Genomic DNA, 56,747 nt, shown 5'->3' on the forward strand with positions numbered 1-56,747 from the left:
CTCTGCGTGGGAATGCATCCAGTGACGCTCTGCGTCACAGCGGACGCGGAGCATCCGGGGCGGCGTTCCCACGCAGAGCGTGGGAACGATCGGTGGTTGTCAGATCCGCCAGAACGGCTTCAACCCCTCCTCCTGCGCCTGCTCGCGGGTCAGCCCGACATCCTTGAGCTGCTCCGGCGTCAGGTTCAGCAATGCCTTGCGCGTGTGCAGACGATGCCAGAACAGGCCCCAGCGACTCAGGCCGGACGGCGCGTTGCGCAACATCTCATTGCGCGCACCGTCCCTCTGCCCTGCCTCCAGTTCCTGACTGTGTAACGTCAGCCGCACATCGCTCAAGCCGTTCATTTTTGTCGCTCCTGTTTACTTGGGTAGCCAGAGATTCCATGATGCGCGGGTCAGTAAAAGCATTACAGATTCAACACATCTGTATTAACCCCATACAGATTTGCCGTACCTGAGACTGAATCACCGATTTTTGCCGCATCTGTACTGGTTTAACGAATCACCTGCATCGAGGCAGTCCCATGACCCTGTATGTGAACCTCGCCGAGCTGCTCGGCACCCGCATCGAACAAGGCTTCTACCGTCCTGGCGATCGCCTGCCTTCGGTGCGCGCCTTGAGCGTAGAACACGGTGTCAGCCTGAGCACGGTGCAGCAGGCCTATCGCATGCTCGAAGACAGCGGCCTGGCAACGCCGAAACCCAAGTCCGGCTACTTCGTGCCGGTCGGTCGCGAGCTGCCGGAGCTGCCTGCTGTCGGGCGTCCGGCGCAGCGGCCGGTGGAGATTTCGCAGTGGGATCAGGTGCTGGAACTGATTCGCGCGGTGCCGCGCAAGGACGTGGTGCAACTGGGTCGCGGCATGCCCGATGTGACCACGCCAACCATGAAACCGCTGCTGCGCGGACTGGCGCGAATCAGCCGTCGCCAGGACATGCCCGGCCTGTATTACGACAACATCCACGGCACCCTTGAGCTGCGCGAACAGATCGCCCGACTGATGCTCGATTCCGGCTGCCAGTTGAGCGCCAGCGACCTGGTCATCACCACCGGTTGCCATGAAGCGCTGTCCACCAGCATCCACGCGATCTGCGAGCCGGGCGACATTGTCGCGGTCGATTCGCCAAGCTTTCACGGCGCCATGCAAACGTTGAAAGGCCTCGGCATGAAAGCCTTGGAAATTCCTACCGACCCTCTCACTGGCATCAGTCTCGAAGCGCTGGAACTGGCGCTGGAGCAATGGCCGATCAAGGTCATTCAACTCACCCCGAATTGCAATAACCCGCTCGGCTACATCATGCCGGAGTCGCGAAAACGCGCCCTGCTCAACCTAGCGCAGCGCTACGACGTGGCGATTATCGAAGACGACGTGTATGGCGAACTGGCCTACACCTACCCGCGTCCACGCACGATCAAATCCTTCGACGAAGATGGCCGCGTGCTGCTGTGCAGTTCGTTTTCCAAGACCCTGGCGCCGGGGCTGCGCATCGGTTGGGTCGCGCCGGGACGTTATCTGGAGCGGGTGCTGCACATGAAATACATCAGCACCGGCTCCACCGCGCCGCAGCCGCAGATTGCCATTGCCGAATTTCTCAAAGGTGGCTACTTCGAACCGCATTTGCGGCGGATGCGCACTCAATACCAGCGCAATCGCGACGCAATGATCGACTGGGTCACGCGTTATTTCCCGGCCGGCACCCGCGCCAGCCGCCCTCAGGGCAGCTTCATGCTGTGGGTCGAATTGCCCGAAGGTTTCGATACGCTGAAGCTCAATCGCGCCCTGCATGATCAAGGCGTACAGATTGCCGTCGGCAGCATCTTTTCCGCCTCGGGCAAGTACCGCAATTGTCTGCGGATGAACTACGCTGCCAAACCGACACCGCAGATCGAAGAGGCGGTGCGCAAGGTCGGTGCAGCCGCAAGCAAACTGCTGGCCGAAGCCGACTGACCTTTTTCGAGTGATCAGCGTCCATATGCCGACCTTTGCCGCCGACCGGAATGATCCTACGTGAGCCTCAGACAGCCCCTACTCGCTTTGCTGATGCTCGCCTCGCTCCTGAGCGGCTGCGCCAGCCTCGACGTCCCGCGCGAGCCCAGCCAGGCCCTGCCGGCGTCGGGCTCCAGCTTCGGCCGCTCGATCCAGGCCCAGGCCGCGCCCTATCAGGGCCGTTCCGGTTTTCGCCTGCTGTCCAACAGCACCGAGGCATTCACCGCCCGCGCCGAGCTGATCCGCAACGCGCAAACCAGCCTCGACTTGCAGTACTACATCGTCCATGACGGCGTCAGCACGCGGATGCTTGTGGAGGAACTGCTCAAGGCCGCTGACCGTGGCGTGCGTGTGCGCATCCTGCTCGACGACACCACCAGCGACGGCCTCGACACGATTATCGCCACGCTGGCGGCGCATCCACAGATCCAGATCCGCCTGTTCAACCCGCTGCACCTGGGCCGCAGCACTGGCGTGACCCGCGCCGCCGGGCGTTTGTTCAACCTGTCGCTGCAACACCGGCGCATGCATAACAAACTGTTCCTGGCGGACAACAGCGTGGCCATCGTTGGCGGGCGCAATCTGGGCGATGAGTATTTCGATGCCGAGCCGAACCTGAATTTCACCGATATCGACATGCTCAGCGTGGGACCTGTGGCCGAACAGCTCGGACACAGTTTCGACCAGTACTGGAACAGCGCGCTGAGCAAGCCGATCGACGAATTCCTCTCCAGCAAACCGACCGCCAAGGACTTGCAGAACACCCGCACGCGCCTGGAAGAGTCGCTGGATGAAACCCGCAAACAGAATCACGCGCTGTATCAACAGCTGATGACGTTCAAGACCGCCCCGCGCATGGACATCTGGCGCAAGGAACTGATCTGGGCCTGGAACCAGGCCCTATGGGATGCGCCGAGCAAGGTGCTGGCCAAGGACGAGCCGGACCCGCAGTTGCTGCTGACCACGCAACTGGCGCCAGAGCTCAAGGGCGTCAGCAAAGAGCTGATCATGATCTCGGCCTACTTCGTCCCTGGCCAGCCGGGGCTGGTGTACCTGACCGGGCGCGCCAACGTCGGAGTCTCGGTGAGCCTGCTGACCAATTCCCTGGAAGCCACCGATGTGCCGGCGGTGCACGGCGGTTATGCGCCGTACCGCAAGGCGCTGCTGGAGCATGGGGTGAAGCTGTATGAACTGCGCCGGCAGCCTGGGGATAACAACGGCAGCGGGCCACACCTGTTTTACAGCAAGTCGTTTCGAGGTTCGGATTCCAGCCTGCACAGCAAGGCGATGATTTTCGACCGGCAGAAAGCGTTTATCGGCTCGTTCAACTTCGACCCGCGTTCGGTGCTGTGGAACACCGAAGTCGGGGTCCTGGTCGACAGCCCGGAACTGGCCGAGCACGTGCGCGAACTGGCCCTGCAAGGCATGGCGCCAGCGCTGAGTTATCAGGCGCAACTGCAGGATGGCAAGATCGTCTGGGTGACCGAGGACAACGGCCAGCGGCACACGCTGACCAAGGAACCGGGGAGCTGGTGGCGGCGCTTCAATGCGTGGCTCAGTACCTCAGTCGGCCTTGAGCGGATGCTGTAATCGCATTTGTGTGCGGTCCCTTGTGGGAGCGGGCTTGCTCGCGAATGCGGTTTCACATTCAACTAATGTGCTGACTGACACACCGCTTTCGCGAGCAAGCCCGCTCCCACAGGGAAGTATTCAAGCAGGCTGTGGCTCGGTACCGAATGCACCTTGGCGCATCAGCAAAATCACCAACCCGAATGCCCCGACCGCCATCAACAACGGCAACGCATGCCCGTTGATCCACTGACTGCCCGCCCCTGCCATCAAAGGCCCGATCAGACACCCCACACCCCACAACTGCGCAATGTGCGCATTGGCTCGCACCAGCGCATCGTCGCGATAACGCTCGCCGATCAGGATCAGTGACAAGGTGAACAACCCGCCGGCGCTGGCACCGAACAATACCCACAACGGCCAGATCAGCAGCGTATCGATCAGCATTGGAATCGCCAGGCTCGACAGCATCAGGATCACGGCGCAGCCGGTGAACAATGTGCGCCGCGACAGGTAGTCCGCCAACGCACCGATCGGCAGTTGCAGCAGCGCATCGCCCACCACCACGGTGCTGACCATTGCCAACGCGATCTCGGCGGTGAAGCCCTGCTGCAGGCAATACACCGGCAGCAACGTCAGGATCATCGCTTCGAACGCGGCGAACAACGAAACCGCCCAGGCAATCGCTGGCAACTCGCGAGCAAAACCCCATAGATCGCCAAAGGTCACGCTGCTGGCTTCACTGCTCGGCGCACCGCTGCGGCCCATCAACAGAAAAGGCGAGACGGTCAGCAGAGCGACCCCGACCCAGAACCCATAATCGTGCTCAGTGCCGAGCGCGCCCAGCAGCAACGGACCAGACAGTTGGCTCAACGCGTAACTGCTGCCATACAGAGCGACCAGCCGCCCGCGCCAGTTCTCCACCACCAGTTGGTTGATCCAGCTCTCGCCGAGGATGAACACGATGGTCAGGATCACCCCGATCATCAGACGCAGCACCAGCCAGACCGGATAACTCGGCAACAGCGCCAGCAGGCCGATCGATAGCGCCCCGGCCCACAGGCATAGACGCATGAGGTTGGCCGTGCCGAAACGCGCCGCCAGATGGCTGGAAATCTTCGCCCCCAGCAACACGCCAATCGCCGGCATCGCCGCCATCACACCGATGGCGAAAGAACCGTAACCCCAGCCCTCCAGGCGCAACGACACCAGCGGCATGCTGACCCCCAGGGCCAGACCGACACTCAAGACAGACGCCAACACGGCGAAATACGTCGCCCAACGCATGGTCCACGCTCCTGTGGATATTCTTCTGTGCACCACAAAACCAAATGTGGGAGCAAACCTTTGTGGTGAGGGGATTTATCCCCGATCGGCTGCGCAGCAGTCGCAAAACCTGTACATGCGGTGTATCTGCAAATCCGCATTGTCCGGTTCTGGGGCCGCTGCGCTGCCCATCGGGGATAAATCCCCTCACCACAGAGACTTGCTCCCACAGGGATCTCTGTATGGTTCGGGAGCCTGAACGAGCCAGGCTCCCTTCAACGGCTTACAGCTTGATCCACGTCGCCTTCAGCTCGGTGTACTTGTCGAACGCGTGCAGCGACTTGTCGCGACCGTTGCCCGATTGCTTGAAGCCGCCGAATGGCGCGGTCATGTCGCCACCGTCGTACTGGTTGACCCACACGCTGCCGGCGCGCAGTGCCTTGGCGGTCAGGTGCGCCTTGGAAATGTCCTGGGTCCATACCGCAGCGGCCAGGCCATACGGCGTGTCGTTGGCGATCTGGATCGCTTCTTCGGCAGTGTCGAACGCAATGACCGACAGCACCGGGCCGAAGATCTCTTCCTGGGCGATCTTCATCGCGTTGCTCACGCCGTCGAAAATCGTTGGCTCAACGTAAGTGCCACCGGTTTCCTGCAGGATGCGCTTGCCGCCGGCCACCAGTTTGGCGCCGTCGGTATGGCCGGATTCGATGTACGACAGCACGGTATTCATCTGCTGCGTATCCACCAGTGCACCGACGTTGGTCGCCGGATCCAGCGGGTTGCCCGGCTTCCAGGCTTTCAGCGCCTCGATCACCATCGGCAGGAATTTGTCCTTGATCGAACGCTCGACCAGCAGACGCGAACCGGCGGTGCAGACTTCGCCCTGGTTGAAGGCGATGGCACTGGCGGCGGACTCGGCAGCGGCTTGCAGGTCCGGCGCATCGGCAAACACGATGTTCGGGCTCTTGCCACCGGCTTCCAGCCACACGCGTTTCATGTTCGATTCGCCGGCGTAGATCATCAGTTGCTTGGCGATCTTGGTCGAGCCGGTAAACACCAGGGTGTCGACGTCGTTGTGCAGGGCCAGCGCCTTGCCAACGGTGTGGCCGTAACCCGGCAGCACGTTGAGCACGCCTTTTGGAATACCGGCTTCAACGGCCAGCGCGGCGATGCGGATGGCAGTCAGCGGGGATTTTTCCGATGGCTTGAGGATCACCGAGTTACCGGTGGACAGCGCAGGCCCCAATTTCCAGCAGGCCATCATCAGCGGGAAGTTCCACGGCACGATGGCGCCGACAACGCCGACCGGCTCGCGGGTCACCAGACCCAGTTGATCGTGCGGCGTGGCGGCGACTTCGTCGTAGATCTTGTCGATTGCCTCGCCGCTCCAGCTCAGCGCTTGCGCCGCGCCCGGCACGTCGATGTACAGCGAGTCACTGATCGGCTTGCCCATGTCGAGGGTTTCGAGCAGCGCCAACTCCTCGGCGTGCTGCTTGAGCAGGCCGGCGAAACGGATCATGGTGGCTTTGCGCTTGGTCGGCGCCAGGCGCGACCAGACACCGGAATTGAACGTGGCGCGGGCGTTTTCCACGGCGCGCTGGGCGTCGGCGGCATCACAGCTGGCAATCTTGCCCAGCAGACGGCCATCGACCGGGCTGATGCACTCGAAGGTTTCGCCGGAGACGGCGTCGGTGTATTCGCCATTGAGGTAGGCGCGGCCTTCGATCTTCAGGTCGCGGGCGCGTTGTTCCCAATCGGCACGAGTCAGGGTGGTCATTCGAGTGTCCTCCTCTTGTTGAATAGAGCGCCGCGTTGTTCGCGGTCGTCTTCAGGAATGCTGCCTGGCCAGCCTGCTTTTCGGCCCAAGGCACCCGCCACCCTAAACCAGCGACCGGGGTTGTTTCAATATATTTGACATAAGCGCGCCATACGGCCTTGCGGTGTTCATTTTAATAAACATAGACTTTGGCCCTTTCAAGCCAACGCGCCGTCATCACGGGAGAAAACAACAATGAACATCCAGAACGTCGTCGACATCAGCCTGACCAGCAGCGAAGCCGAACGCTATCGCCCGGACCCGGCCAAAGTGCTCAAAGGTGACCCTGAACAAGCGGTGTTCCATCAATACGAAAGCCCTTGTGGGCAAATGGGCGTTGGCGTGTGGGAAGGCGCGGTTGGTCAATGGACAGTGAATTACACCGAGCATGAATATTGCGAAATTCTGCAGGGGGTCTCGGTGCTGCGTGACAGCGATGGCAATGCCAAGACCTTGCGTGTTGGCGACCGCTTTGTGATTCCGGCAGGGTTCCGTGGCACCTGGGAAGTGCTGGAGGCTTGCCGCAAGGTCTATGTGATCTTTGAACAGGAGGCTTGAGGATTTTCGCTGGCTGATCCGGCCCTATCGCGAGCAGGCTCACTCCTACAGGTGAGCGCATTCCACGGTAGGAGTGAGCTTGCTCGCGAAGGGGCCCGACCGGACAGCACAGAAATCCAAGGCAACAAAAAAGGCCCGTATCGTGAGATACGGGCCTTTTTCGTAAGTCGGGAAAAATCAATTACTTGATTTTGCCTTCCTTGTAGATCACGTGCTTGCGAACAACCGGATCATATTTCTTGATCTCGATTTTGTCCGGGGTAGTACGCTTGTTCTTGTCGGTAGTGTAGAAGTGACCAGTACCGGCGCTCGAGATCAAACGAATCAATTCACGCATGATTAGCTCCCTTAAATCTTGCCATCGCGGCGAAGTTCGGCGAGCACGACAGTGATGCCACGCTTGTCGATGATACGCATGCCTTTGGCAGATACGCGCAGACGCACAAAACGTTTCTCTTCTTCAACCCAGAAGCGGTGATGCTGCAGGTTCGGCAGGAAACGACGACGGGTTTTGTTGTTTGCGTGGGAAATGTTATTCCCGGTTACCGGACCCTTACCGGTAACTTGACATACTCTCGACATGCCTCAGCCCTCTAAAACCACATGCCCAACCCGGCATGGGTTGGCCGCTTAATCTCTCAGTCATTTGGCGCCAGGCGCCGCGTTTCTTTAGAGGTCTTACCGGCTACACCTACAGTGAAGGAACCGGGCCCCTAGAAAAGAGCGCTGCTTTATACCAGAAAGACCGGGGTGCAACAACAATGGATGTGCAATCAACCGGTAAAAAGGCACATTTTCCGGCTGCAGGGGCTTTGGATAAAGGCTGCCGCGAGTTTTGACCACTCGTCGAAGAAAACCGCTCTCAAGGGTGTTTCCGACTTTTCGCCACGCACCGCGGTCTGAAAAAAGCCCCTGCCCTGCCCCAAAAATGCAAAAAGGGGATAGTCATTTGCAATCCCGCCCTCTAGGGTAACCCTTTTCCAGACTGCACCTGCAGATGGCCTTCGATCTGTAAAGGAAGCCGACCATGCGCCTCGCTGCCCTACCCCTGTTGCTCGCTCCGCTTCTGCTGAGCCCCCTGGCCCAGGCTGCCGCCCTGAGCGTCTGCACCGAGGCCAGCCCTGAAGGGTTCGATGTGGTGCAATACAACTCACTGACCACCACCAACGCTTCGGCCGACGTGCTGATGAACAGTCTGGTGGAGTTCGACACCGCCAGCGGCAAAGTCGTGCCAAGCCTGGCCGATAGCTGGGAAGTCAGCACCGACGGCCTGACTTATGTGTTCAAGCTGCACCCGCAGGTGAAGTTTCACAGCACTGACTATTTCAAGCCGACCCGCACCCTGAGCGCCGAAGACGTCAAGTTCAGCTTCGACCGCATGCTCGACCCGGCCAACCCTTGGCACAAGGTGGCGCAAAGCGGCTTCCCGCACGCCCAGTCCATGCAGTTGCCGGCACTGATCAAGAAAATCGACGCACTCGACCCGCTGACCGTGCGCTTTACCCTCGACCATCCGGATTCGACGTTCCTGGCGACCCTGAGCATGGGCTTCGCTTCCATTTATTCCGCCGAATACGCCGACAAGCTGCTCAAGGCCGACGCGACTGACAAACTCAACAGCCAGCCGATCGGCACCGGTCCGTTCGTCTTCACGCGCTTCCAGAAAGACGCCTCGGTTCGTTACAAGGCCAACCCGGACTACTTTGGCGGCAAGCCGGCGGTCGACCCGCTGATCTTCGCCATCACCCCGGACGCCAACGTGCGCCTGCAAAAGCTGCGGCGCAACGAGTGCCAGATCGCCCTCTCGCCGAAACCGCTGGATGTGCAAGCAGCACAGCAAGAGCCGACGCTGAAAGTGGAAAAGACTGACGCCTTCATGACCGCCTTCGTCGGCATCAACAGCCAGCACCCACCGCTGGACAAGCCGGAAGTGCGCCAGGCGATCAACCTTGCCTTCGACAAGGCCAACTACGTCAAAGCCGTGTTCGAAAATACCGCAGAACCGGCCAATGGCCCTTACCCGCCGAACACCTGGAGCTACGCAAAGAACCTGCCGGGCTATCCACACGACGTGGCAAAAGCCAAGGCGTTGATGGCCAAGGCCGGACTCAAGGACGGGTTTCAGACCACCATCTGGACCCGCCCGTCCGGCAGCCTGCTCAACCCGAACCCGAGCCTCGGCGCTCAGCTCTTGCAATCGGATCTGGCGGAAATCGGTATTCAGGCGGAAATCCGCGTGATCGAGTGGGGCGAGCTGATTCGCCGCGCCAAGGCCGGCGAGCATGACCTGTTGTTCATGGGCTGGGCCGGCGACAACGGTGATCCGGACAACTTCCTCACGCCACAGTTTTCCTGCGCGGCGATCAAGTCAGGCACCAACTTCGCGCGGTACTGCAATGCCGATCTGGACAAGCTGATCAGTGCCGGCAAGACCACCAGCGAACAAGGTGTACGGACCAAGCTGTATGAGCAGGCACAGGCGCAGATTCAGCAGCAGGCGTTGTGGCTGCCGCTGGCGCACCCGACCGCTTATGCGTTGACGCGCAAGGACGTGCAGGGTTACTCGGTGAGCCCGTTCGGTCGCCAGGACTACTCCAGGGTCAACCTGAAATAACCCTCTACAACACACCCCCCTGTGGGAGCGGGCTTGCTCGCGAATGCGTCGGATCAGCCAACATTTTTAGCGACTGACCCACCGCCTTCGCGAGCAAGCCCGCTCCCACAGGGGTTAGCGTTTGGTCTTGAAAGCTACATCCAGCCACACTCTGCCATCGACAGCGGCTCCCCGTCACCAATGATGAAGTGATCCAGAACCCGCACATCAATCAGCTCCAGCGCCTTTTGCAGACGCTTGGTCAGCAGCCGGTCCGCCTGACTCGGCTCAGGGTTTCCCGATGGATGGTTGTGACACAGGATCAGCGCAGCAGCGTTGTTCGCCAGCGCGCGTTTGACCACTTGTCGAGGATGGACGCTGGTGTTGTCGATCGAGCCGCGAAACAGCGCTTCAAAATTCAGCACCTGGTGCTTGGAGTCCAGAAATAGACATCCAAATACCTCATGTGGCTCATGCCGCAGCATCGCCTTGAGGTAATCGCGAACTACCTGGGGATTCTCCAGCGCCGGTTTCTTGCGCATGCGCTCGGCCAAATGCCGCCGGCCCATCTCCAGCACCGCTTGCAGCTGGGCGTACTTCGCCGGCCCCAGACCGAGTTGCTCGCTGAATGCCGAAAGATCGGCTTCGAGCAAAACCCGCAGGCTGCCGAACTGGCTCAAAAGATGTCGCGCCAGATCCACAGCGCTTTTGCCGGAGACCCCGGTACGCAGAAAAATCGCCAATAATTCGGCATCGGAAAGGCTTCCCGAGCCCTGTTCAAGTAGCTTCTCCCGCGGCCGTTCCGCCGCAGGCCAATCGCGAATACTCATACACATTCCTTGTCTGTGGGCGCCGCTGTTCCGTAGCGGTCGCTGTGATATCGTAGCCCATCTTTTTTGCGGGCGAATTCACCCTGGGGAGGGGGTTTCGCCACGTATGTCACCCACGAAATGAAAGGCAGACCTATGCAGCGGCTGTATCGGAAACGCATCGTTCTGGGCGTCGGCGGCGGCATCGCGGCCTACAAGAGCGCTGATCTGGTTCGTCGCCTGATCGACCAGGGCGCCGAAGTGCGCGTGGTAATGACCCATGGCGGCGCCGAGTTCATCACCCCGCTGACCATGCAGGCCCTGTCCGGCCACCCTGTGCACCTCGACCTGCTCGACCCGGCCGCCGAAGCCGCGATGGGCCACATCGAGCTGGCCAAGTGGGCCGATCTGGTGCTGATCGCCCCGGCCACCGCCGACCTGCTCGCGCGTCTGGCGCAAGGCATCGCCAACGATTTGCTGACCACCCTGGTGCTGGCCACCGACGCGGTAGTGGCCGTCGCCCCGGCGATGAACCAGGCGATGTGGCGCGATCCGGCGACCCAGGCCAACCTGCAACTCCTGGAAAGCCGTGGCCTGAAGACTTTCGGCCCGGCCTCAGGCAGCCAGGCCTGTGGCGACGTCGGCATGGGCCGCATGATGGAAGCCACCGATCTGGCGCAATGCGCGGCGGACTGCTTCCAGCGTCAGGCACTGACCGGTAAACACGTGGTGATCACCGCCGGCCCGACCCAGGAAAACATCGACCCGGTGCGCTACATCACCAACCACAGCTCCGGAAAAATGGGCTTTGCCCTCGCTGAAGCCGCGGTAGAGGCCGGCGCCCGCGTCACGCTGATCAGCGGTCCGGTGCACCTGCCGACGCCGGATCGCGTTACGCGCATCGATGTGGTCAGCGCCCGCGACATGCTCGCGGCCTGTGAATCGGCGATCCCGTGCGACGTGTTCATCGCCTCGGCAGCGGTGGCGGACTACCGTCCGGAAGTCGTTGCCCCGCAAAAACTCAAGAAAGATCCTACGAGCGGCGACGGCTTCGTCCTGCAAATGGTGCGTAACCCGGACATCCTGGCCACCATCGCGACCCGTCCCGACCGTCCGTTCAGTGTCGGCTTTGCCGCTGAGACCGAACACTTGCTCGACTACGCTGCACGCAAGCTGAAGGACAAGAATCTCGATTTGATCGTCGCCAACGACGTCGCTAACCCGAGCATCGGTTTCAACAGCGAAGAAAACGCCTGCAGCGTGATTGACCGTGCGCTACACGCCACGGTTTTCGCCCAGACCAGCAAGAGCAAGATCGCTCGCCAACTGGTCACTTTTATCGCCGAACGTCTGAACCAGGTTTAATTTACATGCACGCTTTGCAAGCCAAGATCCTCGACCCACGCATCGGTACTGAATTCCCGCTGCCGCAATACGCAACGCCAGGCTCCGCCGGCCTCGACCTGCGCGCCATGCTGGAACAGGACATCGTGATCAAGCCGGGTGAAACCGTGCTGATCCCTACCGGTCTGTCGGTCTACATCGGCGACCCGAACCTTGCCGCGCTGATCCTGCCGCGCTCGGGCATGGGCCATAAGCACGGCATCGTGCTGGGCAACCTCGTCGGTTTGATCGACTCCGATTACCAGGGCCCGCTGATGGTGTCCTGCTGGAACCGCGGCCAGAACGACTTCACCATGACCGTCGGCGAACGTCTGGCGCAACTGGTGCTGGTACCGGTGGTGCAGGCGCACTTCGAAATGGTTGAAGAGTTCGTTGAAACCGAACGCGGCGCGGGCGGCTTCGGCCATACCGGCACCAAGTAACCGGATAGAAATCATTGTGGTGAGGGGATTTATCCTCTCATCACAAAAAATGCGCTACATCGGCAGCAGGTTTTAGCACCGAAAATCAAGGTTTTGCCGGCCGAAAGCCACGCCAGACAAGGCGTCATGGCCCTTTCATACCACGAACTCTGCGTGGAAAACGCCGTCATACCCTTCAGTTTGAGCCTACCGCCGAGTGAATCGTCGGTCTGTCCCGCCACTTTCGAGATGGAGCATTTGTGCAGATGAGCACCCCAGCCAAGATCGCCCCGAAGCTGCCCGACAGCATCTTCCGCGCCTATGACATTCGCGGCACCGTGCCGGAATTCCTCAATGCCGAAACCGCTTACTGGATCGGCCGCGCCATCGGCTCGCAGAGCCTGGCCCAGGGTGAGCCGAACGTGTCGGTCGGCCGTGACGGCCGTTTGTCCGGCCCGGAGCTGGTGGCCGAACTGATCCGCGGTATCGCCGAAAGCGGCTGCCACGTCAGCGACGTCGGCCTGGTACCGACTCCGGCGCTGTACTACGCGGCCAACGTGCTGGCCGGCAAGTCGGGGGTGATGCTCACCGGCAGCCATAACCCGTCGAACTACAACGGCTTCAAGATCGTGATCGCTGGCGACACCCTCGCCAACGAACAGATCCAGGTGCTGCACGAGCGCATCAAGACCAATGACCTGACCAGCGGTCAGGGCCGCGTCACCCAGGTCGAGATCCTCGACCGCTACACCACCGAAATCGTTCAGGACGTCAAACTGGCCCGACGTATGAAAGTCGTGGTCGACTGCGGCAACGGCGCAGCCGGCGTGATCGCCCCGCAACTGATCGAAGCATTGAACTGCGAAGTCATCCCGCTGTTCTGCGAAGTCGACGGCAACTTCCCCAACCATCACCCGGACCCGGGCAAGCCTGAAAACCTCGTCGACCTGATCGCCAAGGTCAAGGAAACCAACGCCGATATCGGCCTCGCCTTCGATGGCGACGGTGACCGTGTCGGCGTGGTGACCAACACCGGCAGCATCGTCTACCCGGACCGCCTGCTCATGCTGTTCGCCCGCGACGTGGTGGCGCGCAACCCGGACGCGGAAATCATCTTCGATGTCAAATGCACCCGCCGCCTGGTGCCGCTGATCAAGGAGTACGGCGGTCGCCCGCTAATGTGGAAGACCGGTCATTCGTTGATCAAAAAGAAAATGAAACAATCCGGTGCTCTATTGGCCGGTGAAATGAGCGGGCACATCTTCTTCAAGGAGCGCTGGTTCGGTTTCGACGATGGCATCTACAGCGCTGCACGGCTGCTGGAGATCCTCAGCAAGGAAAAATCCACCGCGGAAGAGCTGTTTGCGACCTTCCCGAACGATATTTCTACACCGGAAATCAATATCCATGTGACCGAAGAGAGCAAATTCAGCATCATTGATGCACTGCACGACGCACAGTGGGGCGCAGGCGCTGACCTGACCACCATCGACGGCGTGCGAGTCGATTACGCCAAAGGCTGGGGCCTGGTGCGCGCGTCCAACACCACACCGGTGCTGGTGCTGCGCTTCGAGGCCGATGACGAGGCTGAGTTACAGCGCATCAAAGACGTGTTCCACGCCCAACTGAAACGCGTTGCACCTGATCTCCAACTACCGTTCTGATCCACCCGGAGCCCTGAATGACCCTCGAACGCGAAGCCGCCGCCCATACCGCCCAGGTCCTGTCCGAAGCGTTGCCTTACATCCGACGTTATGTCGGCAAGACCCTGGTGATCAAATACGGCGGCAACGCGATGGAAAGCGAGGAGCTGAAAACCGGCTTCGCCCGCGACATCGTCTTGATGAAAGCCGTGGGCATCAACCCGGTGGTCGTGCACGGTGGCGGCCCGCAGATCGGTGATCTGCTCAAGCGCCTGTCGATCGAAAGCCACTTCGTCGACGGCATGCGCGTCACCGATGCGGCGACCATGGACGTCGTCGAAATGGTCTTGGGCGGTCAGGTCAACAAAAGCATCGTCAACCTGATCAACCGTCACGGCGGCAGCGCCATCGGTCTGACCGGTAAAGACGCCGGGCTGATTCGCGCGAAGAAACTGACCGTCACCCGCCAGACCCCGGAGATGACCCAGCCGGAAATCATCGACATCGGTCAGGTGGGCGAAGTGGTCGGGATCAACACCGAACTGCTGAACCTGCTGGTCAAAGGCAACTTCATCCCGGTGATCGCGCCAATCGGCGTCGGTGAAAACGGCGAGTCGTACAACATCAACGCTGACCTGGTCGCCGGCAAGGTTGCCGAAGCGCTGAAAGCCGAAAAGCTGATGCTGCTGACCAACATCGCCGGCCTGATGGACAAGTCGGGCACGGTCCTGACCGGCCTGAGCACCCAGCAGGTCGACGACCTGATCGCCGACGGCACCATCTACGGCGGCATGCTGCCGAAGATCCGCTGCGCGCTGGAAGCGGTTCAGGGCGGTGTCGGCAGCTCGCTGATCATCGACGGTCGTGTGCCGAACGCGATCCTCCTGGAAATCTTCACCGACACCGGTGTGGGCACGCTGATCAGCAATCGCAAGCGTCCCTGATCGCTGAAACCTAAAAAGATCGCAGGCTACGGCAGCGCCCAAGCGGAACTTCATTTGTATGAATTCCCTGTAGGCACTGACGAAGCCTGCGATCTTTTTTGTGCGAGCAAGAAACGTCCGACGCCATTCAGAGAAACGCCCGACATTCCCTCAGAACAAATCTCCCTAGGATCTTCCCCTAATCCAACGGAGATCTACCCATGCAAAAAGACTACGTTCCCTACGGCAGCGATGTTTCTCCTGGCACTTATGAGTGCGTTGATTGCGGCCATCAGTATTCCAATCAAGCCAAAACCTCGATGCCGCCCTGCCCGCAGTTTCGCAAGACAGCGCACGTCCTGAACGGCTGGAAGATCCTCACCGGACAAGGTGACGCGGGCAACGATCCTTATCCACAAAAAACCGATAAGCCTTCCGGCATCAAAAGAGCCGAAGCCATCACCCCCTCGCGCAAAAAATGACTTCGGAGCGATTGAGCCATGCAGATCTCGTTCACGATCGACGCCGAGGCTTTCGAACTGGAACAAAAGGAACCGGTCAAGAAAACCTTGCGCATAGGCGACGCGGAAATCACCCATGCCCTGCAGCGAATCGCCAAGGCCAGCCTGACCGAATACCTGAAAATGCTGGTCGAAGGCGGCATGCCCAGCCGGGCCGATGAGGCCAAGCAGGATCGTCTGCTCTATCTGATTCAAAGCTATTTCGGGCAAACACTGCCGACCGAATCGCAGATCTCGACGATCTTCCAGCTCACCCAGAGCCAAAGCAAAACCCTGCTGAAAAACACCGTGTCGCGCTTTCGCAATCAACTCGACGACATCCTTCAGCACAGCATGCGTGCCGTGATCGAGACGGCCGAACACGCGCAAACCGTGTTTCTGGTGGTCATCAGCTCGGACGTGATCCGCGATGAGCTGAACATGCTGATCACTCAGAACGAGCCGACCTTCAAACCCATCACCAAGCGCAAAGGCAGCGCCGGACAGTTCGAGATCAGCGAGGATAGCCACGCATTACTGTGTGCGACGCTGGGACTCAATGCCGTTCGGTGACATCGTCGCGGTCAGTGGCTTGCTGCTGACCCTGACCACTTTTCTGTTCAATCTGGCGTGGCCGACACTCAGTGAAGCGTTGGCGCTGGATGAATACCAGTCGGGCCCACAGAATCGCAGGCGCAGTCGAGAGAAGGTCAAGGATGCTTTTTACTGGCGTGCGCTGCCGCTGACGTGCGCTTTTACGGCGTTGTTTTACGTCAACCTGCCGAGTGCGCTGGGGATTATCCGCAGCAGCACGCTGGATCTGTGGAATTTCGATGTTGATCGCACGCTGTATGTGATGGTGGTTCTGGCGTTGCTGGCTTTTGCACTGATCAATGCAAGCCTGACCCTGAAACTGATCAGAAAATGGCGAAACCTGCGCTGACCGAAAACAAAAAGACCCCGCACAGCCTGGCTGAGCGGGGTCTTTTTATTACCGCATATCCCATGTGGGAGCGGGCTTGCTCGCGAATGCGTCGTGTCAGTCGACATCAATGCTGAATGAACATCTGCATTCGCGAGCAAGCCCGCTCCGACAAAAAGCTGACCGCAGTCAGACGCCGAACTGGGCGCGGTAGGCTTCTACAGCGGGCAGGTGTTGCTTGAGCTGCGGGTCGTCAGCGAGAAATTCCAGTACCTGATTCAGCGAAACAATGCTGATCACCGGAATACCGAAATCGCGTTCGACTTCCTGGATCGCCGACAACTCGCCGTTGCCACGCTCCTGACGGTTCAAGGCGATCAGCACGCCGGCAGCCTTGGCGCCGTCCTGGGAAGCGATGATCTGCATCACTTCACGGATCGCGGTGCCGGCGGTGATCACGTCGTCGATGATCAGTACATCGCCGGTCAACGGCGCGCCGACCAGGCTGCCGCCCTCGCCGTGAGCTTTGGCTTCCTTGCGGTTGAAGCACCAAGGCAGGTCACGGTTGTGGTGTTCGGCCAGCGCCACGGCAGTGGTCGCCGCCAGCGGGATGCCTTTGTAGGCTGGGCCAAACAGCACGTCGAAGGGAATACCGCTTTCGGCAATGGCAGCAGCGTAGAAACGCCCCAACTGCGCCAGGGCCGAACCTGAGTTGAACAGGCCAGCGTTGAAGAAGTAGGGACTGGTGCGCCCGGACTTCAGGGTGAACTCACCGAAGCGCAAAACGCCGCGATCGATGGCAAAACGAATGAAATCGCGCTGATACGCTTGCATGAAAAAAACCCCAAATACCACGGATTTAGCTAATTAGCTTGACGCCGTGTATCATACACGCACGCGATTTTTGGGGCCATTTATGCGGATCATCAGTGTGAACGTCAATGGTATTCAGGCTGCAGTCGAGCGTGGTTTGCTCAGTTGGCTGCAGGCTCAGAATGCCGACGTCATCTGCCTGCAGGACACCCGTGCCTCCGCCTTTGAACTGGATGACCCAGCCTTCCAACTGGACGGCTACTTCCTTTATGCCTGCGATGCTGAAGTCCCTGCCCAAGGTGGCGTGGCTTTGTATTCGCGGTTGCAACCGAAGGCTGTCATCAGCGGTCTCGGTTTCGAGACGGCCGACCGCTACGGGCGCTACCTGCAAGCAGATTTCGACAAAGTCAGTATTGCCACCTTGCTGCTCCCTTCGGGGATGAACGGCGATGAGGACTTGAACCAGAAGTTCAAGCTCATGGACGACTTCGGCAAGTACCTGGACAAACAGCGGCGCAAACGTCGCGAGTACATTTATTGTGGCTCGCTGTACGTCGCGCAGCAGAAGCTCGACATCAAAAACTGGCGCGACAGCCAGCAATCCCCGGGCTTCCTGGCGCCAGAACGCGCCTGGATGGACGAGATTGTCGGCAACATGGGTTATGTCGATGCGCTGCGTGAAGTCAGCCGCGAAGGCGACCAGTACAGCTGGTGGCCGGACAACGAACAGGCCGAGATGCTTAATCTCGGCTGGCGCTTCGACTACCAGATCCTGACCCCGGGCCTGCGGCGCTTCGTGCGCAGTGCACGCCTGCCGCGTCAGCCTCGGTTCTCGCAGCACGCGCCGCTGATCGTCGACTACGACTGGACGCTGACCATCTAAGCGTCGATTCGTCGTTAAAAAATGCCCGTATCTCGCGATACGGGCATTTTTTATGCCGTGCCTGAAGCAGCCCAAACCTCAGACGGCGACAAAAAACGGCAAGGCCAGGTAAAGCTTGATGACGATCACGTTGATGATGTCGATGAAGAATGCACCGACCATCGGCACAACCAGAAACGCAATCTGCGAAGGCCCGAAACGCTGCGTCACCGCCTGCATGTTGGCGATGGCCGTTGGTGTCGCACCCAACCCAAAGCCGCAATGCCCTGCCGCCAGGACCGCCGCGTCGTAGTTACTGCCCATCACTCTGAATGTCACGAAAATCGCAAACAGCGCCATGACCAACGTTTGCGCAGCCAGGATGATGAATATCGGCAGTGCCAACGCTGCCAGATCCCAGAGCTTGAGAGACATCAAGGCAATTGCCAGAAACAGCGACAGGCTGACATTGCCCAGCACCGACACTTCACGCTCGAATACCTGATACAGGCCCAGCGCCGATAGCCCATTACGTAGCACCACTCCCACGAACAAAACGCAGACAAACGTCGGCAACTCGAATGCGGTTCCGTGCAGAAAACCATTCAGAAGATTGCCTGCCAATAAACTGACCGCAATCAGAGCCAGTGTCTCGATAAACGAAAAGGGCGTAATCGAACGCTCTTTGTTCGGCTGCTCAAAACCCTTTGGCATCCGTGGCGTTTCTTGAAACTGGCAACCCGGCACCTCAACACGCTTGATGAGCAGGCGAGCCACCGGCCCACCAATCAAACCACCCAGAACCAGGCCGAAGGTCGCCGACGCAATTGCAAGCTCGGAGGCCGAAGCGAGGCCGTACTTTTCACTGAATACCGTGCCCCATGCCGCACCCGTACCGTGACCGCCCGCAAGCGTGATCGAACCCGTCAAGAGCCCCATTAACGGATCAAGACCCAACGTTTTGGCAAGGCCAATGCCCAACGCGTTCTGAACCACTAGAAGCCCGGTAACCGCCAGTAGAAATATGCCGACTACGCGACCACCCTTTTTCAGGTTGGCAAAGTCTGCGCTCAAACCGATTGTGGCAAAGAATGCCAACATCAAAGGCGTTTGCAGTGAAGTATCGAATCTGATTTCTATATCAAAAGTTCGCAACATCAATAAACCCAGCGCAACCACGAGTCCACCGGCGACGGGTTCAGGGATATTGTAATTACGCAGAAAACCGACTCGTGCAATAAGTCCGCGCCCCAGTAAAAGCACCAGAGAGGCGGCCACGAGCGTTCCATAAAAATCGAGCTGGATCATTGGGGGTATTCTTGGCTATGTATTCATCAGGCGCACTTTTTACCCGCGCACGCCTATTGAATCGGCTGATTGTCTCAACACTGATTGATTTGGAATTCAAGGACCTTCGATGGCTTGAATATATCGAGATATTTCTGAAGCAACGTGGCGCGGAGCAACCTTAACAATCGCCAAGTCCTGTTGCCAAGGACTGAGCTCGCGTTAAAGCATTGCAGTTGTGACTAAAAGTGTAAGAGTTAAATATATAAAAAATATCGACTACCGTTTGTCGCAGATAGAACTGCTCCTACACGAAAGAGTAATTACTCGAGTTGCAAAAACACAAATGCCCTGACAAGTCAGGGCATTTGTATTAAAACTTTGCGAGTCACGGAGACCTTGCATTGATCATTATTTGATCAGTCGCCAGGTGAACGGATAACGGTAGGGAAAGCCTTCGTTCGCCTTCACCCCGGCAATGATCGTCAGCACCAGCGCGCCGATGGCCAGCAACCCCAGCAGGAAGAAGCCGATGATCAACACCATCAGCAGCAGACAGATCGCTGCAGCAATCGCCACGGTGATCTGAAAGTTCAGCGCTTCCTTGCCCTGGGCATCGATGAACGGATCGGTTTCGCGCTTCATCTGCCACAGGATCAACGGCCCGATCAGGTTACCGAACGGGATCCAGATCCCCAGCAAGGCGGACAAGTGACAAAACATCGCCCATTGACGAACCTCCTGGCTCGGTTTGGGCAGCAACTCTTGCTCATCACTCATCGCGTCCTCCTTGCGGGTTACGAACCTGCTCAGTCGGCCAGTGCCGCTTGTTGCAGTTCGAAGATTTCGTTCATGCCTTTCTTGGCCAGTTCCAGCATGGCGTTCAGCTCTTCAGGCTGGAACGGCGCGCCTTCGGCGGTGCCCTGGACCTCGATGAAGCCACCGGTGCTGGTCATCACCACGTTGAGGTCGGTCTCGGCGGCGGAATCTTCAAGATAGTCCAGATCCAGCACCGGTTCGCCCTGATACATGCCGACCGATACCGCGCCGATCATCTGCTTGAGCGGGTCGCCGCCTTTCAGGCCGCCGCGCTTCTTGATCACTTTCAGTGCATCGACCAGTGCCACCATGGCGCCGGTGATCGACGCAGTACGGGTGCCGCCGTCAGCCTGGATCACGTCGCAGTCGACGTACAGGGTCACGTCGCCCAGCTTGGACATGTCCAGCGCGGCACGCAGGGAACGGCCGATCAGACGCTGGATTTCCAGGGTACGGCCGCCCTGCTTGCCACGGCTGGCTTCACGCTGGTTACGCTCGCCAGTGGCGCGCGGCAGCATGCCGTATTCGGCGGTCAACCAGCCTTGGCCCTGGCCTTTGAGGAAACGCGGCACGCCGTTTTCGACGCTGACGGTGCAGATGACTTTGGTATCACCGAATTCGACCAGTACGGATCCCTCGGCGTGTTTGGTGTAGTTGCGGGTAATGCGGATCGAGCGGAGCTGATCGGCAGCGCGACCACTTGGACGTTTCATAGGGAATACCTGTACTGGGGACGGAAAACTGCCGAGCATTATAGAGCGCTGCACCGTGCCTGGGCACGGGTTAAAAACTCCGGCCGTCGACCCAAGGCCCTGAAACGCGCATAACCGACGGCCTGCAGCCCTTTGTCACACCGTGTGTTTGGGCGCATCCGCCGCACTGCGCTACAATCCTGCGCCTTTGCTGCCAGTCGGCTTAAATTCATTGATATCGAGCCTGCGGAACATCCCTTCTGCGCCGATCTGTATTGCGAGGTCACCGCCATGGTGCACAGCATGACCGCCTTCGCCCGCGTCGAGAAAGCCGGCGTCCAGGGCACCCTGAGTTGGGAGCTGCGCTCGGTCAACAGCCGCTATCTGGAACCGCACCTGCGCCTGCCGGAGTCGTTCCGCGACCTCGAAGGCGCCGTGCGTGAAGCGCTGCGCCAGGGCCTGTCGCGGGGCAAACTGGAATGCACCCTGCGCTTTACCGAAGAAAGCACCGGCAAGCCGCTGCAAGTCGACCGTGAGCGCGCTGCACAACTGGTTGCCGCAGCCGAAACCGTTGCCGGCCTGATCAAGAACCCGGCGGCGCTGAACCCACTGGAAGTGCTGGCCTGGCCTGGCGTGCTGGTGGCCGACGCGACCGATCCGCAAGCACTGAACGCCGAGGCCCTGGCACTGTTCAATCAGGGCCTCAAGGAGCTCAAGGCCGGCCGCGAGCGCGAAGGCGCGGAGCTGGCTCGCCTGATCAACGAGCGCCTGACCTCGATTGAAGAAGACGTCGTGACCCTGCGCGAACTGGTTCCACAGATGCTCGCGACCCAGCGCCAGAAAGTCCTCGACCGCTTCACCGACATGAAGGCCGAGCTGGACCCGCAGCGCCTGGAGCAGGAAATGGTCATGCTCGCGCAAAAGAGCGATGTGGCCGAAGAACTGGATCGCCTGAGTACCCACATCATCGAAGTTCGCCGGGTACTCAAATCCGGAGGTGCCGCCGGGCGGCGCCTGGACTTCCTGATGCAAGAGCTCAACCGCGAAGCCAACACACTGGGCTCCAAGGCCTTCGACCCGCGCAGCACCCAAGCCGCCGTCAACCTCAAGGTGTTGATCGAGCAGATGCGCGAACAAGTGCAGAATATTGAGTAAGGCAACAGACATGACCCACAGCACCGGCACCCTGTACATCATTTCCGCCCCATCGGGCGCAGGCAAGAGCAGCCTGGTCAAGGCGTTGACCGACACCAACCCGGAAATCCGCGTCTCGATTTCCCACACCACCCGCGCCATGCGTCCGGGCGAAGTGGACGGCGTGAACTATCACTTCGTGACCCGCGAAGCCTTTGTGAAAATGGGCGAACACGGTGACTTCCTCGAACGCGCCGAGGTCTTCGGCAACTTTTACGGCACCTCGCAAAGCCACCTGCAGCAAACCCTGGACGAAGGTCACGACCTGATCCTGGAAATCGACTGGCAAGGCGCCGAGCAAGTGCGCAAGTTGATGCCGCAGGCCCGCTCGGTCTTCATTCTGCCGCCGTCGCTGCAGGCCCTGCACCAGCGCCTGACCAACCGCGGTCAGGACAGCGACGAGATCATCGACGGTCGGATGCGCGAAGCGGTCAGCGAGATGAGTCACTATGTCGAGTACGACTACCTGATCATCAACGACGATTTCGCCCACGCACTGGACGATCTGAAGGCAATTTTCCGCGCCAATCAGCTGCAACAGAAACGCCAGCAAGTGCGTTTCGGCAAATTGCTGGCCGAATTGCTCGGTTAATCAGCACTTCCCAAAACCGCTGCAAGCGCTTTACATTGGTGCTTGCAGCGCGTTGAAGGGTCTGGTCAAAAAATCAGCGCTTCCCTAATCGCTGGTGATTTTTTAAACTGTTGAGTCCGCTCGCCCAACCGGGCAGCGCGCATATTGCATTCGCTCCGAGGAATACCATGGCCCGCGTAACCGTTGAAGACTGCCTAGAACACGTGGAAAACCGCTTTGAGCTGGTCATGCTCTCTACCAAGCGTGCCCGTCAACTGGCCACCGGCGGCAAAGAGCCACTGGTCCAGTGGGAAAACGACAAGCCTACCGTTGTCGCCCTGCGTGAAATCGCTGAAGGCCTGATGAGCTACGAGTTCATCGCCGAGCAGGAAATCGTCCAGGATGAACCGCTCTTCGCTGCTTTCGAGGACGAGTCCAACGAGGCCGTCTAAGCCTATGCCTGGTCGACGTAGCACGGCGCGGGAACACAGCCTACGGCAGGAGTCATCATGCCGAGCATAGACGCCCTCGCCGATCGCTTATCGACCTACCTCGGCAACGACCAGGTCAACCTGGTCCGCCGAGCGTATTTCTACGCCGAACAAGCCCATGACGGTCAGCGCCGTCGCAGCGGCGAGGCGTACGTCACGCATCCTCTTGCCGTGGCCAATATTCTTGCCGACATGCACATGGACCATCAGAGCCTGATGGCCGCGATGCTGCATGACGTGATCGAAGACACCGGTATCGCCAAGGAAGCGCTGCAAGCGCAGTTCGGTGAAACCGTGGCCGAACTGGTCGACGGGGTCAGTAAACTGACCCAGATGAACTTCGAGACCAAGGCCGAAGCCCAGGCTGAAAACTTCCAGAAAATGGCCATGGCCATGGCACGCGACATTCGCGTGATCCTGGTCAAACTCGCCGACCGCCTGCACAACATGCGCACACTGGAAGTGCTGTCCGGGGAAAAACGCCGCCGGATCGCCAAGGAAACGCTCGAGATCTACGCGCCCATCGCCAACCGCCTGGGCATGCACGCGATTCGTATCGAATTCGAAGACCTCGGTTTCAAGGCGATGCACCCGATGCGTTCCGCGCGGATCTACCAGGCGGTCAAGCGCGCCCGGGGCAATCGCAAGGAAATCGTCAACAAGATCGAAGAATCCCTCGGCCACTGCCTCGCCATCGACGGCATCCAGGGCGAAGTCAGCGGCCGCCAGAAACACCTCTACGGCATCTACAAGAAAATGCGCGGCAAGCGCCGGGCCTTCAACGAGATCATGGACGTCTATGCGTTCCGGATCATCGTCGACAAGGTCGATACCTGCTACCGCGTGCTGGGTGCTGTACATAATTTGTACAAACCGTTGCCGGGGCGCTTCAAGGATTACATCGCGATCCCCAAGGCCAACGGCTATCAATCGCTGCACACCACGCTGTTCGGCATGCACGGTGTACCGATCGAGATTCAGATCCGTACCCGCGAAATGGAAGAGATGGCCAACAACGGCATCGCCGCCCATTGGCTGTACAAGTCCAGCGGTGACGAACAGCCGAAAGGCACCCATGCCCGCGCCCGCCAGTGGGTCAAAGGCGTGCTGGAAATGCAGCAACGTGCCGGTAACTCGCTGGAATTCATCGAGAGCGTGAAGATCGACCTGTTCCCGGACGAGGTCTACGTGTTCACGCCCAAAGGCCGGATCATGGAGCTGCCCAAAGGCTCCACGGCGGTCGACTTTGCCTACGCGGTGCACACCGACGTCGGCAACAGCTGCATCGCCTGCCGGATCAACCGCCGTCTCGCGCCGCTGTCCGAGCCGCTGCAAAGCGGCTCCACGGTCGAGATCGTCAGTGCACCCGGTGCGCGGCCGAACCCGGCGTGGCTCAACTTCGTGGTCACCGGCAAGGCACGTACGCACATCCGCCACGCGCTGAAACTGCAACGTCGTTCCGAATCCATCAGCCTCGGCGAACGCCTGCTGAACAAAGTGCTCAACGGTTTCGACAGCGCGCTGGAGAAGATTCCGGCCGAGCGCGTCAAGGCGATGCTCAGCGAATACCGCCTGGAACTGATCGAAGACCTGCTCGAAGACATTGGCCTGGGCAACCGCATGGCCTATGTCGTGGCGCGTCGACTGCTCGGTGAAGGCGAACAGCTGCCAAGTCCGGAAGGCCCGCTGGCGATTCGCGGCACTGAAGGCCTGGTCCTGAGCTACGCCAAGTGCTGCACGCCGATCCCGGGCGACCCGATTGTCGGGCACCTGTCGGCCGGCAAAGGCATGGTCGTGCACCTGGACAACTGCCGCAACATCAGCGAAATCCGCCACAACCCGGAAAAATGCATCCAGCTCTCGTGGGCCAAGGATGTCACCGGCGAATTCAACGTCGAACTGCGCGTCGAACTGGAACACCAGCGTGGCCTGATCGCCCTGCTGGCCAGCAGCGTCAACGCAGCCGACGGCAATATCGAGAAAATCAGCATGGACGAGCGCGATGGTCGCATCAGCGTCGTCCAACTGGTGGTCAGCGTCCACGACCGTGTGCACCTGGCCCGCGTGATCAAGAAACTGCGCGCCCTGACCGGGGTCATCCGCATCACCCGCATGCGTGCATAACTCAACCATTACAAGGAGTCATACATGACCAAGACTGTTATCACCAGCGACAAGGCCCCAGCTGCCATCGGCACCTACTCCCAGGCGATCAAGGCCGGCAACACCGTCTACATGTCGGGTCAGATTCCTCTGGACCCAAAGACCATGGAGCTGGTTGAAGGCTTCGAAGCCCAGACCGTCCAGGTGTTCGAGAACCTGAAAGCCGTCGCCGAAGCGGCCGGTGGTTCGTTCAAGGACATCGTCAAGCTGAACATCTTCCTCACCGACCTGAGCCACTTCGCCAAGGTCAACGAGATCATGGGCAAATACTTCGACCAGCCTTACCCGGCCCGCGCCGCCATCGGCGTTGCCGCGCTGCCAAAAGGCTCGCAAGTCGAAATGGATGCCATCCTGGTCATCGAGTGATGCGCACGGCGCGGCCCTCAACCGCCGCGCCGACTGCTCTGCAAGAAAAGGTTTTGAAAGGATTCCACCATGCGCAAAGCGCTAGCTCTCCCGCTGCTCGCCATTTTCCTCGGCGGCTGCGCCAGCAACCCTGCCGACCATGACATCAGCGGCACCTGGATCAATCAGGTGGCGATCGATGCTGCTGCCAAGGGCGGCCCCCTGCGCGAAGCGCTTCAGGCCTATGGCCCGAATCTGGAGTGGGACGTCAACACCAAGGCCGGTCAGGCCCGCTACACCAACGGTTTCGAGAACGTCGAAGGACGGCTGCAGGGCGAACAGTCCGGCGCCTGGAAAGTCGACTTCTATGGCAGCTCCGGCAGCGAGCTGAAACGCGACGGCGGCCAGATGAAACAGGCCGCCAGCGAGAACGAACCCGACCAGTTGTTCGATCGTGCGCAAATCCCTGTGCCGGAAGGCGCGCCGATTGGTGCCAGCTTCGAACGCGCGCTGTATTCGGCCTACCTGGGCGGCAGCTGGAAGATCGCCAGCGGCGACGGCGAAGGCAACACCGTGCAATTCCAGGCTGACGGCCAGGTCTCCGGCCTGCCCGGTGCTGACCGCTACGCCCTGTGCCTGGCAGGCGACTGCGCCTCGATGAACAGCGACCACGACAGCATGTGGCTGCAACTCAACGGCCAAGGCAACAACTGGATCTTTGCCCGCAAAGGCAAAGCCCTGGAGATTTTCCAGGCGGTGAACAGCGCACTGGCAGACGAGATGCCGCAGTTCACCCCGGGTGAGCGCAAGTGGTTGCTCGAGAAGCAGTAAGCATCCCCGAGAGCAACACATTACCCTGTAGGAGTGAGCCTGCTCACGATGACGGTTTAACAGCCAACATAAGTGTTGAATGTTATGGCCTCATCGCGAGCAGGGCTCACTCCTACAGTTGCTTGGGGCGCCTGGAAGTCAGCACGTACCCTCGAGAATCGCGGCATAACCCTCGCGGTAACTCGGATACGTCGGCGTCCAGCCCAACGCCTTCGCCCGCGCATTGCTGCAGCGCTTGCTACCGGTGCGGCGCACGCTGGCGTCGTCCGCCCACTCGGTAACCCCCAGATAATCGCGCAGCCACGCGACCACCTCGGCCAGCGGCGCCGGCGCGTCGTCCACACCGATATAGATGTCTTGCAACGGTTCACCCCGACGATCCGCTTCCAACAGAAAAGCCATTAAGCCGGCAGCGTCATCGGCATGAATGCGATTGCCGTACAGCGGCGGCTCGACCGCCACCCGATAACCGCGACGCACCTGAGTCAGCAGCCATTCGCGACCCGGGCCGTAGATGCCAGTCAGACGCAGGATGCTCGCAGGAATGCCGCTGTTAAGCGCAACCTGCTCGGCTTCGAGCATCAGTCGTCCGGAATAGCCGCTGGCGACGGTCTCTGAGTTCTCGTCGACCCACTCCCCTTCCTGCTGGCCATACACGCTGCTGCTGGACACGAAGATCAGCCGCTCGGGCACCTGGCCATAGTCGCCCAGCCAGCTCAGCACGTTCTGCAAACCCTGCACATACGCGGCGCGATAACCGGCCTCGTCGTGATCGGTGGCTGCCGCGCAATACACCAGGTAATCCACCGCGCCGAACGGCCAAGCCTCGGGGCAGTCTTCCTTGAACAGGTCACCAGCCACACCAATGACGCCCTCAGGCAGACGCGAAACGTCGCGACGCAGGCCGTGCACTTCCCATCCGCCGACCACCAATTGCTTGGCCAGACGGCTCCCGACATCACCACAACCGGCGATTAAAACCGAAGGCGCAGACATTCAAAAACTCCCGTTACAAGGGCTTAAACCACGCTCACCGGGTGACGAGTGGTTAGCAATCAAGGAAAAAAAGAGACTCTATTACTTTAGTTAACAAGAATTACTTGCAATAATGCACGTCACTTTTGTTCTCGGCCTCACGAGGCCTGGAAGAGCATCACCGTTTTTCTATCTCAGGTCCGGCCAGCATGACACGTAATCAATCCCCCGCTTCGCCAACCACACGACCTCGCGCCTGGAGCGCGGTGGCGGCCCTGTTGCTCAGCCTGATGCTGGCACCGGTTGCAGCCCTTGCTGACGCCACCGCCCCCGCTGCCAACCCGGCGACCGCCACCGCTCCACAGGACGTACCGAGAAATCCTGACGGCAGCGTCGACACATCCTCACTGCCGCCAGAAGTACAAGCATCCCTGGCCAAGTTCGGTGAACTGGCAAAGCAGATCGACCCGCAACAGCTGGAAGCCGACAACACCCTGGGCATGGCCCACGACCTGTCGCCATGGGGCATGTACCAGAACGCCGACATCATCGTGAAAATCGTGATGATCGGTCTGGCCATCGCCTCCATCATCACCTGGACCATCTGGATCGCCAAAGGCTTCGAGCTGATGGGCGCCAAGCGTCGTCTGCGGGGTGAAATCGCCGCCCTGAAAAAAGCCGCCACCCTCAAGGAAGCCAGCGCGACGGCTGCCAAAGAAGGCACCCTGGCCAACCTGCTGGTGCACGACGCCCTCGAAGAGATGCGTCTGTCGGTCAACAGCCGTGAAAAAGAAGGCATCAAGGAGCGCGTGAGCTTCCGCCTTGAGCGTCTGGTCGCTGCCTGTGGCCGCAACATGAGCAGCGGCACCGGCGTCCTCGCCACCATCGGTTCCACCGCGCCGTTCGTCGGCCTGTTCGGTACCGTGTGGGGCATCATGAACAGCTTCATCGGCATCGCCAAGACCCAGACCACCAACCTCGCCGTCGTCGCGCCGGGCATCGCCGAAGCGTTGCTGGCCACCGCACTGGGTCTGGTCGCAGCGATCCCGGCGGTAGTGATCTACAACGTGTTCGCCCGTTCCATCGCCGGCTACAAGGCGCAGGTCTCCGACGCTTCGGCGCAGGTCCTGCTGCTGGTCAGCCGTGACCTCGACCACCAGCCTGAGCGCAGCAGCTCGCAGCCGCACATGGTCAAAGTGGGGTAATCGGCCATGGGCCTGCATTTGAAAGAAGGCGCAGACGACGATCTGGCCGAGAACCACGAAATCAACGTCACGCCGTTCATCGACGTAATGTTGGTGCTGCTGATCATCTTCATGGTGGCCGCGCCGCTGGCCACCGTGGACATCAAAGTCGACCTGCCAGCCTCGACCGCCAAACCGGCGCCGCGGCCAGAGAAACCGGTGTTCCTCAGCGTAAAAGCCGATCAGCGCCTGTACATCGGCGACGACGAAGTCAACGCCGACACACTCGGCGCAATGCTCGACGCCAAGACCCAGGGCAAGAAAGACACCACCATCTTCTTCCAGGCCGACAAAGGCGTGGACTACGGCGACCTGATGAGCGTGATGGATAAATTGCGCTCGGCCGGTTACCTGAAGGTCGGCCTGGTAGGCCTTGAGAGCGCAGCCAAGAAATGATCACGACGCGCCATAAGCTGACGCGTTACAGCGGTAGCCTGGCCGTGGTGCTGGGCGTTCACGCGCTGGCCATCGCGCTGGCGCTGAACTGGACCGCCCGCCCGCCCATCGAACTGCCGCCGCAGGCAATGATGGTCGAGCTGGCACCGGTTCCGGCCCCGCCACCGCCTGCTCCGCCGAAAGTCGTCAAACCGCCGCAGCCACCAGCTCCGGTCGAAGAGTTGCCGATTCCGAAACTGGCTGAAGCACCGAAGGCTGAAATCGCGGTGCCGAAACCTAAACCTAAACCGAAGCCAAAGCCTCAGCCGCCGAAGCCCGTCGAGAAAAAGCTGCCAGATCCGCCGAAGGAAAAGCCTTCCGAGGAAAAACCGGCCGATACGCAACCGACCCAGGCACCGACGGAGAAATCCGCTCAGCCGGCACCGGGCCCGTCGCCCGCGCAAATGGCCGCCAAGGCCAGTTGGCAAGGCACCCTGCTCGCGCATTTGGCGAAGTACAAAAAGTACCCGCAAAGCGCACAGGCGCGGGGCAAGGAAGGCTTGAACCGCCTGCGCTTCGTGGTCGATGGCGAAGGCAACGTGTTGTCGTTCGAACTGGTGGGCCGCTCCGGCAACGCCGATCTGGACCGGGCCACCCTGGAAATGATCCGCCGCGCACAACCGCTGCCCAAGCCGCCGGCCGACATGCTCAACAACGGCTCGATCGAAATTGTTGCGCCGTTTGTTTACTCCCTCGAACGCCGCCGCTAAGGCAACGCAAAACCTGTAGGAGTGAGCCTGCTCGCGATAGCGGTGTATCAGACGATAAATTATTGACTGACACGACCCCATCGCGAGCAGGCTCACTCCTACAAGGATTCTCCGCCATCTGAGAGAACCAAGCCAAAAAAGGCACCGAAAGGTGCCTTTTGCGTATCCACGCGCGGCAAACCGACATTGCCCGGTGTCGCATTCCTCACTCAGTCTGATAACGTGCGTCTATCGATTGCAGCCGTTATGCTTGGCCCGCAACTTCATGGACGCTCGCTATGACTCTCACAGAATTACGCTACATCGTTACCCTCGCCCAAGAGCAGCACTTCGGCCACGCGGCCGAGCGTTGCCACGTCAGCCAGCCGACCCTGTCGGTGGGCGTGAAAAAGCTTGAAGACGAACTCGGTGTGTTGATTTTCGAGCGCAGCAAAAGCGCCGTGCGCCTGACCCCGGTCGGCGAGGGCATCGTTGCCCAGGCGCAGAAAGTCCTGGAGCAGGCGCAAGGCATCCGTGAGCTGGCCCAGGCCGGCAAGAACCAGCTGACCGCCCCGCTGAAAGTCGGCGCGATCTACACCGTCGGGCCGTACCTGTTCCCGCACCTGATTCCGCAACTGCACCGGGTCGCCCCGCAGATGCCGTTGTACATCGAAGAAAACTTCACCCACGTGCTGCGCGACAAACTGCGCAACGGCGAGCTCGACGCGATCATCATCGCCCTGCCGTTCAACGAAGCCGACGTGCTGACCCTGCCGCTGTACGACGAACCGTTCTATGTGCTGATGCCGGCCCAGCACCCGTGGACGCAAAAAGAAACCATCGACCCGGCCCTGCTCAACGACAAGAGCCTGCTGCTGCTCGGCGAAGGCCACTGCTTCCGCGATCAGGTGCTCGAAGCCTGCCCGACCCTGACCAAGGGCAACGACGGCGCCAAGCACACCACGGTGGAATCCAGCTCGCTGGAAACCATCCGCCACATGGTCGCGTCCGGTCTGGGCATCTCGATCCTGCCGCTGTCGGCGGTGGACAGCCATCACTACGCCCCGGGGGTGATCGAAGTACGGCCGTTGTCGGCGCCGGTGCCGTTCCGCACCGTGGCCATTGCCTGGCGCGCCAGCTTCCCGCGACCGAAAGCCATCGAGATCCTCGCCGATTCCGTTCGCCTGTGCTCGGTTGCCAAACCCGCAGCGCCGGTTACGGCCGGTTAAGCGAGCGTCATGACTGAGCTGTCGCAAGTGTCGGTGACGGCACTCAAGGGTGTCGGCGAAGCCATGGCCGAGAAACTGGCCAAGGTCGGTCTGGAGAACCTCCAGGACGTGCTGTTTCACCTGCCGCTGCGTTATCAGGATCGCACCCGCGTGGTGCCGATCGGCCACTTGCGACCGGGCCAGGACGCCGTGGTCGAGGGCACCGTCAGCGGTGCCGACGTGGTCATGGGCCGGCGTCGCAGCCTGGTCGTGCGCATGCAGGACGGCACCGGTGGCCTGAGCCTGCGCTTCTACCATTTCAGCAATGCGCAGAAAGAAGGCCTCAAGCGCGGCACGCGGATTCGCTGCTACGGCGAAGTGCGGCCCGGCGCCTCGGGGCTGGAAATCTACCACCCGGAATACCGCGCCATCACCGGCGACGAACCGCCACCGGTGGACGAAACCCTGACCCCGGTCTACCCGCTCACCGAAGGCCTGACCCAACAGCGTCTGCGCCAGCTGTGCATGCAGACCTTGACCCTGCTCAAGCCATCCACCCTGCCCGACTGGCTGCCGAGCGAACTGGCCCGCGACTACCAATTGGCGCCACTGGCCGATGCGATCCGCTACCTGCACAACCCGCCCGCCGATGCCGATGTCGATGAACTGGCCCTCGGTCATCACTGGGCCCAGCATCGTCTGGCCTTCGAAGAACTGCTGACCCATCAACTGTCGCAGCAGCGTCTGCGCGAGAGCATGCGCTCTCTGCGCGCACCGGCGATGCCGAAAGCCACGAAGCTGCCGCCGAAATACCTGGCCAACCTCGGCTTCAACCCGACCGGCGCGCAACAGCGCGTGGGCAACGAAATCGCCTACGACCTCAGTCAGCACGAACCGATGCTGCGGCTGATTCAGGGCGACGTCGGCGCGGGCAAAACCGTGGTCGCCGCCCTCGCTGCACTGCAAGCGCTGGAGGCCGGTTATCAGGTCGCGCTGATGGCGCCGACCGAGATCCTTGCCGAGCAACACTTCATCACTTTCAAGCGCTGGCTCGAACCGCTGGGCATTGAAGTCGCGTGGCTGGCCGGCAAGCTCAAGGGCAAGAACCGCCTCGCCGCGCTGGAACAGATCGCCAGCGGCACACCGATGGTGGTCGGCACCCACGCGCTGTTCCAGGACGAAGTGCAGTTCAAGAATCTGGCGCTGGTGATCATCGACGAACAGCACCGCTTCGGCGTGCAGCAGCGTCTGGCGCTGCGGCAGAAAGGCGTCGGCGGACGCATGTGCCCGCACCAACTGATCATGACCGCCACGCCGATTCCTCGAACACTGGCGATGAGCGCCTACGCCGACCTCGACACCTCGATCCTCGACGAATTGCCGCCCGGGCGCACCCCGGTCAACACCGTGCTGGTCACCGACACCCGCCGGGTCGAAGTCATCGAACGGGTGCGCAGTGCCTGCGCCGAAGGGCGTCAGGCCTATTGGGTGTGCACGCTGATTGAAGAGTCGGAAGAGCTGACCTGTCAGGCCGCCGAAACCACCTTCGAAGACCTCACCGCCGCCCTCGGCGAGCTCAAGGTCGGGCTGATTCACGGCCGCATGAAACCCGCCGAGAAAGCTGCGGTCATGGCCGAATTCAAGGCCGGCAACCTGCAACTGCTGGTCGCCACCACCGTGATCGAAGTCGGCGTCGACGTGCCTAACGCCAGCCTGATGATCATCGAAAACCCCGAACGCCTGGGCCTCGCACAACTGCACCAATTGCGCGGCCGCGTCGGTCGGGGCAGCGCGGTCAGCCATTGCGTGCTGCTCTACCATCCGCCGCTGTCACAGATCGGTCGCCAGCGCCTGGGCATCATGCGCGAGACCAACGATGGCTTCGTCATCGCCGAAAAAGACCTCGAACTGCGCGGCCCCGGCGAAATGCTCGGCACGCGCCAGACTGGCCTGCTGCAATTCAAGGTCGCCGACCTGATGCGCGACGCCGACCTGCTGCCCGCCGTGCGCGATGCCGCACAAGCCTTGCTGGAGCGCTGGCCGACTCACGTCAGCCCGTTGCTCGACCGCTGGCTGCGCCACGGGCAGCAATACGGCCAAGTGTGAGCACCGTCGCAGTTTCTCAAAGCCCGCCGCGAGCAAGCTGGTTATACTCCTGCCATTGTTTCAAAAACGGATACAGACCATGACTGACGCAGCTCTCGCCCCCGAACTCCCGCACGCGCCGTCTGTAATTCGGCTGTTGCTCGGCAAGCTGGGTATCGCCTACGAAGAAGTGCTCGACCACCACGGCCTCAATGCTTCGCGCAAGGTACAAGCCGTATTGCTGGACGATGCTGTGGGTGCGCTGATGGTGCTGTTTCCGCAGAGCCAGTTGCTCGACCTCAACCGCCTCGCCGAACTCACTGGCCGGCGCCTGACCGCCGTGTCCACCGAACGCCTGGAAAAGATGCTCGGCAAACACAGCCTGAGCCTGCTGCCGGGCCTGCCGGCGCTGACCAGTTCGCCGTGCCTGTACGAAGAAAGCCTGCTGCGCGAACCGAAGTTGCTGATCAACTCCGGCGAGCCGGGCCTGCTGCTGGAAATCGCCAGCGAAGACTTCAAGACCATGCTGACCAAGGCCAGCGCCGCCAACTTCGGCGAAGCCCTGAGCAGCATCCGCCCGAACCTCGACCGCCCGGACGATGACCGCGAGGAAATCACCCAGGCCGTGCAAGCGTTCACCGCGCGGCGCATCCAGCAGCGTCTGGAAGCGACCATCGAGATTCCGCCACTGGCCGAAACCGCGCAAAAAATCATCAAGCTGCGCGTCGACCCCAACGCTACCATCGACGACATCACCGGCGTGGTTGAAACCGACCCGGCGCTGGCCGCGCAAGTGGTGAGCTGGGCGGCATCGCCGTATTACGCCTCGCCGGGCAAGATTCGTTCGGTAGAAGACGCGATCGTTCGCGTGTTGGGCTTCGATCTGGTGATCAACCTTGCGCTGGGCCTGGCCCTCGGCAAGACCCTGAGCCTGCCCAAAGACCACCCGCAACACACCACGCCGTACTGGCAGCAGTCGATCTACACCGCCGCCGTCATCGAAGGCCTGACCCGCGCCATGCCGCGCGCCCAGCGCCCGGAAGCCGGCCTGACGTATCTGGCCGGTCTGCTGCACAACTTCGGCTACCTGCTGCTGGCCCACGTCTTTCCGCCGCACTTCTCGCTGATCTGCCGCCACCTGGAGGTCAACCCGCACCTGTGCCACAGCTACATCGAGCAACACCTGCTCGGTATCAGCCGCGAACAGATCGGCTCCTGGCTGATGCGCTACTGGGACATGCCAGACGAACTGGCAACCGCCCTGCGCTTCCAGCACGACCCAAGCTACGACGGCGCCTACGCCGAATACCCGAACCTCGTCTGCCTGGCCGTGCGCCTGCTGCGCAGCCGCGGCATCGGCTCCGGCCCCGACGAAGACATCCCCGACGCCCTGCTCGAACGCGTCGGCCTGAGCCGCGACAAAGCCAATGACGTGGTCAGCAAAGTCCTCGAAGCCGAAGTCCTGCTGCGCGAACTGGCGTCGCAGTTCAGCCAGGCCTGAACCAAAACAGGCCCGCTCCCCCAAGGTTTACACAACCCCTGTGGGAGCGAGCCTGCTCGCGAAGAATCCACCACGATCCAACTGGCTCAGCAAACTCTTGTGGCGAGGGAGCTTGTCGAATCGTCGCACCGTCCCGCTCGACTGCGCAGCAGTCGCAAAACCAGCCAACAAAATATGCCTGACACAACAAGGCCTCAGGGTTTAGGGCCGCTCCGCAGCCCAGCGGGAGCAAGCGCCCTCGCCACAAAAGCTCTTCTGATCAAGACTCGGCTCAAGCCTTAGGCTTGGCCTTCCTCGGCTTCAAATACTTCATCAATCCCTGAAACCACATCACCAGCGCCGGATTCCCCTTCAGCTGAATCGACTTGTCCTGAATCCCCTGCATAAACGCCAGCTGCTTATTCTTCGCCTGCATCGTGGCAAAGGCATAACCCGCATCCTTGAACGCAATCGCAAACGCCGGCTCCGCCACCACACCAGACTTGCTGGTAACGCGCTGATTCTTCACCACGAAATGCCGCGCCACTTTCCCGTCCAGCGTCTGCAGCTGAAACACCAGATCCTTGTCACCCAACTGCTGCTGGAACGCAGGATTTGTCCGGCTGGCCTTACCCATCAACAAACCCATCATCCACAGAAGAAAACGAAATTTCATGCGCACAGCCTCAAAAGGAAAATGAACGGCCGGGGCAGTGTAAGGGATTCAGACGATAACGCCACTATCAGCCGCTATTGGAAGATGATGCAGCCCATTTCCCGCACGATGACCGCCAAGTCACGCTTCTGCATCCCACTTCCTACACCTGTTGAAACACATCCCTGTAGGAGCTGCCGAAGGCTGCGATCTTTTGATCTTCCAGCCTGCAAATCTATGGGAAATTTCCTGCAAGGCGTGGTGTTGTGCGTGAACTAGGCAGGATGATGGTTCATCGATAGCCTCAATAGGTCACCACGAATTGGTGATACGGACGTGCAAGTCCAGACTCGTTATGCATTCAGTTATGGCTATTCGCCGGGCGTTTTCCTATGCTCGCGAGCTGTTATGGCGGCTGTGTATGGGAGGCCTTCGGGTCTGCCGGTTTCCGAGTCCGGTCTTGCACACCTATACACAGCTGCCACCCTCTCGAAGCAAGCGAAACGGTGTTGGCTCCATAACTCGGAAAATATCTATGATCAAACCAACACCCAATCCCCCCGAAACCCCAGACATATCGCCCTACGAATCGCTGGAATCCAAGAAATTCCACGAAGCCGCCGAACGCGCCCTCGACCACCACTTCAAGCCGCGCACCGAATCCCAACCCAAACGCGAAACCGGCCTCTTCAGCCTCACCCCCGGCACCGACGCCGAAGCCCTCATGGCCAACGCCTCCGAAGACCTCCTGTCCATCAGCGCCATCGCCTGCGACCTCGCCGACGACCTCCACGGCTCCCGCCGCTCGGTTGCACTGGCCCTGAGCAGAATGGCGGATGGGGTGCGATTGATGGTGGAAGGGACGCTCGACCACATTGAAGTGCGGAACCTGGCAGCCAAGTCGTAGCGGGATTTACGGATGAAAAAAGGGGACGTTAAGTCCCCTTTCTTGAAGATTTTATCCCCACTGACAACCCGTCTCTGGGGAGGCCTCGATGCTGAAGTCTTCATCGAACGAATACTGTTTGCCGGATTTGTAATTCGTGTAACGCATCGAGTTCACCCGAGCGCCTTGCGTTGCAATGACATACTGCCCCGTCACTGCACCGTCTGAAACTTCCACCCAAGTCGTCGTGAATTCGTAGGGGCCGTCCTCCGTCATGACGTATTCTTCGGTTCGGTGATGAACCAGAGCAATGGCGTTCTTCGACTTGCTATACCTGACACTTGCGCCGCTCCATTTGGCGGCCGCGTCGTAATAGGTTCTGAATTCAAAATCGATATTTTTGCCTTCCAGCGAGCGGAAGCACCTTACCTGTGTAGAAACTTCACTGTGCGCAGCCAGTGGCATTAGAAGAAGCACAGAAATAAACGCAGGCAAAAATTTCAAACCGAACATTCCTTTAGCGGTTTCATGAGGTATCAGAAAACACATCTACAGCAACTCAACGAGCGTTGATCACGCCTCGGGCGCCAAAGCGCGGCGCTCACCCACCCTCGCCGGGATCTTCGAAGCCTTCCCCGCTTCAGACATTCGCGATGAGTATTGCTTGTATGCCGCCACCGCCCGCTCTTTATCGTTCAGGGCCCAATAACTGTCAGCGAGATTCAGGTAAGCAACCGTCCTGTTTGGGTGGTTGGCAATCACTGCATTGAGCAACTCAATCGACTCAGCGTAGTAACCCGCCTCGCCCAGTAAAAACCCAAGGTCGTTGGACCAGCCGGGACGCTGCGGGTAGTAGTACTTTGCGACGATATAGCTTTCCGGGGGACAAGTGTCATGCGAGCCGCCGCCCATCAACGCGTAGCTCATCGTATCCTTGAAGGAAGAGTCATCACCCTTTCGGTAGGCTGCCAGCGCCATATCCAGCAAATCAGCCGAATCGACGGTCATCAATTTCTTTCTCACGCCCTTAATACTGCCAGTACGAGCAACCTGCAGCTTCTGCAGCGCTTCACGCCCATCGAAAGAAGCGAGAGTGATGGGGCCCAATGTCTGCACCGGCAACTCCACTACGCTGACAAGCGACCGGTCACAGGAGTCGTTGTTCGCCACTTCCAGGAGAGCTTTCAGCTCAAACTGCTTTGAACCTCTGTTGAAGGCGAACAACAGGTTGAAGTTATAAACCGCGTTATCTTCTTCGCTGGTTACTAGCGCGATGTAATCCCCAGCCTCAACGAACGGCTGCTTGACCACAGCTTCCTCAGCCTGTGGATCAATGACGGTCATGACGCCAGGGCGACCTTTGAGTACATGGACGCTGAAGACACCCTGAAGCGCAGACGAGTACTGACTTTTGATCAGAGGCAGCGCCTTCGACGTATCGAGCAAGATGTCCTCATCACGTGTCTGTACCGGCGCAATCAACAATCGGTTGGAGGCCTCGTCCGCATCTCCTGCCAGAACAAATACGTTTTGCCGTGATGCATCACCCAGCAAGCTAGCCGGAATTTCCTTGAGGACTTGGGGCGCAGCAAGCGCGGGAGAACCCGGTACAGCGACACAACAAGTTAGAGCGCAGAGAACGCTCTGCAATACGCGTTTCACTTTCTTCAATCCTTGATTCAATCAAATGATGTCCAAATACACCCCAATAGAGCTTGTCCGATTACGCACCGGGTTCAGGCGCGCCGCACTTTAGTTCTTCAATTCGCTCATTCTGGATCGGTATCACACAAGCGAGCCGCTTCTCTCCTTCCCCACGAAGCTCGAACAAGCTGAGCGTCAGGTGTAAACCATCAGCAGCAAATGCATGATCCTCAAACAATGCACTGGCATAACCATTCCAAAACGATTTGCCGTCAAAACTGCAAAACCGCTTGGAGGACAGAACTCTCCAACCGCCGTTGGGCGCCAGAATCTGGACCGTCAGGCATGGGCTGCCAAAGGTGCTGACATAACGTGCCACGACATTGCCGAAGCGCTGGGAGCCGGACAGGTACACCTTGTTGAGATCGAGCACATTACCCGGCTCATCAGCGACGATTGTGTCCAGGTAAGCCGCACGCTCCAGACTCAGTCTGGCCATGCAGTTGTTGATCGTCGTGACATGCGCTGCCACCCCTGGCTCGATTTCCGTGGCTTCAAGCGGGCATGTGGTGTCGCGTAGCTTGATCCAGGCGCGCTGGGATTCTCTGGCCATGGCGACCAGCGCCTTGCCCTGCTCAGGGTCAAGCCGTTGTTGAGCCTCAAACCGTCCCAGCAGTTTCTTGTAGCTGGCATTGAGTTGCGTGTCGGCTTCCTTGCGGGCTGCCTCCACACACCGATCGACCTGGGCGCTCACGGTGATTTCCTTGCAGTCGTCCTCGGCCATCGCAAGAGAGGCAAACAGGCATACAAAGGACAACGCGATAAAACGCACAAACATGTTCAATTTTTCATTCCCTGAATTGCGGATCGCTCAACTACGCGTCGAGGTATTTTCTGCGCCTTGCCGTCGGCGCTCATCGCGTCGCGGTACTGGCTGTAATAGCGCTGCGCTTCATCTTTGCGATCAAGGCGCCAGAGTGAATCGGCGATGTTCAACATCAGTACTGTGCGTTTACCGACGGCCTCAACGCCGCGATACAACTTCAGCGCCAGTGCATCGTTGCCGCCCTCGGCTAAATAGAAGCCAAGATCATTAAGACCCTGAACATTTCGAGCCGGTGGATGGCAAGCCATGTACGAATCCGCCCCCATGACCAAGCTCCATTCGATCTCGCTGGCTCGATATTGCGCAGATTCAATGTTCGAGAGGGTTTTCAGTAGTGCCTGTGGGGAAGGTGTCTCCATTTCAGGTTTGAGTACTTCACCCTCGTCGGTAGTCCAGCTATTGCCCACCCATTTGCCAGCGCAGAACTGATCATCACGCTGAAGCAGCACACAACCGGTCTCCATCGAAATCACATCGCAGTGACTTCGTGACTGGAAGCTGTCTTCACCACTCCCGTCTGACAACATTCCATACATCGTTTGGTTCACGAGTAAGGTCTTCTTGTCAGGGCTAAGCCATCGAGGAAGGACTTCGACCCCGATATCGGTTCCGTAGAGCGGGAATGTTTTTCCATTCGCGGTAAAGGTCGCGCTCGCCGCTTCCACTGAGTGTTCGGGCCATACTTTTGCTTTCAAATGCAATGTCAGTGTGTGCCCGTCGACTCCAGTGACTCGCACTTCTTCTGCCGTAGCCCCATTCGCCAGCAACAGACTCGCGAGCAATAGTGCGGATCTAAGGCTGCCCATACTCGATCCTTTTAGCCGCAGGGCTTGTTTGCTGTAACTGTCTTTCAGTGATGCCATAAGCCTCTATGAGCCCTTCCCAGGACCCCTTCGAACCAAACGACCGATAACTATTGCTGTAGCTGTAATGCTCCAACCTTCCAGCGGTGGAGTAATACCCGCGCCACTCCGGGCAGGATCCACACCCGCCATAACCGCCGATGAACACCAGGCTGCCCTTGCTTCCTTTTACACAATCCATCTCCACTGCCACGTTACTCAGCATCTGAGTCTTCTTACCGTCAGACGTGAGCTGTGAAACCTTGTCGATATTGCGCCGCAACACTTTGCCGCCAATGTTGATCGTCTGATCGGAGCAGACCGGTATGAGGTGGGTTTCTGCGTCATCCACCGTCACGGATCGGCAGGACGACACCATCACCACTTCAACGCCGCCACATTGCATGACATCGCGCTGGGTGTAGGCGTCCTTGGGAGCGGCGAAAGCTGGAAACGAGAGCAACAGCGAAAGGCTGCTCGCAAGAAGACGGTTCATCGACTCACTCCTCATCGATCGACGGTGATTCCACGTCGGTCATGCCAAGCAGCCGGAACTCATTGTTCACGAATTCGTAGTACCGATCCCGGTTACGGTTTTCCAGGCGATTTCCCTGGGCGTCTTCTTCGCCATCGAGCGTGACGCCGGAAATGATGATCAAGCGACTATCGGGCAAATACGTCGTGTCGAAAGTGCTGCCGTCATAGGCATTCGGAAGACCGCCAACGACATCACCGGTCTGGGCGTCCAGCACTTCGCCACAAATGGCGCCGCCGCCACAGCCGAACCTGTACAGGATGTAATGGCCGGCGAAGTTGACCTTGCCTTGCAGGGCCTTCGCCCGGGTGCTGTCCATGACCGGGTTGCTTTGTTCCTGCTGCACCGGTTCATGGTTGGGGCCGCTGAAAACGGGGGTGACGGCGTAATCCTTGAAGTCGGGATCGGCGGCGAATGCCATGGAAGTGGCAGATGATAGCAAGCTGCCGAGAACAATCGAAAATCCTTTCAAGTACTAACTCCATAACAGCAGTGGGAAACCGTTGGCTTACTCGGACTGACCTTCATAACGCTGTGTCTGCGGGTTGAATTGCCACAGATGTGGCCGCGTCATGCCCTCTTCGCCCTTGTAGCGAATCCGCCCTCGCTTGTCCCTAATGTAGGAGTAGATCTCGATGTCCTTGAATTCACCGCCACCTTTAGGCGGACCGTCCAGAACTTTGACCCCGGCGAAGTAATCGCCACCCGAATACTTCAAGTAACCACGGCACTGGATCAGGAAGGCGAATGTGCTGTCCATCGAAGAACCAATGCCTACGCGGGAATTGAAGATGAAGTCTTCGATACCATCGCCGTTTAGGTCGCCACGGAAGACTACGTGGCCTGGCTCGATAGAGAATTCTTTTCCATCGAGACTGGAAAGTATGTCTTCCTGATCTCCGCTGCTCTCCGGCCATTGAGATAAGAAATATTTAGAGTCAGTTTCCTGATTGCAGACACCTGCCGCCATAACGGCTATCGGCAACCAGCTCATGAATAACACCAGCAGTCGTTTCACTTCACATCCTTCGAATTCATCAATTCCAATTCACCATCCCGATACAACACTTCGCACCCGATCCACGCCAGATCCACCTGCGGCATCACTGCCGAGGGCTTGCGCAGTTCCCGCAACAACGTCGAACCATGCGACAACCGCCCACCCATCCGCGCAATCACCGCCCGGGCGGTCTGATAGTGCGCATGCCGCCCGGGATCGAGGGTGTCTTCGAGCAAGATGTCCACGCCGAGAATGCCTTGCACTTGCCCCGGATAAATCATGAAACCGGTGGCCTGCTCCGCACCTTCGCGACCGTCCTGCCAGAAGCTGCCGTCGCGAGTGCGTACGTCCGGATGCGGCGCGAACCAATGTTCGCGATCCGCCATGGGCATGGCGTGGTACAGACGGAAGAAGATGCGCATCAGGTTGTCGCGATACCACTCGCGTACTTGCAGGTAGTAACCGCGCAGGCCCGGCATGCCGGTCGAATGGGCGAGGCGGATCAAACCTGGCCATTGCGGGAATTGCTGTAGCGGCAGATCGCTCGACGCGGGCCGAGGGGTTGCCGGATCGGTTTCCCACGGCAATCGATGAGGACTGTTTTCCAGATTGTCGTACGCGGTCGGCGGGCGGCCCAGCCAATCACCACCGCTGCTGGCCAGTGCAGTGGCAATGCACAAATTGCCTTGCACCACGAACACGTAGAACCGGGTGAACCAGTCTGCTAATTGCTGGCCATTGGCACTTTGGGCGACCAGTTCGGCCAGCTCCCGATCGAAGCGCTGCAAACCGTTTTCAAGGTTCAGCAAATGGCCGCGAGCCTTGCGTTGCATACGCAAAAACAGCGGCAACGAACGCAGCATCTTCAGCGGTTGCCACGGCAGATGCGGCGTCGCACCACCAACTTCACCGGCGTAGTTATCGGCGCTGATGCCCCAGTCGGCCAACCGGGCAAGAAACAGGTCATTGTTGATGTAGGACGCGCCGCCGAACACAGCAGTGAACGGCTCGTTGTCCTGCAACACCCGCGCATCCCAACGCGCCATGATCGCCGGAATACTCGTTGCCGCGCGGCGCTGGGCGTACTCCACCAGCACGCTCGGTTGCGGCGGCAGGATCTCGGCGATGTTGGCGGCGGTCAGGTGCCGGCGCCAGCCGTAGTCGCTGATCGGCCGGTATTGCAGAAGCCAGAGTTGCGAGCCGTCCCAAGCCCACTCGACGTCGCCGGGTACGTAGTGGAACACGCGCAACACGTCTTGCAGAAAGCGCCACAGCAGGTCTTCGGTCAAGCCGTGGGACGGCGTGAACGTGCCGCTGCGCCACGCATCGCCGAGTCGCGAAAGCGTTGCTCGTGAGGGGCTGACGTGACCGTCGGCCAACGATTCGAGATGGCCTTCAACCCATTCCAGTTCTACAGACAGATGTCGCACGAAGGCGATCCCGGAAACTACCGGCGTGATGAAGCGTTGCACCACCACTTCCTCGACGCCTTCGGCCGTCAGTTCGGCGATACGTTTCGGCACATTGGCGGGCGGCTCGCGCAGATAGGTGGTGCTCAAACCGGCATTCGCCGAATCGGCCTGATCCTCGCCATAACTGGAGGAGCGCACCGCCCAGGTCACATCAGGTTGGGCGGCGAGAAAAGCCGGCAGACGCGGATCGCTGCAATCGTTGAGCGTCAGCGCCGCCGGCACCGCTTGCCGCGCCAGTTCAGCCAGGCGCAAACGCCCGCCCTTGGTGTGCGCAACAAACCCGCGCTCGCCCGACTCCAGCCATTGCGCAAACTGCGCGGGCGAGTCGATCCATGGGTAATGGCCCCAACCGGGTTTGAGGCTGATAGTCAGATCAGCGCGAGCGAGAATCGCCGACCACGCCGCCGCTTGCTCGATACCGAGCACCGCATCCTGATCACCCCAGACCAGCTCGACCGGATCGGTGATCCACTCCAGCAGTGGCAGCGCGGTGTCGGCGCGAATCAGATCCCAGTGCGGCACGAACGCACGACAGCGCGCATAGCCGGCGCCCATGCGCTGGTACTGCGCGGGCGTCCAGGTCTGGTTGGAGAACTTGCGCGCGAACAGTGTGGGCTGGTTCGACAGCAGCCAGTGAATGGTCTTGCGGATCGGCAGCGGCGACATCAGTGCAGGCAACCGCCGCTGCCACAGAAACGCACCGACTGGCGCCAACAAAACGCTGCGGGAAAAGTGCCCCGGCCGACGTTGCAACGCATGCAACACCAGCAACGCATTGACCCCGACCGCCGTGATCGCGCTGCCCTGCTGTGTCATCGCCAGCAAGGTCTGCGCGTAGTCCGCCAGATCCTCACAGGGCGGCTGCGGATTGGCGCCGAAACCCGGCAACTCCAGCGGCACCACTTCGTAACGTTTGAAGTGCGGCAGCGCGTCATCCCACCAATCGGCGGCGCTGCCGTTGCCGGCCAACAGGTACATCAAGGGCTTGCTCATGAGCGATCCTCAGGTCAGATCGCGCAGAGCAGCGTCGAGGGTTGGATAACGGAATGTGTAGCCGGCCTCGGTCAAACGCTGCGGCACCACGCGCTGACCGTCGAAGAACAGCTGCGCCATCTCCCCGGCCAACGCACGCACTGGCGCTGCTGGAATGTGGAACCACACCGGGCGCTTGAGGACTTTGCCGACGTTCTCGGCGAACGCTGCCTGACTGACGGTTTCGGGCGCGACCATGTTGTAGGTGCCGCGCAAATTTTCATCGTGGAAGGATCGAGCGATCACCTGAATCACATCATCGCGATGCACCCAGCTCATGATCTGCCGACCATCGCCGATGCGCCCGCCGAAGCCCAGGCGGAACGGCATTAGCAACGGTGTCAGCGCACCACCCGGGCCGAACACCACGCCGAGACGCAGCACCACCTGACGCACGCAAAATTCCGTGGCCGGTTGCGCGGCGGCCTCCCAACGCGCGCAGAGTTCGGCCATGAAGCCGTCGCCCTTGCTGGCGTGTTCGTCGAGGCTTTCGCTGGCATCACGCACGCCGTAGAAACCGATGGCCGAGGCTTGAATCCACAGTGCTGGTTTGTGCTCGGTGTTCTTCAACCAAGTCATCAACGCTTCGGTGGTGCCGACTCGGCTGGCGAGCAGTTGCGCCCGACGCTTGGGACTCCAGCGTGGACCGGCGACGGGCGCGCCGGCGAGATTGATCACTACGTCGAAGGCTTCGTCGTGGCTGAGTTCGCTGAGCGAATGCACACAGCGGACGCGGCCGTTGAACAGAATGGCCGCGTTCAACGGATCGCGCGTCAGGACGCTGATCGAATGGCCGGCGTCGAGTAATTGATTGACCAAGGCTTCACCGATAAACCCGGTGCCGCCGGTGATCAGCACGCGTTTGAAAGCGCTGCCAGCAAACGGACTGGATGAGCTCGGAGTCTTTACTGAAGTGGATTTTCGGCGGTCATGGTGATATAGCCAAACCAGCGGCGGCAACAACACCAGCAACGCAAAACCATCGAGCCACAGGTGCGACCAGACCTGCTGTTGCGCCGAGAGCCACATGTCCTGCGGCGCCCATAACAGGATGCCGGCGATCAACCATCCCCACGCCATCGGGGCTTTCGAGCGATTGCCGATGTGCACCAGCGCGAGCATATACAGCGCATAACTTTGCAGCGTCGCGCCGAACAGCGCGAGCCACCAGACCTGTTGTTCGTGGCCGGCCGCAGGTACCGCATCGGCGCCCCAGAATGCGAGTTCGAGGGTGTGCAAATAGCCGTCGAGTAAACCGGAGTGACCGGCCCAAGTCAGGGTGAGGCCGGCGAGAATGTGCACGATTGAGGCGGCGTATAGCCAGAGTACTAACGCGGGGCGAAGGGAGATCGAGGGGGCTGGCATTCCGTGTCCTGAGCGCATTCCTTGGGGGGTGGGGAGTTTAAAGGAAAATCGCAGTCGTCAGATGCTCAAGCATTAAACGTTTTAGCGTGAGGGATTCAGGCTCAACGCGTGCGAAAGCGCATCAAACATGCCCCCAAAACTCAGATGCAGCGACTAGCCTTGATCGGCGCGGTGCCTGACGATCCCAATCGCCCCACTTGAAGAGGCCCAACTGATTACCTTTGTCAGCCGCCATTTGATAACAGGCTAACGCCCGAGACATATCCTTCGTTCTAAGCTCGCCACAACAAACCGTTTCACTGTGTTCTTCCTTGAGTCATTCAGGCTTTGCGTTTGGAGAACCGGGTGACGCATTGCTTGGGTATGTTCATTTCCCAGTAGGTGCTGAGCAACGCTTTACGCTTTTTGTCGACACGCAAATTAACGAAACCATCGCCGCAGTCCGGCTGCAACTCTTCGAACGTGCCGGTTTTGACTTGGTAAATGAACACCCGGTAGTAGTCGTAAGTACCCATGCCGTCATCAAGCTGCCAGATCGCGAAATCCTGGGCGCCGTCGAAATTGAAATCGTCGAACTGCATGTGGAGTTCGTTTACGGCTTCAAAATCGACCGTCCGCGACTCGTTATGCGTTTCGCCTTTAACCGCGACGTTCAGCGTGGAGCCTTTGAGAACCAGCGTTGTTTCAACGCCTTGGGTTGGGCTGAACGTAGCGGTTTCGGCTAGCGACGGGATCGTCCACAGCAGACCCAGCAGTGATAACGCTAAAGTTTTGAAATGCATGTACTCGCCCTATTCCCACTTGCATCCGGACTCCGGAGAGGAGTCGATGCTGGTATTGATTCCGAAGCTGTACACCTTGCCGTTGGACTGCTTTGTGTAAGACATCGAGACGATCTGCGAGCCTTGTGTCATCAACTCATAAGTGCCCGTGACCTCGCCGTTGATGACTTCGGACCAAGTTCTGGTGTGCTGCCAAGGCGCGTCCGGATCGAGGATTTCATTCTGAGAATCCGTCAACACAATGGAAATAGGCTCGCTGGATTTGGCGTACTTCACAAAACCACCGGACCATTTGCTGGCTTCGTCATAGTAGGTACGGAGTTCGAACTTTACCGGGCTCGATTGGGATAGTTCGAAGCAAAGTGATTCGGTGGTGACTGCACTTTGAGCGCCTAAAGGAAATAGCGCAAAAAAGAGAAAGAAAAGTTTATGCATGCTCATCCAAGTCGTCGCTTTCGCGCGAATGCTCTGGCTTGTCCGTTTCAACGTCTGCTCTTGTCCGGTGCCAAAGCCAATTGGCGAGCACGCTCTATCGTCGCGCGAATTAGGCAGGCATCGGACCACTCACCGAAAACAGATTTATGCGATTTCGGGTCGGCCTGGCACTCCGCATCTCGAAATTTCATCCAGGCTCTTTGAGTTTCCCTCAGTGCTTTCTGACCGCTTTCGTCCAGCCGACTCATACGATCCCGATATACAGAGTTCAACAATGCATCCGCGTCAGGAACCATCAGATCAAGAACACCATTTCCCGAGGGAAACCACTCAACGTCCGCCAATGCCTGTTCGCTTTCATTGTTCCAATTGTAGAGGCCGTTTTCTTCGATCTTCAGTGTGGCGGATCGCTGATGGTGATTCGTCGGATCACTCTCGCTGACCTCCGAGCGATAAACAATTTCCAAATAGATAGGGTCGGTTGTGCGCTGAGGATCATTCAATAGCGTTTGCCGAACAATGGCCCGTTGCTTTTTGCTCTCAGTGATCTCTATCGAAAAGCACGGATCCGGCCCAGGACGTTCTGCGGACGCCTTCCTCTCCAGGCATTGATTACGAACCGCCATGGAAGGGGTATCCGAACCGCCACCCACATCAACGACTCTGACAAGCAACCGGACTTCCGGATCCTTGGAAAAGTCGGCCTGAAGGATGGTGGCAATCATCGTGCCCTCAGCCATGACCACAGGCGACAGTATTGAAAGTAAAATAATGAGACTGAATCTGAAAATCTGCATTCCTTGGCGTCCATAAAAAAGTCAGTGACCCGTTCAATTCTGAACGGGCCTGCGACAGAAGATAGAGTCAGAACCGAAAAACGGGCCAGATCTATTTAAGTTCTCAACCAAATTCAAAGCGGTCGAGCGCAAAAAATAGATCGGCCCCCTTTGATTAAATTATCGATTTCCTTGCCTACTTTCGCAACTTCACTAATTCAATCTTTCCTTAACTCTGCTAGGAATTTTACTTTCCATACTTTTCTTCTTCATCGCACCAAGGTATTCAGCATAGTACTTTTTTGCCTCGTCACCCTTACCAAGCGCCCACAAGGAGTCAGCAACGTTGAGCTTTAACGGCACCCTATCCGGTGCTACAAGTAATAAACGTTTATAGATTTGCATTGCCAAAAGATGCTCACCTCCCTGAGCAAAATAAAACCCCATGTCGTTATATTCAGATATATTATTTTCCGGGGGATAACATGCCATATACGAGGGGACGCCCATGAAAATATGATCCCTCAGAGAACTAGCACGCGATTGACTTTCAGTATCCCGCGAAGCATCAGAGATTAAAAGCCTTGGAGACTTACTTCCTTTGGAAAAATCAAAAAACTCTCCCCTCGAAGTCTTCCACTTATCATCCTGCCATGTCCCTTCACACTGTTGCGCCGATCCTATGTTCTTAATACAGCCCGTCTCCATCGAAATCACATCACAATATGCCTGTGAAGAAATAATGGTAGTTCCCTCGTCATCCACCACCTCCCCAGCATTAGTCCGTTGAATGATCAAATATCTATTATCAGGAGAAATAGAATCTGCATCAGGGTTCGCTACGACCCCATCCTCCGAAGGCTCCATCCCAATTGGAACGGCATAAATTTTGAACGATACTGCGGCGGACCTATATTCTACGTCACGCCATCCACCGTATTTTTTATCGAAGCTTTGAGCACTTAAGGAAGTGCCTTTTACTCCTTTAACTTCCATGGCCTTTGGTTCTGCTTGAGCCATCTGCAATGACGCAAAACTGGAAAGAACAAATAAAAAAAATACATTAAACATTGAGCGCAGCCTTTAATTTAGTAAATCTTGGTCCCGGATCCGTCATTTCAGGGCGACCCGGCCCGTAGATATCCAAAATCTTCCGTTCATATACTGAGTGATTACTTCCCCAAGTAGCTATGTCTTTGCTGACGTTCGGATTCTGCAAAAAGAATTCATCCAAAGCTTTTTAACATTGGCTGCAACCTTACCTGGTCTATTCACATTTTCATCCAAAGCCGTTGCCTGTCCCAGCGCAGAACGAAAAACCTTACCAATTGAAAAACTATACGTATTTGGCACTTTCAGCAAAACATCTCTCAATCGGTCTACAAAGTCTGTAATCTGAAGCTCGACATATAAAGGGCTGCCGACTGTGGGAAACCGGGGACAGACCACGTTCTTTGAAAATTACTGAAAAATGGTCTGTGCCCATTTAATTTATTGGAAGCTGCCGGTTCTGGGCTGGTAAACAATAATCCTGTGGATGTTGTGCGTACCCATCCCGTCATCAAACTGCCAAACTGCGAAGTCCTTCATCCCGTCGAAATTGAAATCATCGATCTGCATGCGCAGGTCGCTTTCTGCTTCGAAGTTGATGGTTTGGGACTATCTGTGCTCGTCGCGTGTTACCGAAAACGCGAGCGAAAGCCCCTCCGATATGAGCGCCGCTTCAGTGCCTCGGGTTGGGCTGAAGGCGGTTAGCTCAGCTTGGGCGGAGACCGTCCACAACACGCCTAGTAATAACCCGGCAAATAGTTTCAAGCGCACGTACACGTCCTAGCTGCGGTCGCACAATACAAAACAGGACGGCTTTATTGATTGACCATTGACATAAATAAATCGCTCTCCTCTATTAGCTATCTTGACTCACCTTCATAGAGCTTAGTTTCCGAATTAAAACGCCAAACATGAGACGTTGTTAGCGCCTTACCATCTCTATGCATAATCTGATCTTGCTTGTCTCTATTATAAGAATAGATCTCAATATCTCTAAACAAACTATTTTCCGGGTGAGTATCAAGAACTTTCACACCAGCAAAATACTCACCACCAACATTTCTTAAAAATCCGCGACACTGAATTAGAAACTCATAAATAAAATCACCACTCGACCCACCACTGGAAGTTGAAAGATAAATGAAATCCTTTACTCCATCGCCATTAATATCTTCACTAATGACAATTTTCCCTTCCTCAATTGAAAATTTTTCACCATCAACCCGAGAAAGCAAATCAAAATCACGCACACCCTCCGTCCACGGGGACAAAAAATACTTAGCACCCCCTGCCGGAGAACACACATCTACAGGAGCAGCGTTGGCTGCAGTCGCAAGAAATGCGAATATAAAAAGACACCTCATATCAATTCTCCATAACAAATGTGTTACGACCGGTTCTGACCGCCCCTTGAACCTCACTGGTTCCATAAACGATGGCGACAGCGATGGTATCATTCAAAGCTTGCAACGCGTTAAATAACTTTGTTGCTAGTGCAGCTTCATGCGCTTCCCCCCAACTAGCAATTGGGAGTTGCCAGTTAACTCCTCCCGATGTATTAATTGTGTTTTGAAGAACATTGCGAAGCCTATTGTACTGCCCCCCACTAACAACATGTGAAGGCCGCCAAACATGCCAACGCAAAAGTATAGCCACTGCTTTTTCGGAGGTGTAAATAGCTCCTACAGTACTATTTACGACCACAGATCCAACATTGAAGCTGATCGGATCAGTCAATATCTCCCTTAATCTAAGCTTAGCCATAGACCACATCGTTGATCTATATTTAGGAATAGTGCGCGCAGCCATACTAAGACGATAAAACCAATGCCACGTTTTTAAGTAATTAGCTTCATCTTCCGAGGCGGCCAATTCTGTAAATTCACTCTCGGAGTGAGTTGTTTGGGAAACAGCGTAGCTATCATTCGCAAGCTTGACCCAAGCTGCATAGGTCATTAGATCTTCGTCATAAAAACCCGGGGCACCCCACTCTTTCGTCGGGTACAAACCGAAGTTACCAAAAACTTTTTCAAAAACTTCAGGCTCACGATTTTTCAGGTATGCCATAAACCCAGGAAGCTCACCTTTCCCATAAAGATTTATGGGGGCTGGTGCAAACAGCCCCATAGTCCAATGGCAAGGGCCGCCAGAAATAAGAGCATTATCCCAAGCGTTTAGTACGTCAAACCGACCAAAACATTCTGCTTCCGCAACCACCCTTATCGTTCGATATGTTGAAAGGGATGGGCTATTGAGTTGCGCCGGATTAGCAGGTGCGCCGGTTATTTTCTCAACTGTCATTTCAGTCTGAGATGACCAACTATGCACTTTACCCGCATTAGGTCCACCAAAGTTTCCGCTCTGATAGTAACCAACTGCATGATATTCTGTCTGAGCTCGACCATCTGGAAAAGTGAAGTAACTACTGAAATCTCTAAACGCAACTCTCGGGCCGCCTTCAGTAAAACTATCATGAGCCCAAACATTGCAACCTTTTTCAGCCAAATCAGTCCTGGATCCCCCAGCCATCCTCCACGCTTCAAAAACAACAGGGCATCTATAGTCACTATTTAGCCAATGTTCTATTGCAGTTCTGGTTTTTTCATTTACCACACCACTTATCGGACCAGTATACCTAGCAGCATTCGCTACTGACTGAAGACTATCAACATAATAACTCACGGGACCAATGGTTGATCCGCTAACGGCCGGGGCCTTTCCAGCTTTAGCAACTACTCCTGCGGAGCCGTCATAGTAAACATCCAAGTTATTTATTCGCACAGGAGAGCCAGCCTGATCCAATAGCAACTGACCTCTTTTTTCATTTCTCACACATGCAACCTGCACCATTGAAGCATATATTTGAAACTCCCGAACAGCCCACTCAGTTCTAGGTCCAAACTCTCCAGTAGCTTTTCCGAGAACAGAGAACCCTAAGCTAATTAGATCCTCTTGAAGCTTTCTCACGTGCTCTGGCACAGCTAAAGCAGCACTGCTTCCGGATGTCACCCCAGCTGTTTCAGCATTAGTAACGGTAACCGGTGGGTTCTCGACCCCGCCCCAACGTGGAGGTGTATTTTGTGCTGGTTTACCATCGTGATCCTTCCTACGGAGATCAAAATTCCCGTAAATCATTACCTATTTCCTTATGCAATATGCTGTTCTTCAAGGCGTTTAATATCGCTGGAAGAAAGATAATCTTTGTCTGATAATTCACAGGAACGATGGAAGCAACGGGTGGCATACTTAGTTTTCGGGCCATTCTCACCGTCTATCTTTCCATCATAGAACCCAAGATTTTTAAGGCGGGACTGAAGCCCTTTCACGTCCGAGGCCTCCGACTGAGCTTTCAAGTCCAATTCCCATATCCATGGCTGAGATTCTGCGCCAAATGGATAGAAAGTAAGCTTGCCCTTTTTCGCATCAGGCGGAACTGGCTGATCAACAAACCCTTCACTGGAAGTTGTGCCTTTATAGGTCACTCCATCCACTTCCAGCGTATAGGGTTGTCCAGCAATTCCCTTTTTGTCATAGGGACGCTTCATCTGAATACGGAAGCTCTTTTTCTCGGATGCTGGCGGAGGAGGTGGCACCGCATTCCCCAACGCCTGATCCATCAAACTCCCCGCCTTATCCTTATCCGCAGCCCCCGGCAACACCGGCGGTTTAATCCCGATCCCGGTGCCGGAGCCAGCTGAGCCACCCGCATTAATCTTCACCACCGGCCCAACCACCGTCACACCACCGCCATCGAGCTTGATAAAGCTCCCACCCCCAAGAATCGTCAGCTCCGTCCCCGCCTCAATAACAATCTTGTCCCCAGCCTTGAGGTGAATCTCTTTGCCCACGCTGGTCAGTTGCGCCGTGCCCAGCTTCACATGCTGGTTCTGCCCAACCGTGAGGTGATCATCCAGCTTCGCTTCAACCTTGCGGTCGCTGATGGTGGTGCGGTGTTCTTCGGCCTTCAGCTCGGTGTAGGTGTTCTTCACCACGGTGTCGTGACGTTCGTTGCCGACCCGAATCTTCTGGTCGTGCTCAACGTTTTCATCCCAATCACGCTGGGCGTGGATGTAGATTTGCTCCGCGCCTTTTTTGTCTTCAATGCGCAGTTCGTTGTAACCGCCACCACCCGGGGAACTGAGGGTTTTGAAGACGCTGCGGGTTTTGTTTGCCGGCAGGGCGTACGGCACCGGGTTTTCCTTGTGGTACAGGCAGCCGGTGACGAGGGGCTGGTCGGGGTCGCCTTCGAGGAAGGTGACGAGGACTTCCATGCCGATGCGCGGAATGCTGATGGCGCCGTAGCGGTCGCCGGCCCAGGAGCTGGAGACGCGCAGCCAGCAGCTGGTTTTGTCGTCGGCGAGGCCTTCGCGGTCCCAGTGGAATTGCACTTTGATGCGGCCGTATTGGTCGCAGTGGATTTCTTCGCCTTTGGGGCCGGTGACCATGGCGGTCTGGCTGCCGAGTACGCGCGGTTTCGGGTGTTCGAGGGCTGGGCGGTAGAACACGTCCCACGGGGTGGCGAGGAAGGTGTTGCGGTAGCCTTGGTGAAAGTCGTCCTTGTTGTCGGTGGTGTCGCTGGTCACGCCTTCTTCGAGGACTTGCGGCTGTTTGCCTTCGTGGAAGATTTCGGTGAGCAGCCACAGGTCGTTCCACTCGCTGCGCGGGTGGTCGGACATTTCCATGAAGTGGCCGCTGACCAGTTTGGTCTGGTCGCCACGACCTTCGGCCTGGCGGTAGTCGGCGCGGTGGCGTTCGAGGGCGCGCTGGCTGAGGAACTTGCCGCGCGCGCGGTCGATGAAGCGGCCCGGGTAGTCGTAGTCTTCGAGATCCGGTTCGGCGTCTTTGCTATCGAGAGCGCCATCGGGCTTGTACGCCGCTTCCATTTGCAGGCGCGGTTTTTCGAAGTCGTAGTCACGGCGCGTGGTGCGGCTGGTGCGGGTTTCCAGGCGCAGCTTGAAGCCTTTGATCACCGGTTCTTCGGCGACCATGCCACTGCCCTGCACATAAGCGGTTGGCTGGCCGAGTTTCTGGAACACGGTCTGGTCGTCGCCGAACACCAGCAGGTGGCCTTTGTCGCTGTGCTGGAAGTGGTAGTGAATGCCTTCCTCTTCGCACAGGCGCTGGACGAAGTGCAGGTCGGTTTCGTCGTACTGCACGCAGTAATCGCGATCCGGGCACGGCTGACTGAGCTGGAAGCTGTAGGCGTTGCCCTTGATCCCGTGTTCGTCGAGGATCAGCGCGATGATTTTCGGCGCCGACATCTGCTGGTAGATGCGCTGGTTGGTGCGGTGATGCAGGTATTGCAGTTGCGGAACCAGCGAGACTTTGTAGCGGGTCAGGCGCTTGCCGGCATCGCCCTGGGCGACGCGGTAGATCTGGCCGTGGATGCCCGAGCCCTGTGGATCGAACGCGAGAAACGCCTGCTTGTGCAGGAGTTTTTCCAGGTCCAGATCGGGGTTTTCGCTGACCAGTTCGAGGTCGAAGCGAAACGGCTGGCTGATGCCTTCGGTGCCGGTGAACGACAGCACTTGCAGGTCGCCCACGTAGTCTTCGACCTTGAGGCTGAAGTGGGTTTCGTTAGCTGGGTTGAACATAAAGCGCTCCCTGTTCGAATGTCGTCCGTTACGCCCGAAGTCGCAACCGTTGCAGCCAGGACGAAGTGGCGCCCAAGGCGTCACGCAATTGGTCGGCAGTGATGGTGCGCTCTGCCGCATTGAAGCTCAGCGCAGTTTTCAGCGCTGGCCAGCCGTGTTTTGGCAGGTTCGCCGGGGCTTGCAGCTCGCGCTCCAGGTGCTCATCGCGGGCCTGGGTCGAGGGCAAGCGGCGGAACGGGTGTTTGCCGCTCGCCAGTTCATAAATCACGCAGGCCACGCCGTACACGTCCGCGCTGGCCGACATCGGTTGGCCCTCAAGCAGTTCGGGGGCAGCGTAGCCCGGGGTCCAGGCGTTGAAACGCTCGCGGCTCAGGTGCGGCAGGCCGGGCAACACGCCTTCGTCTGCCTGGCCGAGACCGAAGTCGAACAGGCGCAGGCCGTCCTCGCTGAGCATGACGTTGCTTGGCTTCATGTCACCGTGCAGCACGCCGCGACGGTGGGCGTAGGCCAGCGTATCGAGCAGCGGCAGCGCGATGTCGCGCGTTTCTTTCCACGGCAGGCCGAGGGGCCGCTCGCAGAGCAATTTGTCCAGGGTCAGGCCACGCATGTATTCCATGGTGATGAAAGCCCGCTGGCAGTCGGTATCGACTTCAAAGGTGTGTGCACGCACGACGTTGTCGTGGCGCAGGCGTCGGATCAGGGCGAACTCGCTGTAGAGCAAGGCACTGGCGTCCGGCGATTCGGCAAATTCTTCGCTGAGGATTTTCAGCGCAATGTAAGGATCGGGATCACCGAACTGCTCGTGCAGCAGGTCCCGCGCCCGGTAGACGGCACCCATGCCGCCCGCCCCGAGCAGACGCTCGAGGTGGTAGCGGCCGGCGAGTACGTCCGGCAGTGCACCGATGCTGGCCTTGGTTGGCGCCAGCAACGGCTCTGCCTTGTTTGCCTTGGCGAAGGCGAAGTAGGTCAGGTTGTTGGCCTGCTCTTCGCTCATCAGCAAGTCATCGACTGACGATTCGATTTCAGTCATTGGCGGATCACCACGGCAGTCAGGTTGTCCCGGGCGGCGCCACGCAGGGCGCCGTCGAACAGACGTTCCAGCGCCACGTGCGGCGCGCTGAGGCTGAGGGCATTGCCAAGGGCATCGCTGCTCAGGCCCTGATACAAACCATCGCTGCACAACAAGAACGCATCGCCCGGATAGACCTCGAGTTCGAGGACATCCAGGGTCAGTTGTTCAGCCGCGCCGACGGCTCGGGTCAAGGCCTGAGCCGCCGGATGCGCTGCGGCCTGTTCGACGCTCATCTGTTGCTCGTCGATCAGTTGCTGTTGCAGCGAATGGTCCTTGGACAGCTGATACAACCGCTGCCCGCGCCACATATAGCAACGGCTGTCGCCGGCCCAGATGCAGGCCGCGCGATTGCCTTCCACCAGCAGCGCCACGACGGTGCTGCCCATGATGCTGTCGTGACGCCCGGCGGTGACCGTCAACTCTTGCCCCAAACGCCGGTTCAGCCAGTGCAGGCACTGGCGGATGGCTTTGAGGCGTTCGTCGAAGTCCTCGTGTTGCGGCAGTTCAGCCAGGCTGGCGACGATCAACTGGCTGGCGATGTCGCCACCCTGATGACCGCCCATGCCGTCCGCGACCACCCACAGCCCCTGCTGTGGCGAGTCGAGGAAGGCATCTTCGTTGCGCGCCCGCACCTTGCCCGGGTCGGTACGCGCCGCGCTGCGCCAGGGACTGGCCACCAGCATCAGAGCTGCACCGGCATACGGAAAGTGCGCAGCACGCCCATGTCGAACGGGTTCGGCGTGCGCTGGCTGGTCAGCAGGTAGTTGGCGCGCAGGCCACCTACGTCGGCTTTCAGCACCAACACGTCGCGACCGGTCAGGTACTCGGTCTGCATCAGGTCGAACAGACGGAACAGCGACCATGGGCCGGAGTTCTTCTCGATGCCGATCGGACGACCCGCCATCTTGTCCATGACCAGACTGGTACGACCATCTTCAGCATCGGTCGGCCACTTGAACGTCATTGGCAGAATCGGACCGTGGCGGTATTCCATGGTCTTGTCGCCGAACTTGAACTCGGAACGGCTGACGGCCGGGTCGAGGGTGTACGGCTCCAGCTTGAACTGCACGGTCGGCTCGGCCGGGTTGATCGAGAAGAAGCTCTGACGAATCGTCAGGGCTGCCGCCATCTGGTCGAGATACATCTTCGACACCGGCAGGCTGTGACCGTCGACACTGCGCATCCGGTAGTTGCCCGGATCACCGCTGACGAACGGACGCATGTAGCTGTCGAAGAAGCGGTCGACGGTGCCTTGAGCCCGGAAGAACTCGCGGAAGTCGCTGATCGCCACGTCGCTGGTGCTGCTGGCGCTGAACGGATAACGCTTGCTGATGGTCTTGCCATACACGCTGTACAGCTCGTTCTGATAACGGCCGTTCAGGTATTGGTAGGCATCGTTGAGCACCAGGCGCCACGAGTCTTCGGCCAGTACGTTGAACCACACGCTCAGTGGACGCGGCAGGCGACCCGAGGCAGCACGCAGATTGGTCAGCGCATCACGCTGGCCGCTCATGCGGGTTTTCGCCAGTTCGAACGCAGCTTGTTCCGGCGTACTGGAACGGGCCAGACCGGACAGTTGCAGTTGCAGGTCGTTGAGCGCGCTGAGGGCTGGGGTCAGATCAGCGGCCGGGCCGTTGTTGTCATCGAGCAAACGGTGTAGCGGCTCGAAACGGCGTTGCAGCGATTTCTTCGCGGTGTCCGGCAGGTTCTTCGCCACGTTCATCGCCGAAGCCTTGTCCGCGACAGCCGAGGCCAGTTTGCCGACCTTGCCCAGTTTGCCCTTCTGCCCTGCCAGCGCATCAGCGGCATCACCGGCTTCATCCACCGGATCGGCAGCGGCCGGGAAGCGCGTGTTCTCGCGCACTTCGGTGAGCAATGCCAGCACCGGCGAGTTGGCCGAGGTCAGGCCCGCCAGTTGCTCGGCGCCTTCACCGGCGTCGCTGATCGGCGGCAAGGCCACCTGGCCAACGGCCTCGCTCCAGTAGTTGGCGTAGTCACGGAAGTACAGCTGCTCCAACTCGACCATCAGGCGACGCAAGTCCATGTCGCTGATGCCCGCACCTTCGCCCAGCACCCAGTTGTCACGCAGGATGTCGGTGACCAGCGCCGAACCCTGCACCGAGAAGTACTGCTGATAACCGGTTTGCG

At 58.7% G+C, this 56,747-nt stretch carries 55 protein-coding genes and 1 pseudogene (1 of these 56 running past the window's edge); 25 read left to right on the plus strand and 31 right to left on the minus strand.

Annotation, left to right across the window (positions count from 1 at the left end):
- Positions 1–99 precede the first annotated feature (99 nt).
- Positions 100–345: a DUF1127 domain-containing protein gene (locus PseAD21_RS14380; protein ID WP_102356268.1), complete on the minus strand. Its 246-nt coding sequence runs from the start codon at positions 343–345 to the stop codon at positions 100–102.
- Positions 346–524: 179 nt separating this feature from the next.
- Here PseAD21_RS14380 and PseAD21_RS14385 point away from each other — a divergent pair, with 179 nt between their 5' ends.
- Together PseAD21_RS14385 and PseAD21_RS14390 are read left to right on the plus strand one after the other, a co-directional pair.
- Positions 525–1,946 carry a PLP-dependent aminotransferase family protein gene (locus PseAD21_RS14385; RefSeq protein WP_102356269.1) on the plus strand — a complete coding sequence of 474 codons (1,422 nt, stop codon included), beginning with the start codon at positions 525–527 and terminating at the stop codon, positions 1,944–1,946.
- Positions 1,947–2,006: 60 nt separating this feature from the next.
- Positions 2,007–3,575 (plus strand): phospholipase D family protein, encoded by a 1,569-nt coding sequence (locus PseAD21_RS14390; protein ID WP_102356270.1) that lies wholly within the window; start codon positions 2,007–2,009, stop codon positions 3,573–3,575.
- Positions 3,576–3,695: 120 nt separating this feature from the next.
- On the opposite strand, the gene PseAD21_RS14400 is transcribed toward PseAD21_RS14390, so the two are convergent.
- Positions 3,696–4,841: an MFS transporter gene (locus PseAD21_RS14400; protein WP_102356271.1), complete on the minus strand. Its 1,146-nt coding sequence runs from the start codon at positions 4,839–4,841 to the stop codon at positions 3,696–3,698.
- A gap of 262 nt (positions 4,842–5,103) precedes the next feature.
- Positions 5,104–6,597: an aldehyde dehydrogenase gene (locus PseAD21_RS14405; RefSeq protein ID WP_102356272.1), complete on the minus strand. Its 1,494-nt coding sequence runs from the start codon at positions 6,595–6,597 to the stop codon at positions 5,104–5,106.
- A gap of 234 nt (positions 6,598–6,831) precedes the next feature.
- Here PseAD21_RS14405 and PseAD21_RS14410 point away from each other — a divergent pair, with 234 nt between their 5' ends.
- Complete coding sequence (locus PseAD21_RS14410) at positions 6,832–7,194, plus strand: cupin domain-containing protein (protein ID WP_102356273.1); 363 nt, start codon at positions 6,832–6,834, stop codon at positions 7,192–7,194.
- Positions 7,195–7,375: 181 nt separating this feature from the next.
- Here PseAD21_RS14410 and rpmG read toward each other — a convergent pair whose 3' ends face one another.
- Together rpmG and rpmB are read right to left on the minus strand one after the other, a co-directional pair.
- On the minus strand, positions 7,376–7,531 hold the full coding sequence (gene rpmG / locus PseAD21_RS14415; protein WP_003177274.1) for a 50S ribosomal protein L33: 156 nt from the start codon (positions 7,529–7,531) through the stop codon (positions 7,376–7,378).
- Positions 7,532–7,542: 11 nt separating this feature from the next.
- Positions 7,543–7,776 carry a 50S ribosomal protein L28 gene (rpmB, locus tag PseAD21_RS14420; RefSeq protein ID WP_007920377.1) on the minus strand — a complete coding sequence of 78 codons (234 nt, stop codon included), beginning with the start codon at positions 7,774–7,776 and terminating at the stop codon, positions 7,543–7,545.
- A 445-nt stretch (positions 7,777–8,221) separates the two neighbouring features.
- On the opposite strand from rpmB, the gene PseAD21_RS14425 reads away from it, so the two are divergent.
- Positions 8,222–9,808, plus strand: a complete 1,587-nt coding sequence (locus PseAD21_RS14425; RefSeq protein ID WP_102356274.1) for an ABC transporter substrate-binding protein — start codon at positions 8,222–8,224, stop codon at positions 9,806–9,808.
- A gap of 134 nt (positions 9,809–9,942) precedes the next feature.
- Here PseAD21_RS14425 and radC read toward each other — a convergent pair whose 3' ends face one another.
- Positions 9,943–10,617 (minus strand): DNA repair protein RadC, encoded by a 675-nt coding sequence (gene radC, locus PseAD21_RS14435; protein ID WP_102356275.1) that lies wholly within the window; start codon positions 10,615–10,617, stop codon positions 9,943–9,945.
- 135 nt (positions 10,618–10,752) lie between these two features.
- Here radC and coaBC point away from each other — a divergent pair, with 135 nt between their 5' ends.
- The 7 genes and pseudogenes from coaBC (at position 10,753) to PseAD21_RS14470 (ending at position 16,410) form a co-directional block, all read left to right on the plus strand.
- Positions 10,753–11,961 carry a bifunctional phosphopantothenoylcysteine decarboxylase/phosphopantothenate--cysteine ligase CoaBC gene (gene coaBC, locus PseAD21_RS14440; RefSeq protein ID WP_095119812.1) on the plus strand — a complete coding sequence of 403 codons (1,209 nt, stop codon included), beginning with the start codon at positions 10,753–10,755 and terminating at the stop codon, positions 11,959–11,961.
- Between the two features lie 5 nt (positions 11,962–11,966).
- Positions 11,967–12,422 (plus strand): dUTP diphosphatase, encoded by a 456-nt coding sequence (gene dut, locus PseAD21_RS14445; protein ID WP_047596787.1) that lies wholly within the window; start codon positions 11,967–11,969, stop codon positions 12,420–12,422.
- A 266-nt stretch (positions 12,423–12,688) separates the two neighbouring features.
- A pseudogene (locus PseAD21_RS14450) lies at positions 12,689–14,065 on the plus strand (phosphomannomutase/phosphoglucomutase); the annotation flags it as partial.
- A 17-nt stretch (positions 14,066–14,082) separates the two neighbouring features.
- Positions 14,083–14,988, plus strand: coding sequence for an acetylglutamate kinase (gene argB / locus PseAD21_RS14455; protein ID WP_003229488.1), 906 nt, complete (start codon positions 14,083–14,085; stop codon positions 14,986–14,988).
- A 200-nt stretch (positions 14,989–15,188) separates the two neighbouring features.
- The gene (locus tag PseAD21_RS14460; protein ID WP_102356277.1) at positions 15,189–15,449 is read left to right on the plus strand and encodes a hypothetical protein; all 261 of its coding nucleotides are present in this window, start codon (positions 15,189–15,191) and stop codon (positions 15,447–15,449) included.
- 18 nt (positions 15,450–15,467) lie between these two features.
- Complete coding sequence (locus PseAD21_RS14465) at positions 15,468–16,040, plus strand: hypothetical protein (protein ID WP_102356278.1); 573 nt, start codon at positions 15,468–15,470, stop codon at positions 16,038–16,040.
- Positions 16,027–16,410, plus strand: coding sequence for a hypothetical protein (locus PseAD21_RS14470; RefSeq protein ID WP_102356279.1), 384 nt, complete (start codon positions 16,027–16,029; stop codon positions 16,408–16,410). Before PseAD21_RS14465 ends, PseAD21_RS14470 begins: the two co-directional genes overlap by 14 nt.
- Before the next feature lie 168 nt (positions 16,411–16,578).
- On the opposite strand, the gene pyrE is transcribed toward PseAD21_RS14470, so the two are convergent.
- Complete coding sequence (gene pyrE, locus PseAD21_RS14480) at positions 16,579–17,223, minus strand: orotate phosphoribosyltransferase (protein ID WP_011336558.1); 645 nt, start codon at positions 17,221–17,223, stop codon at positions 16,579–16,581.
- Between the two features lie 82 nt (positions 17,224–17,305).
- Here pyrE and PseAD21_RS14485 point away from each other — a divergent pair, with 82 nt between their 5' ends.
- On the plus strand, positions 17,306–18,085 hold the full coding sequence (locus PseAD21_RS14485) for an exodeoxyribonuclease III (protein WP_007920349.1): 780 nt from the start codon (positions 17,306–17,308) through the stop codon (positions 18,083–18,085).
- 78 nt (positions 18,086–18,163) lie between these two features.
- On the opposite strand, the gene gltS is transcribed toward PseAD21_RS14485, so the two are convergent.
- The 3 genes from gltS to rph form a co-directional block, all read right to left on the minus strand.
- The gene (gene gltS / locus PseAD21_RS14490) at positions 18,164–19,372 is read right to left on the minus strand and encodes a sodium/glutamate symporter (protein WP_102356280.1); all 1,209 of its coding nucleotides are present in this window, start codon (positions 19,370–19,372) and stop codon (positions 18,164–18,166) included.
- A 390-nt stretch (positions 19,373–19,762) separates the two neighbouring features.
- A complete protein-coding gene (locus tag PseAD21_RS14495) occupies positions 19,763–20,131 on the minus strand; it encodes a DUF4870 domain-containing protein (RefSeq protein ID WP_003229492.1) in 369 nt (122 codons plus the stop codon).
- A 29-nt stretch (positions 20,132–20,160) separates the two neighbouring features.
- The gene (rph, locus tag PseAD21_RS14500; protein WP_064589819.1) at positions 20,161–20,883 is read right to left on the minus strand and encodes a ribonuclease PH; all 723 of its coding nucleotides are present in this window, start codon (positions 20,881–20,883) and stop codon (positions 20,161–20,163) included.
- Positions 20,884–21,153: 270 nt separating this feature from the next.
- Here rph and PseAD21_RS14505 point away from each other — a divergent pair, with 270 nt between their 5' ends.
- The 6 genes from PseAD21_RS14505 (at position 21,154) to PseAD21_RS14530 (ending at position 26,457) form a co-directional block, all read left to right on the plus strand.
- Positions 21,154–22,017 (plus strand): YicC/YloC family endoribonuclease, encoded by an 864-nt coding sequence (locus PseAD21_RS14505; protein ID WP_102356281.1) that lies wholly within the window; start codon positions 21,154–21,156, stop codon positions 22,015–22,017.
- Between the two features lie 10 nt (positions 22,018–22,027).
- A complete protein-coding gene (gene gmk / locus PseAD21_RS14510; RefSeq protein ID WP_102356282.1) occupies positions 22,028–22,648 on the plus strand; it encodes a guanylate kinase in 621 nt (206 codons plus the stop codon).
- Between the two features lie 167 nt (positions 22,649–22,815).
- On the plus strand, positions 22,816–23,079 hold the full coding sequence (gene rpoZ / locus PseAD21_RS14515; protein ID WP_008030604.1) for a DNA-directed RNA polymerase subunit omega: 264 nt from the start codon (positions 22,816–22,818) through the stop codon (positions 23,077–23,079).
- Between the two features lie 57 nt (positions 23,080–23,136).
- Positions 23,137–25,242: a bifunctional GTP diphosphokinase/guanosine-3',5'-bis pyrophosphate 3'-pyrophosphohydrolase gene (gene spoT / locus PseAD21_RS14520; protein ID WP_007962359.1), complete on the plus strand. Its 2,106-nt coding sequence runs from the start codon at positions 23,137–23,139 to the stop codon at positions 25,240–25,242.
- Between the two features lie 24 nt (positions 25,243–25,266).
- Entirely contained in the window at positions 25,267–25,647 is a 381-nt protein-coding gene (locus tag PseAD21_RS14525; RefSeq protein ID WP_003229509.1) for a RidA family protein, read from the plus strand.
- Positions 25,648–25,716: 69 nt separating this feature from the next.
- Positions 25,717–26,457: a hypothetical protein gene (locus tag PseAD21_RS14530; RefSeq protein WP_102356283.1), complete on the plus strand. Its 741-nt coding sequence runs from the start codon at positions 25,717–25,719 to the stop codon at positions 26,455–26,457.
- 138 nt (positions 26,458–26,595) lie between these two features.
- Here the strand turns inward: PseAD21_RS14530 and PseAD21_RS14535 are convergent, their stop codons facing one another.
- Positions 26,596–27,453: an SDR family oxidoreductase gene (locus PseAD21_RS14535; protein WP_102356284.1), complete on the minus strand. Its 858-nt coding sequence runs from the start codon at positions 27,451–27,453 to the stop codon at positions 26,596–26,598.
- A 188-nt stretch (positions 27,454–27,641) separates the two neighbouring features.
- Between PseAD21_RS14535 and exbB the strand changes: the two genes are divergently transcribed.
- The 6 genes from exbB (at position 27,642) to PseAD21_RS14565 (ending at position 34,594) form a co-directional block, all read left to right on the plus strand.
- Positions 27,642–28,637 carry a tonB-system energizer ExbB gene (exbB, locus tag PseAD21_RS14540; protein WP_102356285.1) on the plus strand — a complete coding sequence of 332 codons (996 nt, stop codon included), beginning with the start codon at positions 27,642–27,644 and terminating at the stop codon, positions 28,635–28,637.
- Between the two features lie 6 nt (positions 28,638–28,643).
- The gene (gene exbD, locus PseAD21_RS14545) at positions 28,644–29,072 is read left to right on the plus strand and encodes a TonB system transport protein ExbD (protein ID WP_102356286.1); all 429 of its coding nucleotides are present in this window, start codon (positions 28,644–28,646) and stop codon (positions 29,070–29,072) included.
- Complete coding sequence (locus PseAD21_RS14550) at positions 29,069–29,821, plus strand: energy transducer TonB (RefSeq protein WP_102356287.1); 753 nt, start codon at positions 29,069–29,071, stop codon at positions 29,819–29,821. The genes exbD and PseAD21_RS14550 overlap by 4 nt, the downstream gene beginning before the upstream one ends.
- A 278-nt stretch (positions 29,822–30,099) precedes the next feature.
- Positions 30,100–31,029: a hydrogen peroxide-inducible genes activator gene (locus PseAD21_RS14555; protein WP_025112699.1), complete on the plus strand. Its 930-nt coding sequence runs from the start codon at positions 30,100–30,102 to the stop codon at positions 31,027–31,029.
- 9 nt (positions 31,030–31,038) lie between these two features.
- Positions 31,039–33,114: an ATP-dependent DNA helicase RecG gene (gene recG / locus PseAD21_RS14560; protein WP_102356288.1), complete on the plus strand. Its 2,076-nt coding sequence runs from the start codon at positions 31,039–31,041 to the stop codon at positions 33,112–33,114.
- Positions 33,115–33,193: 79 nt separating this feature from the next.
- Positions 33,194–34,594, plus strand: a complete 1,401-nt coding sequence (locus tag PseAD21_RS14565) for an aminoacyl-tRNA deacylase and HDOD domain-containing protein (protein WP_102356289.1) — start codon at positions 33,194–33,196, stop codon at positions 34,592–34,594.
- A 271-nt stretch (positions 34,595–34,865) separates the two neighbouring features.
- On the opposite strand, the gene PseAD21_RS14570 is transcribed toward PseAD21_RS14565, so the two are convergent.
- Entirely contained in the window at positions 34,866–35,249 is a 384-nt protein-coding gene (locus tag PseAD21_RS14570) for a helicase (RefSeq protein ID WP_003229522.1), read from the minus strand.
- A 514-nt stretch (positions 35,250–35,763) separates the two neighbouring features.
- Here PseAD21_RS14570 and PseAD21_RS14575 point away from each other — a divergent pair.
- Positions 35,764–36,135 (plus strand): DUF6124 family protein, encoded by a 372-nt coding sequence (locus tag PseAD21_RS14575; protein WP_027610398.1) that lies wholly within the window; start codon positions 35,764–35,766, stop codon positions 36,133–36,135.
- Positions 36,136–36,186: 51 nt separating this feature from the next.
- On the opposite strand, the gene PseAD21_RS14580 is transcribed toward PseAD21_RS14575, so the two are convergent.
- From PseAD21_RS14580 to tssM, 19 genes are all read right to left on the minus strand, one after another.
- Positions 36,187–36,627, minus strand: a complete 441-nt coding sequence (locus PseAD21_RS14580) for a hypothetical protein (protein WP_102356290.1) — start codon at positions 36,625–36,627, stop codon at positions 36,187–36,189.
- Between the two features lie 60 nt (positions 36,628–36,687).
- Positions 36,688–37,776, minus strand: a complete 1,089-nt coding sequence (locus PseAD21_RS29660) for a M48 family metallopeptidase (RefSeq protein WP_102356291.1) — start codon at positions 37,774–37,776, stop codon at positions 36,688–36,690.
- A 61-nt stretch (positions 37,777–37,837) separates the two neighbouring features.
- A complete protein-coding gene (locus PseAD21_RS14590) occupies positions 37,838–38,596 on the minus strand; it encodes a lysozyme inhibitor LprI family protein (RefSeq protein ID WP_102356292.1) in 759 nt (252 codons plus the stop codon).
- A gap of 2 nt (positions 38,597–38,598) precedes the next feature.
- Positions 38,599–39,507, minus strand: a complete 909-nt coding sequence (locus PseAD21_RS14595) for a type IV pilus biogenesis/stability protein PilW (protein WP_226500777.1) — start codon at positions 39,505–39,507, stop codon at positions 38,599–38,601.
- Positions 39,437–39,982, minus strand: coding sequence for a hypothetical protein (locus PseAD21_RS14600; RefSeq protein ID WP_102356293.1), 546 nt, complete (start codon positions 39,980–39,982; stop codon positions 39,437–39,439). Before PseAD21_RS14600 ends, PseAD21_RS14595 begins: the two co-directional genes overlap by 71 nt.
- Before the next feature lie 4 nt (positions 39,983–39,986).
- Complete coding sequence (locus PseAD21_RS14605) at positions 39,987–40,442, minus strand: hypothetical protein (protein WP_003229533.1); 456 nt, start codon at positions 40,440–40,442, stop codon at positions 39,987–39,989.
- An 87-nt stretch (positions 40,443–40,529) separates the two neighbouring features.
- Positions 40,530–41,039 carry a hypothetical protein gene (locus tag PseAD21_RS14610; protein ID WP_003229535.1) on the minus strand — a complete coding sequence of 170 codons (510 nt, stop codon included), beginning with the start codon at positions 41,037–41,039 and terminating at the stop codon, positions 40,530–40,532.
- Positions 41,036–43,486 (minus strand): alpha/beta fold hydrolase, encoded by a 2,451-nt coding sequence (locus tag PseAD21_RS14615; RefSeq protein WP_102356294.1) that lies wholly within the window; start codon positions 43,484–43,486, stop codon positions 41,036–41,038. The genes PseAD21_RS14610 and PseAD21_RS14615 overlap by 4 nt, the downstream gene beginning before the upstream one ends.
- Positions 43,487–43,495: 9 nt before the next feature.
- Entirely contained in the window at positions 43,496–44,890 is a 1,395-nt protein-coding gene (locus PseAD21_RS14620; protein ID WP_102356295.1) for a TIGR01777 family oxidoreductase, read from the minus strand.
- Positions 44,891–45,210: 320 nt separating this feature from the next.
- Positions 45,211–45,672, minus strand: a complete 462-nt coding sequence (locus tag PseAD21_RS14625) for a hypothetical protein (protein ID WP_102356296.1) — start codon at positions 45,670–45,672, stop codon at positions 45,211–45,213.
- A 9-nt stretch (positions 45,673–45,681) separates the two neighbouring features.
- A complete protein-coding gene (locus PseAD21_RS14630) occupies positions 45,682–46,158 on the minus strand; it encodes a hypothetical protein (RefSeq protein ID WP_246881617.1) in 477 nt (158 codons plus the stop codon).
- A complete protein-coding gene (locus tag PseAD21_RS14635) occupies positions 46,155–46,904 on the minus strand; it encodes a lysozyme inhibitor LprI family protein (protein WP_256588154.1) in 750 nt (249 codons plus the stop codon). Before PseAD21_RS14635 ends, PseAD21_RS14630 begins: the two co-directional genes overlap by 4 nt.
- A 192-nt stretch (positions 46,905–47,096) precedes the next feature.
- On the minus strand, positions 47,097–47,954 hold the full coding sequence (locus PseAD21_RS14640; protein WP_102356297.1) for a type IV pilus biogenesis/stability protein PilW: 858 nt from the start codon (positions 47,952–47,954) through the stop codon (positions 47,097–47,099).
- 839 nt (positions 47,955–48,793) lie between these two features.
- Positions 48,794–49,297: a hypothetical protein gene (locus tag PseAD21_RS14645; RefSeq protein WP_256588155.1), complete on the minus strand. Its 504-nt coding sequence runs from the start codon at positions 49,295–49,297 to the stop codon at positions 48,794–48,796.
- Position 49,298: 1 nt separating this feature from the next.
- On the minus strand, positions 49,299–51,068 hold the full coding sequence (locus PseAD21_RS14650; RefSeq protein WP_102356299.1) for a peptidoglycan-binding protein: 1,770 nt from the start codon (positions 51,066–51,068) through the stop codon (positions 49,299–49,301).
- A gap of 11 nt (positions 51,069–51,079) precedes the next feature.
- A complete protein-coding gene (gene tssI, locus PseAD21_RS14655) occupies positions 51,080–53,527 on the minus strand; it encodes a type VI secretion system tip protein TssI/VgrG (protein WP_102356300.1) in 2,448 nt (815 codons plus the stop codon).
- Between the two features lie 28 nt (positions 53,528–53,555).
- Positions 53,556–54,557, minus strand: coding sequence for a serine/threonine-protein kinase (locus PseAD21_RS14660; protein WP_102356301.1), 1,002 nt, complete (start codon positions 54,555–54,557; stop codon positions 53,556–53,558).
- The gene (locus PseAD21_RS14665) at positions 54,554–55,282 is read right to left on the minus strand and encodes a PP2C family serine/threonine-protein phosphatase (protein WP_027610389.1); all 729 of its coding nucleotides are present in this window, start codon (positions 55,280–55,282) and stop codon (positions 54,554–54,556) included. The genes PseAD21_RS14660 and PseAD21_RS14665 overlap by 4 nt, the downstream gene beginning before the upstream one ends.
- Positions 55,282–56,747 carry the end of a type VI secretion system membrane subunit TssM gene (tssM, locus tag PseAD21_RS14670; protein ID WP_102356302.1) on the minus strand. 2,074 nt of this gene lie beyond the right edge of the window, so only the last 1,466 of its 3,540 coding nucleotides appear in the window; its start codon lies beyond the right edge, outside the window; its stop codon occupies positions 55,282–55,284. The genes PseAD21_RS14665 and tssM overlap by 1 nt, the downstream gene beginning before the upstream one ends.

The organism is Pseudomonas sp. AD21, assembly GCF_002878485.1.
GTDB lineage: Bacteria > Pseudomonadota > Gammaproteobacteria > Pseudomonadales > Pseudomonadaceae > Aquipseudomonas.

What these genes read in the sequence shown, in the direction of transcription:
- PseAD21_RS14665 (WP_027610389.1), bottom strand. Translation starts at nt 55,282, where the DNA reads ATGCTGGTGGCCAGTCCCTGGCGCAGCGCGGCGCGTACCGACCCGGGC.
- exbD (WP_102356286.1), top strand. Translation starts at nt 28,644, where the DNA reads ATGGGCCTGCATTTGAAAGAAGGCGCAGACGACGATCTGGCCGAGAAC.
- PseAD21_RS14405 (WP_102356272.1), bottom strand. Translation starts at nt 6,597, where the DNA reads ATGACCACCCTGACTCGTGCCGATTGGGAACAACGCGCCCGCGACCTG.
- PseAD21_RS14595 (WP_226500777.1), bottom strand. Translation starts at nt 39,507, where the DNA reads ATGGCATCACTGAAAGACAGTTACAGCAAACAAGCCCTGCGGCTAAAA.
- gltS (WP_102356280.1), bottom strand. Translation starts at nt 19,372, where the DNA reads ATGATCCAGCTCGATTTTTATGGAACGCTCGTGGCCGCCTCTCTGGTG.
- tssI (WP_102356300.1), bottom strand. Translation starts at nt 53,527, where the DNA reads ATGTTCAACCCAGCTAACGAAACCCACTTCAGCCTCAAGGTCGAAGAC.
- PseAD21_RS14600 (WP_102356293.1), bottom strand. Translation starts at nt 39,982, where the DNA reads ATGAACCGTCTTCTTGCGAGCAGCCTTTCGCTGTTGCTCTCGTTTCCA.
- PseAD21_RS14565 (WP_102356289.1), top strand. Translation starts at nt 33,194, where the DNA reads ATGACTGACGCAGCTCTCGCCCCCGAACTCCCGCACGCGCCGTCTGTA.
- PseAD21_RS14645 (WP_256588155.1), bottom strand. Translation starts at nt 49,297, where the DNA reads ATGAGGTGTCTTTTTATATTCGCATTTCTTGCGACTGCAGCCAACGCT.
- radC (WP_102356275.1), bottom strand. Translation starts at nt 10,617, where the DNA reads ATGAGTATTCGCGATTGGCCTGCGGCGGAACGGCCGCGGGAGAAGCTA.
- PseAD21_RS14385 (WP_102356269.1), top strand. Translation starts at nt 525, where the DNA reads ATGACCCTGTATGTGAACCTCGCCGAGCTGCTCGGCACCCGCATCGAA.
- PseAD21_RS14505 (WP_102356281.1), top strand. Translation starts at nt 21,154, where the DNA reads ATGGTGCACAGCATGACCGCCTTCGCCCGCGTCGAGAAAGCCGGCGTC.
- exbB (WP_102356285.1), top strand. Translation starts at nt 27,642, where the DNA reads ATGACACGTAATCAATCCCCCGCTTCGCCAACCACACGACCTCGCGCC.
- dut (WP_047596787.1), top strand. Translation starts at nt 11,967, where the DNA reads ATGCACGCTTTGCAAGCCAAGATCCTCGACCCACGCATCGGTACTGAA.
- rpmB (WP_007920377.1), bottom strand. Translation starts at nt 7,776, where the DNA reads ATGTCGAGAGTATGTCAAGTTACCGGTAAGGGTCCGGTAACCGGGAAT.
- PseAD21_RS14535 (WP_102356284.1), bottom strand. Translation starts at nt 27,453, where the DNA reads ATGTCTGCGCCTTCGGTTTTAATCGCCGGTTGTGGTGATGTCGGGAGC.
- PseAD21_RS14400 (WP_102356271.1), bottom strand. Translation starts at nt 4,841, where the DNA reads ATGCGTTGGGCGACGTATTTCGCCGTGTTGGCGTCTGTCTTGAGTGTC.
- gmk (WP_102356282.1), top strand. Translation starts at nt 22,028, where the DNA reads ATGACCCACAGCACCGGCACCCTGTACATCATTTCCGCCCCATCGGGC.
- PseAD21_RS14470 (WP_102356279.1), top strand. Translation starts at nt 16,027, where the DNA reads ATGCCGTTCGGTGACATCGTCGCGGTCAGTGGCTTGCTGCTGACCCTG.
- pyrE (WP_011336558.1), bottom strand. Translation starts at nt 17,223, where the DNA reads ATGCAAGCGTATCAGCGCGATTTCATTCGTTTTGCCATCGATCGCGGC.
- PseAD21_RS14580 (WP_102356290.1), bottom strand. Translation starts at nt 36,627, where the DNA reads ATGTTCGGTTTGAAATTTTTGCCTGCGTTTATTTCTGTGCTTCTTCTA.
- PseAD21_RS14525 (WP_003229509.1), top strand. Translation starts at nt 25,267, where the DNA reads ATGACCAAGACTGTTATCACCAGCGACAAGGCCCCAGCTGCCATCGGC.
- rpmG (WP_003177274.1), bottom strand. Translation starts at nt 7,531, where the DNA reads ATGCGTGAATTGATTCGTTTGATCTCGAGCGCCGGTACTGGTCACTTC.
- coaBC (WP_095119812.1), top strand. Translation starts at nt 10,753, where the DNA reads ATGCAGCGGCTGTATCGGAAACGCATCGTTCTGGGCGTCGGCGGCGGC.
- PseAD21_RS14460 (WP_102356277.1), top strand. Translation starts at nt 15,189, where the DNA reads ATGCAAAAAGACTACGTTCCCTACGGCAGCGATGTTTCTCCTGGCACT.
- PseAD21_RS14495 (WP_003229492.1), bottom strand. Translation starts at nt 20,131, where the DNA reads ATGAGTGATGAGCAAGAGTTGCTGCCCAAACCGAGCCAGGAGGTTCGT.
- PseAD21_RS14570 (WP_003229522.1), bottom strand. Translation starts at nt 35,249, where the DNA reads ATGAAATTTCGTTTTCTTCTGTGGATGATGGGTTTGTTGATGGGTAAG.
- recG (WP_102356288.1), top strand. Translation starts at nt 31,039, where the DNA reads ATGACTGAGCTGTCGCAAGTGTCGGTGACGGCACTCAAGGGTGTCGGC.
- PseAD21_RS14640 (WP_102356297.1), bottom strand. Translation starts at nt 47,954, where the DNA reads ATGTTTAATGTATTTTTTTTATTTGTTCTTTCCAGTTTTGCGTCATTG.
- PseAD21_RS14660 (WP_102356301.1), bottom strand. Translation starts at nt 54,557, where the DNA reads ATGACTGAAATCGAATCGTCAGTCGATGACTTGCTGATGAGCGAAGAG.
- PseAD21_RS14425 (WP_102356274.1), top strand. Translation starts at nt 8,222, where the DNA reads ATGCGCCTCGCTGCCCTACCCCTGTTGCTCGCTCCGCTTCTGCTGAGC.
- PseAD21_RS14530 (WP_102356283.1), top strand. Translation starts at nt 25,717, where the DNA reads ATGCGCAAAGCGCTAGCTCTCCCGCTGCTCGCCATTTTCCTCGGCGGC.
- PseAD21_RS14575 (WP_027610398.1), top strand. Translation starts at nt 35,764, where the DNA reads ATGATCAAACCAACACCCAATCCCCCCGAAACCCCAGACATATCGCCC.
- PseAD21_RS14555 (WP_025112699.1), top strand. Translation starts at nt 30,100, where the DNA reads ATGACTCTCACAGAATTACGCTACATCGTTACCCTCGCCCAAGAGCAG.
- rph (WP_064589819.1), bottom strand. Translation starts at nt 20,883, where the DNA reads ATGAAACGTCCAAGTGGTCGCGCTGCCGATCAGCTCCGCTCGATCCGC.
- PseAD21_RS14590 (WP_102356292.1), bottom strand. Translation starts at nt 38,596, where the DNA reads ATGTTTGTGCGTTTTATCGCGTTGTCCTTTGTATGCCTGTTTGCCTCT.
- PseAD21_RS14620 (WP_102356295.1), bottom strand. Translation starts at nt 44,890, where the DNA reads ATGCCAGCCCCCTCGATCTCCCTTCGCCCCGCGTTAGTACTCTGGCTA.
- PseAD21_RS14485 (WP_007920349.1), top strand. Translation starts at nt 17,306, where the DNA reads ATGCGGATCATCAGTGTGAACGTCAATGGTATTCAGGCTGCAGTCGAG.
- PseAD21_RS14615 (WP_102356294.1), bottom strand. Translation starts at nt 43,486, where the DNA reads ATGAGCAAGCCCTTGATGTACCTGTTGGCCGGCAACGGCAGCGCCGCC.
- PseAD21_RS14465 (WP_102356278.1), top strand. Translation starts at nt 15,468, where the DNA reads ATGCAGATCTCGTTCACGATCGACGCCGAGGCTTTCGAACTGGAACAA.
- rpoZ (WP_008030604.1), top strand. Translation starts at nt 22,816, where the DNA reads ATGGCCCGCGTAACCGTTGAAGACTGCCTAGAACACGTGGAAAACCGC.
- argB (WP_003229488.1), top strand. Translation starts at nt 14,083, where the DNA reads ATGACCCTCGAACGCGAAGCCGCCGCCCATACCGCCCAGGTCCTGTCC.
- PseAD21_RS14380 (WP_102356268.1), bottom strand. Translation starts at nt 345, where the DNA reads ATGAACGGCTTGAGCGATGTGCGGCTGACGTTACACAGTCAGGAACTG.
- PseAD21_RS14605 (WP_003229533.1), bottom strand. Translation starts at nt 40,442, where the DNA reads ATGGCATTCGCCGCCGATCCCGACTTCAAGGATTACGCCGTCACCCCC.
- PseAD21_RS14650 (WP_102356299.1), bottom strand. Translation starts at nt 51,068, where the DNA reads ATGATTTACGGGAATTTTGATCTCCGTAGGAAGGATCACGATGGTAAA.
- PseAD21_RS14635 (WP_256588154.1), bottom strand. Translation starts at nt 46,904, where the DNA reads ATGCAGATTTTCAGATTCAGTCTCATTATTTTACTTTCAATACTGTCG.
- PseAD21_RS14550 (WP_102356287.1), top strand. Translation starts at nt 29,069, where the DNA reads ATGATCACGACGCGCCATAAGCTGACGCGTTACAGCGGTAGCCTGGCC.
- PseAD21_RS14625 (WP_102356296.1), bottom strand. Translation starts at nt 45,672, where the DNA reads ATGCATTTCAAAACTTTAGCGTTATCACTGCTGGGTCTGCTGTGGACG.
- spoT (WP_007962359.1), top strand. Translation starts at nt 23,137, where the DNA reads ATGCCGAGCATAGACGCCCTCGCCGATCGCTTATCGACCTACCTCGGC.
- PseAD21_RS14410 (WP_102356273.1), top strand. Translation starts at nt 6,832, where the DNA reads ATGAACATCCAGAACGTCGTCGACATCAGCCTGACCAGCAGCGAAGCC.